The sequence below is a fragment of the Luteibacter sp. NPDC104163 genome (assembly GCF_055584245.1).
The window spans coordinates 440250-495316 of sequence record NZ_JBVJMK010000001.1 but is presented as its reverse complement, the minus strand read 5'-3'; the positions used below and the strand labels follow the sequence as shown (position 1 = coordinate 495316).

General features: G+C 67.0%; 54 protein-coding genes, 2 pseudogenes and 1 riboswitch (2 of these 57 cut by a window edge). Of the genes and pseudogenes, 37 read left to right on the top strand and 19 right to left on the bottom strand.

Features of this window, described 5'->3' with window-relative positions; all coding sequences use genetic code 11:
• The 12 genes from glyA to ACZ6YI_RS02175 form a co-directional block, all read left to right on the top strand.
• A protein-coding gene (glyA, locus tag ACZ6YI_RS02230; RefSeq protein WP_465777232.1) for a serine hydroxymethyltransferase crosses the window boundary here: on the top strand, window positions 1–716 show its 3' portion. 541 nt of this gene lie to the left of the window's left edge; the window shows 716 of its 1257 coding nt (coding positions 542–1257); the start codon falls outside the window, past its left edge; the stop codon is at window positions 714–716.
• 3 nt (window positions 717–719) lie between these two features.
• The gene (nrdR, locus tag ACZ6YI_RS02225) at window positions 720–1235 is read left to right on the top strand and encodes a transcriptional regulator NrdR (RefSeq protein WP_440326191.1); all 516 of its coding nucleotides are present in this window, start codon (window positions 720–722) and stop codon (window positions 1233–1235) included.
• A gap of 38 nt (window positions 1236–1273) precedes the next feature.
• Window positions 1274–2338 carry a bifunctional diaminohydroxyphosphoribosylaminopyrimidine deaminase/5-amino-6-(5-phosphoribosylamino)uracil reductase RibD gene (ribD, locus tag ACZ6YI_RS02220; protein ID WP_465777374.1) on the top strand — a complete coding sequence of 355 codons (1065 nt, stop codon included), beginning with the start codon at window positions 1274–1276 and terminating at the stop codon, window positions 2336–2338.
• Window positions 2335–3318: a Gfo/Idh/MocA family protein gene (locus tag ACZ6YI_RS02215; protein ID WP_465777231.1), complete on the top strand. Its 984-nt coding sequence runs from the start codon at window positions 2335–2337 to the stop codon at window positions 3316–3318. Before ribD ends, ACZ6YI_RS02215 begins: the two co-directional genes overlap by 4 nt.
• Before the next feature lie 144 nt (window positions 3319–3462).
• Window positions 3463–3612: riboswitch (FMN riboswitch) on the top strand.
• A gap of 74 nt (window positions 3613–3686) precedes the next feature.
• Complete coding sequence (locus tag ACZ6YI_RS02210) at window positions 3687–4328, top strand: riboflavin synthase (protein ID WP_465777230.1); 642 nt, start codon at window positions 3687–3689, stop codon at window positions 4326–4328.
• 16 nt (window positions 4329–4344) lie between these two features.
• The gene (ribBA, locus tag ACZ6YI_RS02205; protein ID WP_465777229.1) at window positions 4345–5436 is read left to right on the top strand and encodes a bifunctional 3,4-dihydroxy-2-butanone-4-phosphate synthase/GTP cyclohydrolase II; all 1092 of its coding nucleotides are present in this window, start codon (window positions 4345–4347) and stop codon (window positions 5434–5436) included.
• Between the two features lie 10 nt (window positions 5437–5446).
• Entirely contained in the window at window positions 5447–6379 is a 933-nt protein-coding gene (gene ldcA, locus ACZ6YI_RS02200; protein ID WP_465777228.1) for a muramoyltetrapeptide carboxypeptidase, read from the top strand.
• A 48-nt stretch (window positions 6380–6427) separates the two neighbouring features.
• A complete protein-coding gene (gene ribH / locus ACZ6YI_RS02195) occupies window positions 6428–6895 on the top strand; it encodes a 6,7-dimethyl-8-ribityllumazine synthase (RefSeq protein ID WP_440326199.1) in 468 nt (155 codons plus the stop codon).
• Window positions 6892–7341: a transcription antitermination factor NusB gene (gene nusB / locus ACZ6YI_RS02190; RefSeq protein WP_440326201.1), complete on the top strand. Its 450-nt coding sequence runs from the start codon at window positions 6892–6894 to the stop codon at window positions 7339–7341. The genes ribH and nusB overlap by 4 nt, the downstream gene beginning before the upstream one ends.
• A 36-nt stretch (window positions 7342–7377) precedes the next feature.
• Window positions 7378–8328 (top strand): thiamine-phosphate kinase, encoded by a 951-nt coding sequence (thiL, locus tag ACZ6YI_RS02185; protein WP_465777227.1) that lies wholly within the window; start codon window positions 7378–7380, stop codon window positions 8326–8328.
• Entirely contained in the window at window positions 8325–8831 is a 507-nt protein-coding gene (locus ACZ6YI_RS02180; protein ID WP_465777226.1) for a phosphatidylglycerophosphatase A family protein, read from the top strand. Before thiL ends, ACZ6YI_RS02180 begins: the two co-directional genes overlap by 4 nt.
• A 9-nt stretch (window positions 8832–8840) precedes the next feature.
• The gene (locus tag ACZ6YI_RS02175) at window positions 8841–9806 is read left to right on the top strand and encodes a potassium channel beta subunit family protein (protein WP_465777225.1); all 966 of its coding nucleotides are present in this window, start codon (window positions 8841–8843) and stop codon (window positions 9804–9806) included.
• A gap of 79 nt (window positions 9807–9885) precedes the next feature.
• Here the strand turns inward: ACZ6YI_RS02175 and ACZ6YI_RS02170 are convergent, their stop codons facing one another.
• Window positions 9886–10620, bottom strand: coding sequence for a 16S rRNA (uracil(1498)-N(3))-methyltransferase (locus tag ACZ6YI_RS02170; protein WP_465777224.1), 735 nt, complete (start codon window positions 10618–10620; stop codon window positions 9886–9888).
• 80 nt (window positions 10621–10700) lie between these two features.
• On the opposite strand from ACZ6YI_RS02170, the gene ACZ6YI_RS02165 reads away from it, so the two are divergent.
• Window positions 10701–11327, top strand: a complete 627-nt coding sequence (locus ACZ6YI_RS02165; RefSeq protein ID WP_465777223.1) for a DsbA family protein — start codon at window positions 10701–10703, stop codon at window positions 11325–11327.
• Here the strand turns inward: ACZ6YI_RS02165 and ACZ6YI_RS02160 are convergent.
• Window positions 11324–12694, bottom strand: a complete 1371-nt coding sequence (locus ACZ6YI_RS02160; RefSeq protein WP_465777222.1) for an adenosylmethionine--8-amino-7-oxononanoate transaminase — start codon at window positions 12692–12694, stop codon at window positions 11324–11326. The genes ACZ6YI_RS02165 and ACZ6YI_RS02160 overlap by 4 nt on opposite strands.
• A gap of 56 nt (window positions 12695–12750) precedes the next feature.
• Between ACZ6YI_RS02160 and gspN the strand changes: the two genes are divergently transcribed.
• The 5 genes from gspN to mazG are packed head-to-tail and all read left to right on the top strand — an operon-like array spanning window position 12751 to window position 16473.
• Window positions 12751–13524, top strand: a complete 774-nt coding sequence (gene gspN / locus ACZ6YI_RS02155) for a type II secretion system protein N (RefSeq protein WP_465777221.1) — start codon at window positions 12751–12753, stop codon at window positions 13522–13524.
• The gene (locus ACZ6YI_RS02150; protein WP_465777220.1) at window positions 13521–14309 is read left to right on the top strand and encodes an inositol monophosphatase family protein; all 789 of its coding nucleotides are present in this window, start codon (window positions 13521–13523) and stop codon (window positions 14307–14309) included. The genes gspN and ACZ6YI_RS02150 overlap by 4 nt, the downstream gene beginning before the upstream one ends.
• Complete coding sequence (gene nudE / locus ACZ6YI_RS02145; protein WP_465777219.1) at window positions 14306–14863, top strand: ADP compounds hydrolase NudE; 558 nt, start codon at window positions 14306–14308, stop codon at window positions 14861–14863. The genes ACZ6YI_RS02150 and nudE overlap by 4 nt, the downstream gene beginning before the upstream one ends.
• Window positions 14860–15675 (top strand): 3'(2'),5'-bisphosphate nucleotidase CysQ, encoded by an 816-nt coding sequence (cysQ, locus tag ACZ6YI_RS02140; RefSeq protein ID WP_465777218.1) that lies wholly within the window; start codon window positions 14860–14862, stop codon window positions 15673–15675. Before nudE ends, cysQ begins: the two co-directional genes overlap by 4 nt.
• A 3-nt stretch (window positions 15676–15678) precedes the next feature.
• Complete coding sequence (mazG, locus tag ACZ6YI_RS02135; protein WP_465777217.1) at window positions 15679–16473, top strand: nucleoside triphosphate pyrophosphohydrolase; 795 nt, start codon at window positions 15679–15681, stop codon at window positions 16471–16473.
• Between the two features lie 84 nt (window positions 16474–16557).
• On the opposite strand, the gene ACZ6YI_RS02130 is transcribed toward mazG, so the two are convergent.
• Window positions 16558–17076, bottom strand: coding sequence for a hypothetical protein (locus tag ACZ6YI_RS02130; RefSeq protein WP_465777216.1), 519 nt, complete (start codon window positions 17074–17076; stop codon window positions 16558–16560).
• 169 nt (window positions 17077–17245) lie between these two features.
• On the opposite strand from ACZ6YI_RS02130, the gene ACZ6YI_RS02125 reads away from it, so the two are divergent.
• Both ACZ6YI_RS02125 and ACZ6YI_RS02120 read left to right on the top strand, forming a co-directional pair.
• On the top strand, window positions 17246–18022 hold the full coding sequence (locus tag ACZ6YI_RS02125) for a DUF4097 family beta strand repeat-containing protein (protein ID WP_465777215.1): 777 nt from the start codon (window positions 17246–17248) through the stop codon (window positions 18020–18022).
• A 115-nt stretch (window positions 18023–18137) separates the two neighbouring features.
• Window positions 18138–19274, top strand: a complete 1137-nt coding sequence (locus tag ACZ6YI_RS02120) for an SLC13 family permease (RefSeq protein WP_465777214.1) — start codon at window positions 18138–18140, stop codon at window positions 19272–19274.
• Window positions 19275–19293: 19 nt separating this feature from the next.
• Here the strand turns inward: ACZ6YI_RS02120 and ACZ6YI_RS02115 are convergent, their stop codons facing one another.
• The 5 genes from ACZ6YI_RS02115 to ACZ6YI_RS02095 all read right to left on the bottom strand — a co-directional run bounded on the left by ACZ6YI_RS02115 (window position 19294) and on the right by ACZ6YI_RS02095 (window position 25642).
• Window positions 19294–20580 carry a polyhydroxyalkanoate depolymerase gene (locus tag ACZ6YI_RS02115; protein WP_465777213.1) on the bottom strand — a complete coding sequence of 429 codons (1287 nt, stop codon included), beginning with the start codon at window positions 20578–20580 and terminating at the stop codon, window positions 19294–19296.
• Between the two features lie 84 nt (window positions 20581–20664).
• Window positions 20665–21429 carry a class I SAM-dependent methyltransferase gene (locus ACZ6YI_RS02110; protein WP_465777212.1) on the bottom strand — a complete coding sequence of 255 codons (765 nt, stop codon included), beginning with the start codon at window positions 21427–21429 and terminating at the stop codon, window positions 20665–20667.
• 27 nt (window positions 21430–21456) lie between these two features.
• A complete protein-coding gene (locus ACZ6YI_RS02105; protein ID WP_465777211.1) occupies window positions 21457–23733 on the bottom strand; it encodes a xanthine dehydrogenase family protein molybdopterin-binding subunit in 2277 nt (758 codons plus the stop codon).
• The gene (locus ACZ6YI_RS02100) at window positions 23730–24278 is read right to left on the bottom strand and encodes a (2Fe-2S)-binding protein (protein ID WP_465777210.1); all 549 of its coding nucleotides are present in this window, start codon (window positions 24276–24278) and stop codon (window positions 23730–23732) included. The genes ACZ6YI_RS02105 and ACZ6YI_RS02100 overlap by 4 nt, the downstream gene beginning before the upstream one ends.
• 47 nt (window positions 24279–24325) lie before the next feature.
• Complete coding sequence (locus tag ACZ6YI_RS02095; protein ID WP_465777209.1) at window positions 24326–25642, bottom strand: APC family permease; 1317 nt, start codon at window positions 25640–25642, stop codon at window positions 24326–24328.
• A 198-nt stretch (window positions 25643–25840) separates the two neighbouring features.
• Between ACZ6YI_RS02095 and ACZ6YI_RS02090 the strand changes: the two genes are divergently transcribed.
• Genes ACZ6YI_RS02090 through murD form a run of 3 tightly spaced genes read left to right on the top strand, consistent with a single transcriptional unit; the run spans window position 25841 to window position 31087 of the window.
• Complete coding sequence (locus ACZ6YI_RS02090) at window positions 25841–28402, top strand: bifunctional aspartate kinase/diaminopimelate decarboxylase (RefSeq protein ID WP_465777373.1); 2562 nt, start codon at window positions 25841–25843, stop codon at window positions 28400–28402.
• Window positions 28399–29748, top strand: a complete 1350-nt coding sequence (gene murL, locus ACZ6YI_RS02085) for a UDP-N-acetyl-alpha-D-muramoyl-L-alanyl-L-glutamate epimerase (protein WP_465777208.1) — start codon at window positions 28399–28401, stop codon at window positions 29746–29748. The genes ACZ6YI_RS02090 and murL overlap by 4 nt, the downstream gene beginning before the upstream one ends.
• Entirely contained in the window at window positions 29735–31087 is a 1353-nt protein-coding gene (gene murD / locus ACZ6YI_RS02080; RefSeq protein ID WP_465777207.1) for a UDP-N-acetylmuramoyl-L-alanine--D-glutamate ligase, read from the top strand. Before murL ends, murD begins: the two co-directional genes overlap by 14 nt.
• Before the next feature lie 131 nt (window positions 31088–31218).
• Here murD and ACZ6YI_RS02075 read toward each other — a convergent pair whose 3' ends face one another.
• Together ACZ6YI_RS02075 and fliK are read right to left on the bottom strand one after the other, a co-directional pair.
• Complete coding sequence (locus tag ACZ6YI_RS02075; RefSeq protein WP_465777206.1) at window positions 31219–31482, bottom strand: flagellar biosynthesis protein; 264 nt, start codon at window positions 31480–31482, stop codon at window positions 31219–31221.
• Complete coding sequence (fliK, locus tag ACZ6YI_RS02070; RefSeq protein ID WP_440328628.1) at window positions 31479–32642, bottom strand: flagellar hook-length control protein FliK; 1164 nt, start codon at window positions 32640–32642, stop codon at window positions 31479–31481. Before fliK ends, ACZ6YI_RS02075 begins: the two co-directional genes overlap by 4 nt.
• Before the next feature lie 126 nt (window positions 32643–32768).
• Between fliK and tgt the strand changes: the two genes are divergently transcribed.
• From tgt to secF, 4 genes are all read left to right on the top strand, one after another.
• Complete coding sequence (gene tgt / locus ACZ6YI_RS02065; protein ID WP_440328630.1) at window positions 32769–33902, top strand: tRNA guanosine(34) transglycosylase Tgt; 1134 nt, start codon at window positions 32769–32771, stop codon at window positions 33900–33902.
• Between the two features lie 141 nt (window positions 33903–34043).
• Complete coding sequence (yajC, locus tag ACZ6YI_RS02060; RefSeq protein WP_465777205.1) at window positions 34044–34382, top strand: preprotein translocase subunit YajC; 339 nt, start codon at window positions 34044–34046, stop codon at window positions 34380–34382.
• Between the two features lie 60 nt (window positions 34383–34442).
• Window positions 34443–36320: a protein translocase subunit SecD gene (gene secD / locus ACZ6YI_RS02055; RefSeq protein WP_465777204.1), complete on the top strand. Its 1878-nt coding sequence runs from the start codon at window positions 34443–34445 to the stop codon at window positions 36318–36320.
• Between the two features lie 13 nt (window positions 36321–36333).
• Window positions 36334–37296, top strand: a complete 963-nt coding sequence (secF, locus tag ACZ6YI_RS02050) for a protein translocase subunit SecF (RefSeq protein WP_465777203.1) — start codon at window positions 36334–36336, stop codon at window positions 37294–37296.
• 77 nt (window positions 37297–37373) lie between these two features.
• Here secF and ACZ6YI_RS02045 read toward each other — a convergent pair whose 3' ends face one another.
• Window positions 37374–37613: a hypothetical protein gene (locus tag ACZ6YI_RS02045; RefSeq protein WP_465777202.1), complete on the bottom strand. Its 240-nt coding sequence runs from the start codon at window positions 37611–37613 to the stop codon at window positions 37374–37376.
• Between the two features lie 189 nt (window positions 37614–37802).
• On the opposite strand from ACZ6YI_RS02045, the gene ACZ6YI_RS02040 reads away from it, so the two are divergent.
• Window positions 37803–38165 carry a hypothetical protein gene (locus ACZ6YI_RS02040; protein ID WP_465777201.1) on the top strand — a complete coding sequence of 121 codons (363 nt, stop codon included), beginning with the start codon at window positions 37803–37805 and terminating at the stop codon, window positions 38163–38165.
• Window positions 38166–38186: 21 nt separating this feature from the next.
• Here the strand turns inward: ACZ6YI_RS02040 and ACZ6YI_RS02035 are convergent, their stop codons facing one another.
• The gene (locus ACZ6YI_RS02035) at window positions 38187–38570 is read right to left on the bottom strand and encodes a response regulator (RefSeq protein WP_465777200.1); all 384 of its coding nucleotides are present in this window, start codon (window positions 38568–38570) and stop codon (window positions 38187–38189) included.
• Between the two features lie 120 nt (window positions 38571–38690).
• Here ACZ6YI_RS02035 and ACZ6YI_RS02030 point away from each other — a divergent pair, with 120 nt between their 5' ends.
• The 4 genes and pseudogenes from ACZ6YI_RS02030 to ACZ6YI_RS02015 all read left to right on the top strand — a co-directional run bounded on the left by ACZ6YI_RS02030 (window position 38691) and on the right by ACZ6YI_RS02015 (window position 42173).
• Window positions 38691–40004 (top strand): ATP-binding protein, encoded by a 1314-nt coding sequence (locus ACZ6YI_RS02030; protein WP_465777199.1) that lies wholly within the window; start codon window positions 38691–38693, stop codon window positions 40002–40004.
• A gap of 82 nt (window positions 40005–40086) precedes the next feature.
• Entirely contained in the window at window positions 40087–40941 is an 855-nt protein-coding gene (gene motA, locus ACZ6YI_RS02025) for a flagellar motor stator protein MotA (RefSeq protein ID WP_440326401.1), read from the top strand.
• Between the two features lie 6 nt (window positions 40942–40947).
• Window positions 40948–41817, top strand: a pseudogene (gene motB / locus ACZ6YI_RS02020) (flagellar motor protein MotB); the annotation flags it as partial.
• 128 nt (window positions 41818–41945) lie between these two features.
• On the top strand, window positions 41946–42173 hold the full coding sequence (locus ACZ6YI_RS02015) for a hypothetical protein (protein WP_465777198.1): 228 nt from the start codon (window positions 41946–41948) through the stop codon (window positions 42171–42173).
• Between the two features lie 183 nt (window positions 42174–42356).
• On the opposite strand, the gene murU is transcribed toward ACZ6YI_RS02015, so the two are convergent.
• Both murU and ACZ6YI_RS02005 read right to left on the bottom strand, forming a co-directional pair.
• Window positions 42357–43031 (bottom strand): N-acetylmuramate alpha-1-phosphate uridylyltransferase MurU, encoded by a 675-nt coding sequence (gene murU / locus ACZ6YI_RS02010; protein WP_465777197.1) that lies wholly within the window; start codon window positions 43029–43031, stop codon window positions 42357–42359.
• Window positions 43028–44041 carry an aminoglycoside phosphotransferase family protein gene (locus ACZ6YI_RS02005; RefSeq protein ID WP_465777196.1) on the bottom strand — a complete coding sequence of 338 codons (1014 nt, stop codon included), beginning with the start codon at window positions 44039–44041 and terminating at the stop codon, window positions 43028–43030. The genes murU and ACZ6YI_RS02005 overlap by 4 nt, the downstream gene beginning before the upstream one ends.
• Window positions 44042–44216: 175 nt before the next feature.
• Between ACZ6YI_RS02005 and ACZ6YI_RS02000 the strand changes: the two are divergent.
• The 3 genes and pseudogenes from ACZ6YI_RS02000 to ACZ6YI_RS01990 form a co-directional block, all read left to right on the top strand.
• Window positions 44217–45785, top strand: a pseudogene (locus ACZ6YI_RS02000) (flavin monoamine oxidase family protein); the annotation flags it as partial.
• A gap of 6 nt (window positions 45786–45791) precedes the next feature.
• Window positions 45792–46214, top strand: coding sequence for a c-type cytochrome (locus ACZ6YI_RS01995; protein ID WP_465777372.1), 423 nt, complete (start codon window positions 45792–45794; stop codon window positions 46212–46214).
• The gene (locus ACZ6YI_RS01990; RefSeq protein WP_465777195.1) at window positions 46211–46714 is read left to right on the top strand and encodes a RidA family protein; all 504 of its coding nucleotides are present in this window, start codon (window positions 46211–46213) and stop codon (window positions 46712–46714) included. The genes ACZ6YI_RS01995 and ACZ6YI_RS01990 overlap by 4 nt, the downstream gene beginning before the upstream one ends.
• 102 nt (window positions 46715–46816) lie before the next feature.
• Here the strand turns inward: ACZ6YI_RS01990 and ACZ6YI_RS01985 are convergent, their stop codons facing one another.
• The 5 genes from ACZ6YI_RS01985 to ACZ6YI_RS01965 all read right to left on the bottom strand — a co-directional run bounded on the left by ACZ6YI_RS01985 (window position 46817) and on the right by ACZ6YI_RS01965 (window position 54042).
• Entirely contained in the window at window positions 46817–49834 is a 3018-nt protein-coding gene (locus tag ACZ6YI_RS01985) for a TonB-dependent receptor (RefSeq protein ID WP_465777194.1), read from the bottom strand.
• Window positions 49835–50157: 323 nt separating this feature from the next.
• Window positions 50158–51483 (bottom strand): ammonium transporter, encoded by a 1326-nt coding sequence (locus ACZ6YI_RS01980; protein ID WP_465777193.1) that lies wholly within the window; start codon window positions 51481–51483, stop codon window positions 50158–50160.
• A complete protein-coding gene (locus ACZ6YI_RS01975) occupies window positions 51473–51811 on the bottom strand; it encodes a P-II family nitrogen regulator (protein WP_036110894.1) in 339 nt (112 codons plus the stop codon). Before ACZ6YI_RS01975 ends, ACZ6YI_RS01980 begins: the two co-directional genes overlap by 11 nt.
• A 177-nt stretch (window positions 51812–51988) precedes the next feature.
• Entirely contained in the window at window positions 51989–53332 is a 1344-nt protein-coding gene (locus ACZ6YI_RS01970) for an ATP-binding protein (protein WP_465777192.1), read from the bottom strand.
• Entirely contained in the window at window positions 53332–54042 is a 711-nt protein-coding gene (locus ACZ6YI_RS01965) for a response regulator (protein ID WP_465777191.1), read from the bottom strand. The genes ACZ6YI_RS01970 and ACZ6YI_RS01965 overlap by 1 nt, the downstream gene beginning before the upstream one ends.
• Before the next feature lie 167 nt (window positions 54043–54209).
• On the opposite strand from ACZ6YI_RS01965, the gene ACZ6YI_RS01960 reads away from it, so the two are divergent.
• A complete protein-coding gene (locus ACZ6YI_RS01960; RefSeq protein ID WP_465777190.1) occupies window positions 54210–54992 on the top strand; it encodes an MlaA family lipoprotein in 783 nt (260 codons plus the stop codon).
• Between the two features lie 10 nt (window positions 54993–55002).
• Window positions 55003–55067 carry the start of a hypothetical protein gene (locus ACZ6YI_RS01955; RefSeq protein WP_465777189.1) on the top strand. 145 nt of this gene lie beyond the right edge of the window, so 65 of the gene's 210 nt are visible here — the first part of the coding sequence; its start codon is at window positions 55003–55005; its stop codon lies beyond the right edge, outside the window.

Below are 55067 nucleotides of genomic sequence, written 5' to 3'. Positions count from 1 at the left end.
TGCTCGACTGGGCGAAGTTCCGCGAGATCGCCGACAAGGCCGGCGCGTACCTGTTCGTGGACATGGCCCACGTCGCCGGCCTCGTGGCCGCGGGCGTGTACCCGAACCCGGTGCCGCACGCGCACGTCGTCACCTCGACCACGCACAAGACCCTGCGCGGTCCGCGCGGCGGCATCATCGTGGCGAAGGGCCTCGGCGAGGAGCTGGAAAAGAAGCTGCAGTCGGTGGTGTTCCCGGGTATCCAGGGCGGCCCGCTCATGCACGTCATCGCCGCCAAGGCCGTGGCCTTCAAGGAAGCGCTGGAGCCTTCGTTCACCGATTACCAGAAGCAGGTGGTCGCCAACGCCAAGGCCATGGCGAAGACGCTGATCGCGCGTGGCTACAAGGTTGTCTCCGGCGGTACCGAGAACCACCTGATGCTGGTCGACCTGATCGGCCGCGAAACCACGGGCAAGGACGCGGAAGCCGCGCTCGGCAAGGCGCACATCACCGTGAACAAGAACGCCGTGCCGAACGACCCGCGCTCGCCGTTCGTGACCTCGGGCCTGCGCGTCGGTACGCCGGCGATCACCACACGCGGCTACAAGGAAGCGGACACGGTGGAACTGGCCCACTGGATCTGCGACGTGCTCGACGCGCCGAACGATGACGCCGTCATCAAGGCCGTGCGCGAGAAGGTCACGGCGCAGTGCAAGCAGTTCCCGGTGTACGGCTGATCGATGCATTGTCCGTTCTGCCAGCATGAAGACACCCGCGTCATCGATTCCCGGCTTACCGAGGACGGTGGCACGGTGCGTCGGCGGCGCGAGTGCCCGCAGTGTGGTGAGCGTTTCAATACCTTCGAAACCGCGGAACTGAAGCTCCCGGCGATCGTGAAATCCGGCGATCGCCGCGAGCCTTTCGACGAACACAAGCTGCGCGTCAGCTTCGAGCGTGCATTGCAGAAGCGGCCGGTGGCCAGCGATTCCGTCGATGCGGCCACGCGTGCGGTCATGAACGACCTGCGCCGCAGTGGCGAGCGCGAGGTGCCGTCGCGGCAGGTGGGTGAGCTGGTCATGCGCGAACTCAAGGCGCTCGACCAGGTGGCCTACGTGCGCTTCGCCTCCGTCTACCGGCGGTTCGAGGATGTCCACGCGTTCCGTGAGGAGATCGAGAAGCTCGAGCGTGACCTTCCGTCGCTGGAAGGCCTGCAGCTGCCCCTGCTCGAGGCGGCGCGGCGCGGACGCAAGCCCTGATGACCCGCCCGTTCTTCCCGGCCATGGACCATGTCCACATGGCCCATGCGTTGCGTCTCGCCGCCCGCGGTATGCACACCACCCAGCCTAACCCCCGCGTCGGTTGCGTGATCGCGCGCGGCGAGACCGTGCTGGGCACGGGCTGGCATCCGAAGGCGGGAGAGCCGCATGCGGAAGTGTTCGCGCTGCGCGAAGCGGGTGAAGCCGCGCGCGGCGCGACCGCCTACGTCACGCTGGAGCCTTGCGCGCACCATGGCCGCACGCCGCCGTGCGCCGACGCGCTGATCGCCGCCGGCGTCGGCCGCGTCGTCATCGCCCATGAGGATCCGTTCACCCAGGTGGACGGCAAGGGCATCGAGAAGATTCGCGCGGCGGGCATCGGCGTGCAGATCGGCCTGATGCGCGATGCGGCGCACGAGCTCAATATCGGTTTCTTCAGCCGCATCCAGCGCGGCCGCCCATGGGTCCGCGTGAAACTGGCGATGAGCCTGGACGGGCGCACCGCGCTCGCCGATGGCTCGTCGAAATGGATCACGGGCGACGCCGCCCGCGCGGATGGCCAGCGCTGGCGCGCGCGCGCCTCGGCTATTCTCTCCGGCAGCGGCACGGTGCTCGCGGATAACCCGCGGCTCACCGTGCGCCTGCCCGGCGATGAACCGTTCGTGCCGCCGTTGCGCGCGATCCTCGATACGCACCTGCGTACGCCCGCGGGCCACCACGTGCTCGATGGCAGCGCGCCGACGGTGCTGCTGCATGCGGCCGACGCCACGGTGCCCGCGCACCTGCAGGCGGTGCAGCGCGCGACGATCCGTAGTGAGGACGGCAAGGGTCTCGACCTTCGCGCGGCGCTGCACTGGCTCGCCCAGCACGATGTGAACGAGGTGCATGTCGAAGCCGGCCCGGTGCTGTGCGGCGCGTTGCTCGCCGAAGGCCTGGCGGATGAGCTGCTGATCTACATCGCGCCCGTCCTGCTCGGGAACACGGCGCGGCCGATGCTGCACCTGCCACCGCTCGATGACATGGCCTCGCGGTGGAAGCTCGAAACGATCGACCGCCGCCAGATCGGTGACGATACCCGCCTGCTGATGCGCCCCGCCGCATGAAGACCGTGCGCTGGGGCATCATCGGCTGCGGCGCGGTCACCGAAGTGAAGAGCGGGCCCGCCTTTGCAAAGGTGCCCGGATCGGCGCTCGTGGCCGTCATGCGCCGCGATGCCGGCAAGGCACGCGATTACGCACAACGCCATAACGTGCCGCGCTGGTACGACGATGCGGAAGAGTTGATCGCGGATCCGGAAGTCGATGCCGTATACATCGCGACCCCGCCGTCGAGCCATCGCGAGTACGCGTTGAAGGCGATCGCGGCTGGCAAGCCGGTGTACATCGAAAAGCCCATGGCGATGAACCACCGCGAATGCCTCGATATCGTCGAGGCGGGCAGGGCCGCGAACGTCCCCGTGTTCGTCGCGTACTACCGTCGCGCGTTACCTCGTTTCACCACGATCGCCCGGCTGCTGCGCGAAGGCGCGATCGGCGCGCCGCGCTTCGTCAATGTCGTGCTGCACCACCCTTTCGAAAAGGCCTACCAGGATCCGGCGAACCTGCCCTGGCGGGTGCAGCCTGCGCTCTCCGGTGGCGGCATCTTCGTTGACCTCGCCAGCCACACGCTCGATATCCTGGATTTCCTGCTCGGGCCGCTGGTGGATGTGCGTGGCATGTCGCGTAACCAGCTCGGCGCGTACCCGGCCGAGGACAGCGTCGCCATGGCCTTCGCCCTCGGCGATGGCGTGCTGGGCACCGGCCTCTGGAACTTCGGTGCGGACCGCCGCGAGGATCGCATCGAGATCGTCGGCGACCGTGGCCGGCTGGTTTTCGCCACCTTTGGCGATGGCCCCATCCGGATCGAAACCGACGGCAAGGTCGACAACCTTTCGATCGAAAACCCGGCACACATCCAGCAGCCGCTGATCACCACCATGGTGCAGGCGCTGTTGGGAGAAGGAGAGTGCCCCTCCACTGGCGAATCCGCCGCCCGCACGAGCTGGGTGATGGACCAGGTGCTAAGGACCACGCAGGTGCCATAGCCCCCGTGGGAGCGCGCTTGCGCGCGATGGGGCTTGCCGCAACGCCATCGCGCGCAAGCGCGCTCCCACAAGAATGGCCATCGCCCCCAAGAGCGGGGTTGCAGTGGCCCCAGCCAGCCCCATGTTATGATCCGCTCCACATTCAAGCGTCTTCAGGGCGGGGTGTAATTCCCCACCGGCGGTAGGTTTCCGCGAGGAAACGAGCCCGCGAGCGCTCCCGGTCCTGCCGGGAGGTCAGCAGATCCGGTCAGACTCCGGAGCCGACGGTCATAGTCCGGATGAAAGAAGACGGCACCATGCGTCCCCCGCGGGGCGCGTGGCGCCATGCGCCTTGGGACGTTTTTCGCCCACCTAGCGAGAAACGCCATATGTTCACCGGCATCATCCAGGCTGTAGGCCGCATCAAGCGGCTGGAACCCCGCGGCGGCGATGTCCGCCTCGTGGTCGACACCACTTCCCTCGACATGGCCGATGTCGCCCTGGGCGACAGCATCGCCGTGTCCGGCGTCTGCCTCACGGTCATCGAATTCGATGCCAGCAGCTTCGCGGCCGATGTCTCCAACGAGACGCTCGCCATGACCTCGCTGGGCAAGCACAAGGCCGGCGACGCCGTGAACCTGGAGAAGGCCCTGCGCCTCGCCGATCGCCTCGGCGGCCACCTGGTTTCCGGCCATGTGGACGGCACCGGCAAGGTCGTGTCGGTCGTCCCCGATGGCCGCTCGCAGCGCTGGACGTTCGAGGTGCCGCGCGACCTGGCCCGCTACATCGCCCACAAGGGTTCGGTGTGCATCGACGGCACCAGCCTAACGGTGAACGAGGTGGACGGCACGCGTTTCGGCGTGAACCTTATCCCCCACACGGTGGAACACACGACGTTCGCGGCACGCCGCCCCGGCGATACGGTGAACATCGAAGTGGACGTGGTGGCGCGCTACGTGGAGCGCCTGCTCTCCGCCGGCGGCGCCCCGCGTCTCGACGAAAACTTCCTCAAAGACCACGGCTTCGCCTGACGGGACGCGCACGACCATGCCATTCAACACCATCCCCGAGATCGTCGAAGACCTGCGCCAGGGCCGCATGGTCATCATCGTGGACGACGAAGACCGCGAGAACGAAGGCGACATCGTGATGGCCGCCGAGAAGGTGCGGCCCGAAGACGTGAACTTCATGGTGCGCGAAGCGCGCGGCCTGCTGTGCCTTACGCTGACCGAGCAGCGTACGCGCCAACTCGGGCTGAAGCCGATGGTCGCGGACAATAATTCGCCGTACCACACCAACTTCACGGTCTCGATCGAGGCGGCCGAAGGCGTGACCACCGGGATCTCGGCGCACGACCGCGCACATACGGTGCAGGTGGCCGTGGCGAAGGACGCGAAGCCGGCGGATATCACCATGCCCGGCCACGTCTTCCCGCTCACCGCCCAACCCGGTGGCGTGCTGACCCGCGCCGGCCACACCGAAGCCGGTTGTGACCTCGCCGCGATGGCGGGCCTGGAGCCGGCCGCGGCGATCATCGAAGTGCTGCATGACGATGGCTCCATGGCGCGCCGCCCGGAACTCGAGGCGTTTGCCGCGAAGCATGGGCTGAAGATCGGCACCATCGCCGACCTCATCCGTTACCGGCTCGAAACGGAAAAGACCGTCGAGCGTGTGTTCGAGGAAGGCGTGGAGACGGAGTTCGGCCCGTTCCGCCTCGTGGCGTATCGCGATGCGATCCGCAGCGGCCTGCATTTCGCCCTGTTCCGCGGCGATATCGCCGATGGCGAGCCGGTGCTCACCCGCGTGCATGTGCGCAACACGCTCTCCGACGTGCTGCACCTGAAGCGCGACGACCTTGGCCAGACCGTCACGGAAGCCTTGCGCCGCATCGCCGACGAAGGCCGCGGCGTGATCCTCGTGCTTTCCGGCGCAGACACGCCCGAGGCCCTGCTGGGCCGCCTGCGCGGCGACAAGCAGCCCATGCCGGCGCCGAAGGATGACCAGGAATGGCGGCAGCTGGGCCTTGGCGCGCAGATGCTCGCCGATCTCGGCGTGAAGCGCCTGCGGGTCATCGGCACGCCGCGCAAGTTCGTGGGCATTTCAGGCTTTGGCCTTGAAGTGGTCGAGCAGGACAGCTAAACCTGAGCCCATGCCTGTCTCCTACGATATCCAGCTGATCGCCCCCGCCGGTTACCCCCACAACCCCGAAGCCATGCGCATCGGGGTCGAACGCCTCGAAGCGGCGGGGCACCGGGTACATGGCAAGGACGTGCTGACGCGCCGCGAGCTCCGTTTCGCCGGCAGCGATGCCGAACGTGCCGCCGACTTGAACGCCCTCGCCGACCCCTCGAAACCATTGCCCGACATCGTCCTGTCGATCCGCGGCGGCTACGGGGCCCATCCGGTGCTGCCGTTGCTGGACTACGACGGGCTCCGTGCGCGGCTCGGCGGTGCACCCGTCGCGCTCGTCGGGCACAGCGATTTCACGGCCCTGCAGTGCGCCCTGTTCGCGCGGAGCGGCGTCGCGACACTGGGCGGCCCCATGCTGGGCCCGGACTTCGGCTCGCAGCCGCTCGATCCGCTGACCTGGGAGAGCTTCTGGCAAACCGTCGGGAGCGGGGAGGGCGAGGCCGCCTGGGATGCGCCCGGCGCCCGCGACCTCGAGGTCGAGGGCACGGTCTGGGGCGGCAACCTGGCCATGCTTTCCAGCCTGGTCGGCTCGGACTACTTCCCGCGGATCGAGGGCGGCATCCTCTTCGTCGAAGATATCGCCGAACCCCCGTACCGGGTGGAGCGCATGCTCTACCACCTCCTCCACGCCGGGGTCCTCGGCCAGCAGAAGGCGCTGGTGATCGGCGACTTCACCAGCTGCCGGGTGGCCGAGTACGACAACGGTTACGACCTTGCCGTGGCCTTCGAGCGCATCGGCGCGGCGGCGGGCATCCCGCTGGTCCAGGGCCTGCCGTTCGGCCACGGCCCGGCCAAGTTCACCCTGCCATTCGGCATCGCCGGCCGGCTCCGCGTGGACGATGGCCGCGCCAGCCTCTCCTTCAGCGGCCACCCCCGGCCCAAAACCTCGTAAAATACCCGGCCGCATGGCGGCCATCCGCCCCACAGGACTCCCCGACCCATGAAGATCATCGAAGGCGATTTCGCCACCCCGAAGGGCCGTTTCGCCATCGTGGCCGGCCGGTTCAACGCGTTTGTCGTCGAGCCGCTGGTCGAAGGTGCGCGCGACGCGCTCGTCCGCCACGGCGTGAAGGACGACGCGATCGACCTGATCCGCGTGCCGGGCGCATGGGAAATCGCGCAGGCCGCCCACAAGGTCGCCGCCTCCGGCAAGTACGCCGCTGTCATCGGCCTGGGTGCCGTGATCCGCGGTTCCACCCCCCACTTCGACTACGTCGCCGGTGAAGCCGCCAAGGGCCTCGGCCAGGCCGCGTATGCTTCGGGCGTGCCGGTCTCGTTCGGCGTGCTCACCACCGACAGCATCGAGCAGGCCATCGAGCGTGCAGGCACCAAGGCCGGCAACAAGGGCGTGGATGCCGCGATGGTCGCGATCGAAATGGTCAACCTCTACACGAAGCTCGGCAAATGACTAACACTCCTCCGCACGGTATCGACCTGGCCGCGCGTTCCCGCGCGCGTCGCCGTGCCCTGCAGGCACTCTACGCATGGCAGGTGGGCGGCGCCCGCATGGGCAGCGTCATCGAGCAGTTCCGCCACGAGCAGGACATGCAGGTGGCCGACCAGGAATACTTCGAAGACCTGCTCCGCGGCGTGGAACAGCACGTCAAGGAACTCGATGAAGGCATCAAGCCGTTCGTCGATCGTGACGTGAGCCAGATCGATCCGATCGAGCGCGCCGCGCTGCGCCTCGGTGCGTATGAGCTGAAGTACCGTCCCGACGTGCCGTACCGCGTGGTGATCAACGAAGCCGTGGAAGCCACCAAGCGCTTCGGCGCCGACCATGGCCACAGCTATGTGAACGGTGTCCTCGACAAACTCGCGACGCACTGGCGTACGGCCGAGAAGCGATCCTGATCACCCGCGCGTTTCGTGCGCGCTGATGGAGCACGCATGGAATTCGACCTGATCGAACGCATCCGCCGGCACACCGACGTCCAGCGCGACGACGTGGTGACCGGCATCGGCGATGACGCGGCCGTCGTCGCCGTGCCCGCGGGACGCGAGCTCGCGATCGCCGTGGATACCCTGGTCGAGGGCATCCATTTCCCCGTGGGCACCGCGCCGGCCGACATCGGCTGGAAGGCGCTCGCGGTGAATCTCTCCGACCTCGCGTCGATGGCCGCCACGCCCGCATGGGCGTTGCTTGCGCTGACCTTGCCCACGCCAGACGAAGCCTTCATCGACGGCCTGGCGCGCGGCTTCGCCGAGCTCGCTTCGCCATTTCGCCTGGCACTGATCGGCGGCGATACGACGCGTGGCCCGCTCACCGTGACGGTGACCGTCCACGGTTTCACCACGCCCGGCCAGGCCCTGCTACGTAACGGCGCCCGCGTCGGTGACGCGGTGATGGTGACCGGTACGCTGGGTGACGCGGCCGCTGGCCTGCGCTGTCTTGCCGAGGCCGATTCCACCCCCTACGCAGGGCTTATCGAACGCCTGAACCGGCCCACGCCGCGTGTCGCGGCAGGCCTGGCGCTGCGCGGCATCGCGACCGCCTGCATCGATGTCTCCGATGGCCTGGTCGCCGACCTGGGCCATGTCTGCAAACAGAGCGGCGTGGCGGCGGAGATCGATCCCGCGTTGCTGCCGTTCTCGTCCGCCATGCTCACGCACTTCCACGATGGTGACGCCGTGGACTTCGCACTGTCGGGCGGCGACGACTATGAGCTCTGCTTCACGGTGCCCTCCGAGAAAGCCAATGAAGTCGCCGCCGATCTCGCGCGCGTCGGCTGTGGTGCCACGCGTATCGGCCGCATCGTGGAAGGCTCGGGCGTGCGCATCATCGGGGCTGGCGGCGAGACGCATGCACCGGCCCGCTCCGGCTGGAACCACTTCGCATGAGCACCAAGTACGTCCTCGACGCCGCCGACCGACGCCGCCTGATGGCGACACCCGCCGGCTGGCTGGCAACCGGCTTCGGCTCCGGGCTGGTGCCGAAGGCGCAGGGGACCGCCGGCTCACTGGCGGCGATCGTGCCGTGGTTATTGCTGCACACGGTGCTGGACCTGTGGGGCTGGCTCTTGCTTATCGCGGTGTCCTTCGCCGTTGGCGTGCGTGCGTGTGACGTCGCCGGCCGGATCATCGGCGTGGACGATCACCGCAGCCTGGTGTGGGATGAGTTCGTGGGGCAGTGGATCGCGCTGCTGCCGGTGCTCATGGTGCCCGGCTTCGCGTGGGTCGTCGCGGGTTTCATCCTGTTCCGCCTGTTCGATGTGTGGAAGCCCTGGCCCATCGCCTGGTTCGACCGGCGGGTGAAGGGCGGCCTTGGCGTCATGCTCGATGACGTGATCGCCGGCATCTTCGCCGCCATCGTCCTGCACTTCATCCAGTTCATCGTTCTTTAGGAGAACACCATGGAATACCGTCGCCTCGGCGCCACTGGCCTCAAGCTGTCGGCGCTGTCGTATGGCGCGTGGGTGACGTTCGGCCGCCAGGTCGGGCGCTCCGCCGCGCGCGAACTCATCGCGCTGGCGTACGACAACGGCATCAACTTTTTCGACAACGCCGAGACCTACAACGCAGGTGATGCCGAGCGCCTGATGGGCGATGTGATCGCCGACCTGCGCCTGCCGCGCGATGCGTACTGCGTTTCCAGCAAGGTGTATTTCGGTGCGGTCACCGACCCGAAGCCGACGCAGCGCGGCCTCTCCCGCAAGCACGTCTTCGATGCCTGCCACCAGGCGCTCGAGCGTTTGCGCGTGGATTACCTCGACCTGTATCTCTGCCACCGCCCCGACCCGGAAACGCCAGTGCTGGAAACCGTGTGGGCGATGGATGCGCTCGTCAGGCAGGGCAAGGTGCTCTACTGGGGCACGAGCGAATGGCCGGCGGAACTCATCGCGAAAGCGCACCGCGTGGCTCGCGAGAACCACCTCGTCGCGCCGTCGATGGAGCAGCCGCAGTACAACCTGCTGCACCGCGACCGCGTCGAGCGCGAGTACGCGCCGTTGTATCGCGACTACGGCATGGGCACCACCATCTGGTCGCCGCTGGCATCCGGCCTGCTCACCGGGAAGTACAACGACGGCATCCCCGATGACTCGCGCCTCGGCCACCCTGACTATGCGTGGCTGCGCGATGCGCTGATGGAGAACGACGGCGCGTCGTTGAAGACGGTGCGCGCGCTGGCGCCGATCGCCGAAGTCCTGGGTATTCCGCTTGCCCGCCTGTCGCTCGCGTGGTGCCTGAAAAACCCGCACGTCTCCACCGTGATCCTCGGCGCAAGCAAGCCCCACCAGCTCGAAGAAAACCTGAAGGCCCTCGACGCCGTGCCGCTGCTCACCGACGCGGTGATGGCGAGGATCGCGGCGGCGCTGTAACCCCCATCGCGCGCAAGCGCGCTCCCACAACAGCCGGGCGGGCCTTGTGGGAGCGCGCTTGCGCGCGATGGGTGGCGCCTCAAACGTCCCCGTAAAGCGCCTGCAGCATGGCGATGGCGGCAAGGCCCGCCGTTTCGGTGCGCAGGATGCGCGGGCCGAGCTTCAGCCCGGTGAACGCCGCCTGGGCCAGTGCGGCGCGGTCACGTTCGCCAAAGCCGCCTTCCGGGCCGATAGCGATGATCGCGGAACCGGTAAGGCCCAGCTCGGAAGGGCGCCTGTCGCCCTCGGGCAACAGGGCCAGACGCATCGGCCCACCGTCTCCCAGCGAACCCAGCCACGCGTTAAGCGCCACGGCCGGTTCGATCACCGGCACCACGGCGCGCCCTGACTGTTCGCACGCGCTCGCCGCCACGGCACGCCAGTGCAGCAGGCGCTTCTCCGCGCGCGCCGCATCCAGCTTCACTTCGGAACGCTCGGTGATGAGCGGCACGATGCGCGTGATGCCCAGCTCGGTGGCCTTCTGCACGATCAGGTCCATCTTCTCGCCGCGGGCGACGCCCTGGGCAAGGGTCAACGAGAGCGGCGACTCGTTGGCAAGGGCACGGCATTCGCCGACCAGGGCAACGACCTCACGCTTGCCGACGCTGTGCAGCGTCGCATCGAACTCCTCGGCGGCATCGCCCGCGAACAGCACCACCGGATCGCCCGCCTGCATGCGCAGTACCCGCGCCACGTGCTCACCTGCCTGGCTGGGCAAGGTGATCTCCTGGCCAGGGGCCAGCGGCTGGTCGACATGGATTCGGATCGTGCGCATGGTGGGCCTTGTGTCACGGAACATCCATTGTACCGGGCTACGCGGGAGGCTATCGTCACGGCGTCGCGTAGGAGCTTTACATGCCGATCGCCTGGTACTTCGATTTCGTTTCGCCGTTCTGCTGGCTGCAGTGGCCGGCGATCCGCGAGCTGGCCTGCAGCCGCGAGGTGGCGCTGCGGCCGATCCTGTTCGGCGCGCTGCTCAAGCAGATGAACCACCTGGGGCCCGCTGAAATCCCGTGTAAACGCGAGTTTACGTACCGTTACGCGACCTGGCGCGCACGCCAGGCCGGCATGCCGATGCGCTTTCCGCCAAGCCACCCGTTCAATCCGCTGCCGGCGCTGCGTCTGTGCGTGGCGGCCGGGAACACCGTGGAAGTCGTGGGCGCGATCTACGAGTGGATCTGGGCCCACGGCCGCGCGGCGGATACGCCCGAGGCCCTCGCGCCGCTCGCGGCATCGTTCGGCATCACGGACCTGCGCGAGGCCCTTTCCGCCCCGGAAGTCAAAGCCGAACTCCAGGCCAATTTCGAGCAGGGTATGCGCGACAGGCTCTACGGCGTACCTACGCTCGCGATCGGCGGCGAACTGTTCTGGGGCGCCGATGCCCACGACTTCGCCATGGCCTACCTCGACAACCCCGGCATGTTCGCCGAGGGCGAGATGGCCCGCCTGGGCGAACTGCCGGTAGGCCTTTCGCGGATCTAGGCGACGGCCTTGCCGATGCCCGCGATCGCGGTATCGACCATGAAGTCGATCTCGTCTTCGCGGATCACGTAGGGCGGCATGAAGTACACGATGTTCCCGAGCGGGCGCAGCAGCGCACCGTTTTCCAGGCCGTGCCGGTAGACGCGCAGCCCGCGGCGCTCGTGGGCGGGGAAGGGCGCGCGCGTGGCCTTGTCGGCCACCAGCTCGATGGCCGCGATCATGCCGGTCTGGCGCACATCCGCCGCGTGCGGGTGATCGCGCAGCGGTGCGATGCGCGACGCCATGTGCGCGGCGAGCACGCGGTTGCGTTCCAGCACGGGATCCTCGCGGAAGATCTGCAGCGTGGCCGTCGCCGCGCGGCAGGCCAGCGGGTTGCCGGTGTAGCTGTGCGAATGCAGGAAGGCCTTGCCCGCCGCGTATTCCGCGTAGAACGCCTGGTATACGTCCTGCGTGGTGACCACGGCCGAGAGCGGCAGGAAGCCACCGGTGAGCCCTTTGGAAAGGCACATGAAGTCCGGCGACACCCCGGCCTGCTCGCATGCGAACAGCGTGCCGGTGCGGCCGAAGCCCACGGCGATCTCGTCGGCGATGAAGTGCACGCCGAACTCATCGCACAGCGCGCGAAGTCCGGTGAGATACGAGGGGTCGTACATGCGCATGCCGCCCGCGCACTGCACCAGCGGCTCGACGATGACGGCACAGGTTTCGTGCGCATGGCGTTCGAGGATCGCACGCATCTCGCCAAGGCGGCGCGTCGCGATCTCCGCCGGCGTCTCCCCGGGTTCGCCTTCGTAGGTATCCGGCGAGGGTGCGAGCTCCGGCGTGAGCAGCAGCGGCGCATAGGTCTTGCGGTACAGCGCCACGTCACTCACCGACAGCGCGCCGAGCGTCTCGCCGTGGTAGCTGCCGGTGAGGGCGATGAAGCGGGTCTTCTCGCCGTGCCCGCGGTTGAGCCAGTAGTGGAAGCTCATCTTCAGCGCCACTTCGATCGCCGCGGAGCCGTTGTCTGCCAGGAATACCCGTTCCAGCCCCGGCGGCGTGATCCTGACCAGTTCCTCGGCCAGTTCCAGCGCGGGCTGGTGGGTGAAGCCGGCGAAGATCACATGCTCCAGCCGGTCGAGCTGGTCTTTCAGCGCCGCGCCGATGCGCGGCTCGGCATGGCCGAACAGGTTGGTCCACCACGAGCTCACGGCATCGAGGTAGCGGCGGCCGTCCGTGCCCACCAGCCATGCCCCTTCGCCGCGCGCGACGGGTACCATGGGCAGGGTTTCGTGGTCGTGCATCTGGGTGCACGGGTGCCAGAGGACGGAGAGGTCGCGCTGGACCAGCGCGTCGGTCGCCTGGGCGGCGAAAAGGGCGTTGTTCATCCGCCCATGATCGCCCGGTACCCCTGCGTCCTCAAGCTTTGCCAAGAGGTGATGGATTGAAGTGGTTACGCCGGATCGGCCTGCTCGTCCTTGTGCTGGTGCTTGCCGCCGGCGTCTTCTACTGGTTCCTGCCCGCCAGCGTCGCGGTGCCGTACGTGGCGCAGCGCGCCCGCGGCCTCGTGCTGGATGACCTCTCAGGCACCGTGTGGGATGGCCGCGCCGGGCGCGTCATGACCCGCGACGGGCTCGACCTGGGCGCCGTGACCTGGACACTGGGGCGCGACGTGATCCTCGGCCGTACCCACCTGGACCTCCACCTCGATGGCCGTGCCGGCCGTTTCGACGGCCATATGGAGCGCACGCAGGCCGACCGCGTCCAGTGGCGCGATGTCGCCTTCCGTCTCGACGCCGCGGCCCTGTCCGGGCCCGGCCTGCCCCGTGAGCTGGTGCCTGTCGGCGTGGTCGAGGGCAAGATCCCGCAGGCTGACCTGCAGGGCAACTGGCCGCTCTCGCTGGATGCCGACGTGAACTGGCGCGCTGCCGCCGTGAAAACACCCGAGGGTCACGTCACCCTGGGTGGGCTGGCCTTCAAGGCGCACTCGGAAGCCGGCCTGCTGCGGGCCACGCTGGCCGACGACGGTGAAGGGTCGCTCGCTGTCGATGCGCGCGTCGCCGCGTCGCCGCTTGGCTGGCGGCTGGATGGCGCGCTCGTACCGCGCATCCGCGACACCGCGCTGACCCACCTCATCGCCCGCTTCGGCCCCGTGCGGCCGGACGGCTCCGTTTCCCTGGCCCGCAAGGCCGGGCTCGCACCGGCCGCCATGCCATGACCGATACGCTCGACAAAGCCCTGTCCGCCGCCCGCGACGCCGCCGGCGCCGCCGCCGAGATCATCCAGCACTACTGGCGCGCCGGTGTCGATGTGATCACCAAGGGCGATGACACGCCGGTGACGGTCGCCGACCGCGAGAGTGAGCTGGCCATCCGCGAAATCCTGGCGCGTGCGATGCCCGAGGCGGGGATCTACGGCGAGGAATACGGCGCGGACGACATCAGCCGCGAATGGCTGTGGCTGGTGGATCCGCTCGATGGTACCAAGAGTTTCGTACGCCGCACGCCGTTCTTCTCGACCCAGATCGCACTGATGCACCATGGCGAACTCGTACTGGGCGTCTCCTCCGCGCCCATCTACGGCGAGCGCATGTGGGCAGTGAAGGGCCGCGGTGCATGGCTCGATGGCGAGCGCGTGCAGGTAGCGGATACCAGCGCCTTCGCGCAGGCGTCGATCTCCACGGGCAACGTGAAGACGCTCACCACCGACGCGCGCTGGGACGTCCTCGGCCAGATGATCCGCGACAGCAACCGCATCCGCGGCTATGGCGATTTCTGCCATTACCACCTGCTGGCGCGTGGCGGGGTCGATCTCGTCATCGAATCCGACGTGAACATCCTCGACATCGCGCCGCTGGCCGTGATCGTGCGCGAAGCCGGTGGCGTATTCACCGAACTCGATGGCGGCCCGGTGGGGCTGGAGACGCGCGGCATCCTGGCCGGCACGGCCGCGATCCACGCCGAGGCGCTCGAACGGTTCCGCGGCGTTACAATCGACCGATGAACAAGCGCCCCACGATCCTCGCGACACGCGATGCACCCGATAGCCCGCTCCGCAAGGCGGAGCAGGTGGACCTCGAGTTTTCCAACGGCGAGCGCCGCACCTACGAGCGCCTCAAGGGCAGCGGCTTCGGTGCGGTGCTGATCGTCGCGATGCGCGATCCGGAGACCGTGCTGCTGGTGCGCGAATACGGCGTCGGCGTCGATCGCTACGAACTCGGCGTGCCGAAGGGCCGGCTCGATCGCGATGAAACCACCGAGCAGGGCGCGAACCGCGAGCTGAAGGAAGAAGTGGGCTACGGGGCGCGCAAGCTGAAGATCCTCGGCACGCTCTCGCTGTCACCGTCGTACATGACCCACCTGGCGCACGTGGTCCTCGCAGAGGATCTCTACCCCGAGCGCCTGCAGGGCGATGAGCCCGAAGAGCTCGAGGTGGTGCCCTGGCGCATGGACAAGCTGCACGAACTGCTCGCCCGCGATGACGTTACCGAAGGGCGTTCCATCGCCGCCCTGTTCATGGCCCGCGAGTACCTCGCCGGCCGCTACCAGCCCGCGTGACGGCGCGGCCGGCCAGCGCGTGCCTGGACGAGGTCTGCGCCATCGCGCGCGAGGCCAGCGACGCGATCCTCGCGGTATACGCGCAAGATTTCGAAGTGATCCAGAAGGCCGATGCCTCGCCGGTCACCACCGCCGACCTCGCGGCGCAGGCCGTGATCGCGCACCGCCTGCAGGAGATCGCGCCCGGCGTGCCGGTGATCTCGGAAGAAGCGCTCGCCGCGCCCTGGGCCGAGCGGCGTACCTGGCGCCGCTACTGGCTGGTCGATCCCTTGGATGGCACGCGCGAGTTCATCAAGCGCAACGGCGAGTTCACGGTGAACATCGCGCTCATCGAGGACCATCGCAGCGTGCTTGGCGTGGTGCTGGCGCCCGTCACGGGCGATCTGTACGCGGCGGCGAAGGGGCAGGGCGCCTGGCGCCAGCAGGGGCCCGGCGCCGCGCGCGAAACGATCCACACGCGCCGTGCCGGTGGCCTGCTGCGGGTCACGGGCAGCCGCTCACATGCGGGCGTCCGCGCGGCCACGCTGCTCCAGCGGCTCGGTGAGCACGAGACCTTTGCCCTGGGCTCGTCGCTGAAGTTCTGCGTCATTGCCCGCGGCGACGCGGACGTCTACCTGCGTCTCGGCGCCACTTCCGAATGGGATACGGCGGCGGCGCAGTGCGTCCTGGAAGAAGCTGGCGGCGCCGTGCTCGACCTGGCCGGCCGGCCGTTCCGCTACAACACGCGCGATTCGCTGATCAACCCCGAATTCATCGCCTGCGGCGACACCAGCATCGACTGGGCCGCGCGGCTCATCGACCCGGAACCCTGACGCATGGCACGACCCATCGACGACCTCCTCGCGATCATGGCGCGCCTGCGCGATCCGGAGAACGGGTGTCCCTGGGACGTAAAGCAGAGCTTCGCCACGATCGCGCCGTATACGATCGAGGAGGCCTACGAGGTCGCGGACGCCATCGACCGCGGTGACATGCACGACCTGCGCGACGAACTCGGCGACCTGCTGCTGCAGGTGGTGTTCCACGCACGCATGGCAGAAGAAGCCGGTGAGTTCGGCTTCGGCGATGTCGTCGCTGCCATCAGCGACAAGATGGAGCGCCGCCACCCGCATGTGTTCGGTGACGTCACCCATGAAAGCGATGCCGCACGTTCGCGCGACTGGGATCGCCTGAAAGCCGAGGAACGCAAGGCGAAGGGCGGGGAAGACCCCAGTGCGCTCGCGGGCATCTCGCGCGGCCTGCCGGAATGGCAGCGTGCGGTGAAGCTGCAGAAGCGTGCGGCGAATACGGGTTTCGACTGGCCGGACCATCGCCCGGTGCTCGACAAGCTTGCGGAGGAACTCGACGAAGTACGCCACGAGTTCGATAACGGCGCCGACGAAGAACGCCTTGCCGATGAAATCGGCGACCTGCTGTTCGTCGCCGCGAACCTGGCGCGACACGCGAAGGTCGATGTCTCGCGTGCGCTACGCGGTGCCAACCAGAAATTCGAGCGGCGGTTCCGCGGCATGGAAGCCATCGCCGAAAGCGAAGGACGCAGCATGTCGTCGTATTCCCTGGAAGAGCAGGAAGCGCTCTGGCGCCAGGTCAAGCAATCAGAAAAAAAATAAATCGCGCCCTTCGTGGGAGCGTGCTTGCACGCGATGGGAGCTTGTCGTAATCCCCATCGCGCGCAAGCGCGCTCCCACATTTACTTACTGAGCTTTGGCCGCAGCGCGCTGTTGCATGCGGGCCTTGAACGCTTCCATTTCCTGGTGACGCTTCTGGTCGTTGGCCAGGCTTTCGTCCAGGCTCTTCTTCATCGTGGCAATGGCGGCGTCGACATTCGTCGGGGCCATCTGCGCGCGGGCCAGGTGGCGGTACGCGTAGTCACGGACCATCGGGTTCTGCGACTTGGCGAGCACGTCGTTGTACAGCGCCGGCAGTTCCTTCTGGCGGCCGCTCATGATGTACAGGCGTTCCAGGCCACGCAGGTCGCCGATGACGCCACCCATCTGGTGGCCGCGGCCCCAATGTCCGCCGCGACCGTGGTCGCCGCCGCGCGGGCCGCCGTGGCCCCACTTCTGGCCGCCATCACGCTGCGGGCCCTGCTGGGCGGATTGGGCCGCCGGGGTGGCGGGGGCCTTGGGAGCGGCATCCTGCGCAATCGCGAGGGCGGCCGAACCGGCAAGGAGGAGGGAGGCGGCGCTGACGAGCAGGGTCTTGCGTTGCATAGGGTGTCTCTCCGGGTTGGGCTTGCAGGGGGAAAAACGTGGCTCCCCGCTCGCGGTTGACGGGCCCGTTGCCGTCTGGTCAGTTTCGTGTGAAAACGCGGACTGCAACCTTTCCCGCCCGGGACGCATCCATAGCCGGGTACCGCACTATCAACGGAGGGCACCCACCATGCGTCACCTGATTCTCGCCGCGCTGCTGCTCGCACCGGCCGTCGCCATGGCCGACGAACCGCAGTGCAAGTTCCATGCGGACCGCAACATGGATCTCGATCTCGGCGGCGTTCGCCAGATCCGCTTCATCGTGAACTCGCACGACCTCAAGGTCGATGGCTCCGCCGGCGGCAAGTTCGCCGTGCAGGGCCGCGCATGCGCATCCACCCAGGAAATGGCCGACAACCTCGTGGTCGTGCAGTCGAAGGAAGGCGACACGCTGGTCGTCGAACTGAAGGATAAGCGCGAGGGTGGCTGGCACATGGGCTGGGGCAGCAACTACTCCTACCTGAAGGTCACGGCCAGCGTGCCGGGCAACCTCCCGATCGTGGTGAACGTCGGCTCGGGCGACGCCGAGGTGCGCAACGTGGCATCGCTGGAAAGCACGGCAGGCTCGGGCGACCTCGAGGTCGCGGGTGTGCGTGGCACGGTGAAAGCGAACGTCGGTTCCGGCGACGTCAAGATCGCGAATTCCGGCGCGGTCGAGGTCGGCAGCGTCGGCTCGGGTGACCTCACCGCGCACGACATCACCGGTGGCGTCCGCATCGGCACGGTCGGCTCCGGCGATGCCAAGCTCACCAACATCACGGGCGACGTGGATGTCGGCACGATCGGCTCGGGCGACCTCGACGTCGACGGCGTGAAGGGCAACCTCAGCGTCCGCACCGCCGGCAGCGGAGATGTCGACCACAAGGGCGTCACCGGCAAGGTCGACCTGCCCGAGAAGCTCCGCTAAGCCTCGGGGCCTTCGGCCTGCCGTTGTGGGAGCGCGCTTGCGCGCGATGGGACCTGCCTCGAGCACCCATCGCGCGCAAGCGCGCTCCCACAGTTCCAGCACATCCAGAACCGATATGATCCACCGGAACTTCGGTGGGATCGTCTGGATGAGCTGGCTGCCCGAATCGCTGCGGAACCTCCGCCGCGATGTGTTTTTCCTCGTACTGCTCGGCGTGGCCATCGTGTTCGCGATGGCCATGCCGTCGCGCGTCGCGACCTGGCCCTCGCTCGTCGACTGGCCGACGATCGCCGCGCTCACCGGGCTGCTCATCCTCACCAAGGCCGTGGAAGAGAGCGGTGCCCTCGGCCATGCAGGGCGCTGGCTCATCGACCGCACCTCGACGCGGCGCCTGGCCGCGCTGGGCCTGGTCGCCGCGACCGCGCTGTTGTCGATGCTGCTCACCAATGATGTGTCGCTGTTCGTCATGGTGCCGCTGACGCTGAGCATGTGCCGCATCGCGCGCATGCCGGCGATGCGCCTGGTGATCTTCGAAGCGCTCGCCGTGAACGCGGGCTCCATGCTGACGCCCATCGGCAATCCCCAGAACCTGTTCCTCTGGCAGCAGTGGGGCATCGGCTTCGGTGGCTTCGTCTGGGCGATGCTGCCGGTAGTGGCCATCGCGCTGGTGCTGCTGCTGGCGCTCACCGCCGTGGCGTTCCCGGCGACCCGACTGGAGGTGCACGAACACCCCGAGGACGGCCTGGACCGCTGGATGCTGGTGGTCGCCGCGGTGCTCTACGTGCCGTTCCTGTTCCTGGCGGACGCGCACCACGCGACGTGGGGCCTGCTCGGCGTGGTGGTGGTCTTCGCGCTGTTCCGGCGCCGGGTGCTGGCCGCGATCGACTGGGGCCTGCTGCTGACCTTCGTGCTGATGTTCATCGACCTGCGCATGCTGGCGAGCCTGGACATCATCAAGGGCGTGCTCGGTGCGCTCGACCTGCACCAGCCCATGCACCTGTTTGCCACGGGTGCACTGGCGTCCCAGGTCGTGAGCAACGTGCCCGCGGCGATCCTGCTGGCCGAGTACTCACACGACTGGCGCACCCTGGCGTGGGCGGTGAACGTCGGCGGCTTCGGCTTCATCCTGGGTTCGCTGGCGAACCTGATCGCACTACGCCTGCTCGGCGAGAAAAACGCGTGGGGCACCTTCCACCTCTGGTCGGTGCCGTTCTTCATCGTGATGGCGATAGTGGGTGCAGCGCTCCTGTAGGAGCGTGCTCCCACCACGATCAGCGCGCCTTGCGCGTGCCCTTCTCACCCGTATTGCTGTTGCCCTTGTCGTACTGCTTGATGAAGTCGCGTACGTCGGGGTAGACCACATCGCGCCAGCGGCGGCCGCTGAAGATGCCGTAGTGGCCGGCGCCTTCCACCGTGATGTGCTTCTTCAGCTTCTTCGCGATGCCCTTGCACAAGCCGTGCGCAGCCTCGGTCTGGCCAAGGCCGGAGATATCGTCGAGCTCGCCCTCGATGGTCAGCAGCGCCGTGCCCTTGATCTTCGCCGGTTGCACCAGCTCACCGTTCACTTCCCACGTGCCCTTGGGCAGGCGGTGTTCCTGGAACACGGTTTCGATGGTGTCGAGGTAGTACTCGGCCGGCATGTCGAGCACGGCGTTGTATTCATCGTAGAACTTGCGGTGCGCCTCGGCGTCGTCGAGGTCGCCCTTGCGCAGGTTCTCGTAGAAGTCCCAGTGCGACATGACATGGCGGCTGGGGTTCATCGCCAGGAAGCCCGCGTGCTGCAGGAAGCCCGGGTACACCTCGCGGCCCGCGCCGGGATACTGGTACGGCACCTTGTGGATCAGCTGGTTGCGGAACCACGACAAGGGCCGGGTCGTCGCGAGGTTGTCGACGCTGGTGGGGCTCTTGCGGGTGTCGATCGGGCCGCCCATCAGCGTAAGCGTCGCCGGCGTGGCTTCGCCGCGCGCGGCCATCAGCGCGACCGCGGCCAGCACGGGCACGGTGGGCTGGCACACCGACACCACGTGCGCGCGGTGCACGCCGACGTGGCGGATGAATTCCTCGATGTACGACACGTAGTCGGCGAGCGAGAACGAGCCTTCCTCCAGCGGGACCATGCGCGCATCGGTCCAGTCGGTGATGTACACCTTGTGGTCGCGCAGCAGCGTGCGCACGGTATCGCGCAGCAGCGTGCTGTGGTGGCCGGAGAGCGGGGCGACGACCAGGACGGCGGGATCGTGCTTCATCGCATCGACCGTGGCCTGGTCATCCGAGAAGCGCTTGAAGCGCTTCAGGGTGCAGAACGGCTTGCTCATGGCCACCTGCTCGACGATGGCCACGTCATGCCCGTGCGCGTGCACGCTGTGGATGTCGAACTCGGGCTTCTCGTAGGCCTTCCCCAGGCGGTACATCAGCTCGTACCCGGCAGCGGCGCGGTCGGCGCCCGGCATGCGGGCAAACGGGCTGGCCAGGTCGCCAAACATCTTGGCGCCGGCTTCAGCCCAGTACGACAACGGGCTGAGCATGGAGCGCTGCCATTCGTGCATCAAATAGAGCATGCCGCTGCAATCCGGGAACGGGGGAGGTGGCGCATCATAACCAGTTGCGCCGCGCCATGTGTAAAGCCCCTGTTTTTGCTCGATTTAAGCGTCGGCCTTGCGGCAGACCAGCAGGACTTCATCCACCCCGGGGGCCGGGTCGAAGCCGGGCTGGAAGTCCAGCGGCTTCTGGAAACGCATGCCCAGCGGCATGAACACCCGGTTGTACCACCACATGGCGCGGGCCCGGTGGTGGGTCAGGAAATACTGGCCCAGGTCCAGCAGTTTCGAGGATTTGGGCTGCATGCCATAGACCGCGCTGCGCTCGATGGTGAACCCGTGGCGGGCGAGCAGGTCGCGGATGGCGTCGGGCTCGTAACGGCGGTAATGCCCCACGAAATCATCAAAAGCCGTCCACGCTTCCGGGTGCAGCGGGGTCGAGAGCAGCAGCCTCGCGCCGGGTGCCGCCACGCGGGCCAGTTCGCCCAGGGCGCCCTCGTCATCGACGACGTGCTCCAGGATGTCGAAAGCGCAGACGAAATCGAAGCTGCCGTCGCGGAACGGCAGGGCGCCGATCATGGCGTTGGCCACGCGCGCGCCGGCCCGGCGCAGTTCCGCCAGGGCGGGGCGCGACAGGTCGACGAACTGGGTATCGGCCAGCGGCAGGCGCGGCCGCAGGCCGGGCGCCACCTCGAGGCGTCGCGTCGTCCGCGCGGCCAGCTCGGCCACCAGCGGCCACGTATTGAACCGCTCGGGCGCGCAAAGCTGCGCATCGGCCCACAGCGCGTCGTAGAAGCGCTTGTTGCCGGCGATCAGGTCGGCGTCGGTACGGGCAGGCGTGCCTTCCGAGGTGAACGATGCAATGGACATACGGAGCCTCGGGGACGTTGGAGAGGATTAACGCAGGCGAGCCAGTTCGCGCAGCAGGGGTAGCCTGCGCACGCGGACCGCGGTGGCCCGGAACACGGCGTTAGCCAGTGCCGGGGCGGCGGACGGCACGCCGATGACGCTGGCGCCCGTGGGTTCGGCGACCGACGGGACGATGATCGTCTCGACCTCGTAAGGCATCGGCTGCGTGGGCGACACGGGGTAATCCTTGAAGCCGGTCTGCTGCACCTTACCGTCCCTGACCGTGATGGCCAGGTTGAGGGCCGTTGAAAGGGCGTCGATGGTAGCGCCTTCCAGCTGGGCGGCGAGACCCAGCGGGTTCACGGCGCGGCCGACATCGGCGACGCAGACGACCCGGTGGATATCGATGCCATCGGCCGTGGGAGCCACCTCGATCGCATGCGCGACGTAAGCGCCGAACACGTATGCGCAGGCAATGCCGAGGCCATTCTCGCTGCGCAGCCAGCGGCTCCAGTCGAGCTTGTCGGCGGCGAGCTTCAGCACGTTGGCCATGCGCGCGGTATCGATCGGGCCGCCGCGCCCGTTGTAGGGCAGCTGGCGTGCCTCGCCGAGCAGTTTCAGGCGGTAGTCGAGCGGGTTGGCCTTCACCGCGTGCGCAAGCTCGTCGATGAAGCTCTCGCTGGCGAACGTCGGCGTCACATGCGGCGAACCGCGCCACTCGCCCCGCGACAGCAGCGAGTCGAGCGGGTAGTAATCGCTGCGGAAGTTGGGCACGAGGCCGGCCGGCAACGCGTCGGCGACGAGCTCCGACTGCCAGAGGCGATCGGCGTTCGTTGCACGGCCCGCGAGCGCGGAGGGGCTGGCCATGCGCTGGTGCCAGCCGACGATCCCCTGCTTGCGGTCGAGCGACGCGTTCAGGCGGTGCACCGCGAACGGGCGGTAGTAGTCGCGGGTGAGATCGTCGTCGCGGGTCCAGAGCACGCGGATGGCGCGACTCTGGATATCCTTCGGCTTGTTGGCCATGGCGATGGCCACCGCCTCCGCGATGTAATCCTGCTCGAGCCGGCGGCCGAATCCACCACCACCACGCGGCACGCGGATATCGATCTTGTCCGGGCCGAAGCCGGTCATGCGCTGCACGACGGTGTAAGCCTGGCGCGGCGACTGCGAGGCGGCGACAAGCGTGATGCGTGTGTCCGGATCCAGGCGGATAAGGCAGTTCGGCGTCTCCGCGGTGGCATGCGCCACCCACGGCTGCACGTAGGTCGCTTCGAGCGCACGCGCCGCCTTCTTGCGTGCGGCCGCCACGTCGCCATCCTCACGGACCGTCGTAGGCGTGGCCGTGTCGTTGTCGAACAGCTCGAGCGCCTTTTTCTCGAGGTCGCCGCTGCCGGGCTCGGTCGTATCGCCCGGCTTCCACATGGCCTTCAGCGCCTCGCGCCCCTTGAGTGCCGACCATGTGTCCGTGGCGATCACCGCCAGGGCGCGCGCCTGCGCGGCCATGCCGGCCACCTGACCCTGTTCCGGGGTGATATCGACGACGGCGAATACACCAGGCACCTTGCCTGCCGCGTCGCGATCCGCGGTGTCGAGCGTGCCACCCGGGTAGGGGCAGCGTGCGAGCACGGCGACCACCGGGTCGCCGATGTTTTCGTCGGCGGCATAGCGCAGCGTGCCGGTCACGACCGCGCGGGCGTCGATGTCGCCGGCGGGCTGGCCGATGAGCTTGTAGCGCTCGGCCGCCTTCAACGGCGGCGGGCTGGACGGGGCATCGATGCTTGCAGCGGCGCTGGCCAGGTCGCCATAGGCGATGCGGCGGCCGTCGGCGGCGATGGCCATGCCGGATTCGCCGCGGAGCTGTTCCGCCGGCACGCCGAGGCGGCGCGCGGCGGCCTGCAGCAGCAGCCAGCGCGCCAGCGCACCGGCCTGGCGCAGGTCGGCCCATGCGGCAGGGATGCTGGTGGCATCGCCGCTGCGCTGGCGGCCGTAGATGAACTTCGGTTCCCCGTTGCCCGGCTCGACACCCAGGCCCAGGTACTCGACGACGACCTTGTCCCAATCGGCATCGAGCTCTTCGGCGATGATGCGGGCCAGTGAGGTCCCGGTGCCTTCGCCGTTATCCGGATCGCGCACGCCGATGAAAATGCGGCCATCCTGCGCCACGCGCACGTATGGCCCGACCTGAGACCACGCATCGCCCAGCAGGCTGAGCGGCGCGGGGCGATCAGCGGCCTGCACGGTGCCGATGCCGACGACGAGGGCGCCCGCGGTGCCAGCGGCGTATTTCAGGAACCGGCGGCGCGAAAGGCGGATCTCGCCACTCATGCCTTGGCATCCTTAAGAGTGACGGCGGCGCGCTTGATCGCCTTGCGGATGCGACCGTAGCTGCCGCACCGGCAGAGGTTGCCGATCTTGTCGATGTCCGCGTCGGAGGGATTCTTCTGGCGGTTGAGCAGGTCCACGGCCGCCATGATCTGGCCGGGCTGGCAGAAGCCGCACATGATCGCGTCCTCGTCGATCCAGGCCTGCTGCACGGGGTGCAGGGAGCCGTCCTTGCCGGAAAGCCCTTCCACCGTCGTCACGCGCTTGCCCGCCATGCCTTCCATCTTCGTCTGGCAGCTGGCCACGGCCTTGCCATCGACGATGACGGTGCAGAAACCGCAGTTGCCCTGGTCGCAGCCGTACTTGGCGCCGGTGAGGCGCAGCACATCGCGCAGGTACCACAGCAGCGGCATGCCCTTGTCACCGGTGTGGCGGTAGCGCTCGTCGTTGACGATCAGGTCGATGCCTTCGCGTACGGGCTTGGGCTGCACCTCGGCGGCGCCCTGGGTGGGGACGGGTACGGGAGACGTCGGACCTTGCTGTGCCATCTGCTTTCCTCAGCTGAACCGGGCCATTGTGGCATCCGGGCCCTCGTTCAGCGAGCGACTTTACTGAACAGGCGCCGCCACACGGCGTATACGGGGAGCCCGGCAAGCACGACGGCGCAGACCACGGCGGCGCTGAGCGGCTTGGACCACGCATAGGCCACGACCACCGCGATGACGGTGGCGAGGAAGACCAGCGGCAGCAGCGGGTAGGCCGGCGTGACGAAGCTGGGACGCTCCTTCACGTGCCGGCGGTACCAGAACAGCGTGGCAATGGTGACGGCGTAGGCCGCCCAATCCCCGAAGGTGGCGAAATCCAGCAGCTGCCCGTAGTTGGCGGCGAACACAAGGAAGATGGCCCAGAGCGAAAGCGCCACAAGGGCGACGTTGGGCGTGCGGTGCACCGGGTGCAGGCGGGCGACGCTCGCGAAGAACAGGCCATCCTCGCCCATCACCTGGAGCACGCGGGCACCCGCGACGAGCGTGATGTTGCAGAAGCCGAGGGTCGAAATGGCGATGCCGATGGCGATGATCTTCGCCCCGGCGCTGCCGAACACGCGGCTCATGACATCGGCCGCGGGGGCATTGCTGGCGGCCAGGCCGGCGTGGCCGAGGACGGCAAGATAGGCATAGTTGGTCAGCACGTATGCCGCGATCACGACCAGCATGCCCAGCACCAGCGCACGCGGCAGCGTCCGCTGCGGGTCGCGGACCTCGCCGGCGAGATTGTTGAGGTAGCTGAAGCCGGAGAAGGCGAACAGGACCGGCAGGAGCGCGCCGGCGATATTGCCGTCGGCCACGGGCGCCGCGCTGCCGGCCAGTGCCTGCGTGGTGCCCGCGCCCGCGAAGGCGAGGCCGGTGACGACCAGCACGGCGATCGCCACCAGCTTCAGGATGGCGAAGACGTTCTGGATGCGTGCGCCGAGCTTGATGCCGAAGAGGTTGATGCCGGTCACGAAAACCAGCGCGCCGACAGCGAGCGGTTTGACCAGGTGTTCAGGCAGGCCGAACACCGAGGTGGCGTAGGTGCCGAAGATCGTGGCCACGGCGGCGGCGCTGCCGCTGTAGATCACCAGCAGCATGGTCCAGCCGAACAGGAACCCTGCGACCCGGCCGAAGGCTTCGCGCAGGTACACGTAGCTGCCGCCCGCCTGGGGCCGGCGCGCGCCGAGCTCCGAGTAGCAGAGGCAACCCACCAGCGTGAGCAGGCCGGCGGCGACCCAGAGCGCCAAGAGCTCCCAGCCCGAGGAGGTGCGCTGCGCCGCGATGCCCGGGTTGAGGAAGATGCCGCCGCCAATGATCCCGCCCACGACGATGAGCGCGGCGTCCATGAGGTTGATGCGGCGGGCGTAACCGGGGTTTTCCATGGGAGCGTGAGATCGGGATGGGCCCGCAGGATCGCACATCCCGGCGGGAGCGAGCTTGCGGGCAAGGCATTCGCCGGCTCGTTGCCTTTTTGACGTTGCGGCGCAACACTCCGGGGATTCATTTCCCCACCACCGCAAAAGAGAACCGTGAGCGAAAACGCAAACGCGCCGTTGCCTGTCAACGCGCCCTGGATCGTCATGAAGTTCGGCGGCACCTCGGTAGCCACCGCCGCACGCTGGCGCAATATCCTCGAGCTGGCCGCCAGCCGCCGCGCCGAAGGCGCCCGCGTGCTGATCGTGGTCTCGGCCCTGTCCGGTATCACGGATGGCCTGAAACAGCTTTGCACGCACACGGAACCCAAACGCCGCTCGGATGCGGCCTCCGCACTGGCCGATCGCCACCATGCCCTGCTGGGCGAGATGTCGCTGGCACTCCCGGAAACCCTGGGTGCGCGCCTGGCCGACCTGGCGGGCCTGGCCGAGGGCGGGTCTGCCGAACTGGGCGAACTGGCCTGGCAGGCCGCCGTGCAGGCGCATGGCGAGCTGATGTCCAGTGCGCTCGGCGCCGCGTTCCTCAGCGCCAATGGCCTGCCCACCGAATGGGTGGACGCCCGTGAATGCCTGAACGCCGTGGCGTTGCCGAACCAGAACGAGCGCACCCGCGTGCTCTCGGCCATGGTCGAGCCGCGCCCGGATCCGGCGCTGGCGGCGGCGCTTGCCGCGCGTGGCGAGGTGTTCATCACGCAGGGCTTCATCGCTCGCGATGAGGGCGGCCGCACCGTGCTGCTGGGTCGTGGCGGTTCGGATACCTCGGCCGCCTACTTCGGCGCGTTGCTGGCCGCCGCGCGGGTGGAAATCTGGACCGACGTCGCCGGCATGTTCACCGCCAACCCGCGCCAGGTCGCCGGTGCGCGCCTGCTCCAGCGGCTGGATTACGAAGAAGCACAGGAAATCGCCTCCACGGGTGCGAAGGTCCTGCATCCGCGGTGCCTCTCGCCGTTGCGCGAACCGCGCGTGCCGTTGCTCGTGAAGGACACCAACCGGCCCGAGCTGGAAGGCACGGTGATCGGCCCCGAAGTCCGCGAGCACGCACCGAGCATCAAGGCGATCAGCGCGCGCAAGGGCATCACGCTCGTATCGATGGAATCCGTCGGCATGTGGCAGCAGGTCGGCTTCCTCGCCGATGTGTTCGATGCGTTCAAGCGCCACGGCCTCTCGGTGGACCTGATCGGTTCGGCGGAGACGAACGTGACGGTGTCGCTGGATCCCACGGAGAACCTGCTCGATTCCGACGCGATCGCCGCGCTCGCCGCCGACCTGGCCCGTGTCTGCCGGGTCAAGGTCATCGCGCCCTGCGCCGCCATCACCCTGGTCGGCCGCGGCATGCGCTCCATGCTGCACAAGCTGTCAGCCGTGCTGGCGGAGTTCGGCCAGCTGCGCGTGCACCTCATCTCGCAGTCGTCGAACAACCTCAACCTCACGTTCGTGGTGGATGAGGACGTCGTCGACGAGATGCTGCCGCGCCTGCACGAGCTGCTGATCGGCGCAGGTGCCCTGCGCACCGACGACAGCATGGTCTTCGGGCCTGCGTGGCAGGCCCTGTATGGCAGTGGCGAAACCCCGCTGCCTGCCGCGGCGTGGTGGCAGGCCGAACGCCCGCGTCTGCTCCAGCTCGCACAGGAGCGCACGCCTCGTTACGCCTACCACCTGCCTACGGTGCGGGCGCAGGCGCGCAAGGTGAAGTCGCTGCGCGCGGTCGATCGCGCGCATTACGCGGTCAAGGCCAACACCCACCCCGGCATCCTCAAGGTGCTGGCGGAGGAAGGCTTCGCGTTCGAGTGCGTATCGCCGGGCGAACTGGAGGCGGTGTCGGCCGCGGTGCCGGACGATACGCCGCTCCTGTTCACGCCCAACTTCGCCGCGCGCCGCGATTTCGAGGCGGCCCTGAAAACCCGCGCCACCATCACGATCGATGCGCTGCACCCGATCGAACACTGGGGCGACCTGTTCCGTGGCCGCGAGATCGTGCTGCGCGTCGACCTGGGGCGGGGCCTTGGCCACCACCAGAAGGTCAAGACGGGCGGCACCGGCAGCAAGTTCGGCGTACCGATCGAACAGGTCGACCGCTTCCTCCGCCTGGCGGACGACGCGGGCGCCCGGGTGATCGGCCTGCACGCGCACCTGGGCTCCGGCATCCTCGATGCCGCGCACTGGGGTGAGGTGTATTCGCAGCTAGCCGCGCTGGCCGAGCGCATCGGCACGATCAGCGTGCTCAACATCGGCGGTGGGCTCGGCGTGCCGTCGCACCCCGGCGAAACCGCGCTGGACATCGTCGCGCTCGACCGGGTGCTGATGGCGGTTCGCCAGGCCTATCCGCAGTTCCAGGTATGGATGGAGCCGGGCCGTTTCCTCGTTGCCGACGCCGGTGTGTTGCTCGCCAGGGTGACCCAGGAGAAGGAGAAGGGCAGCAATATCCGCTACCTCGGCCTGGATACCGGCATGAACAGCCTGATCCGCCCGGCGCTGTACGACGCGTGGCACGAGATCGCGAACCTCTCCCGCTTCGGCGAGCCGGCCACGACCATGTACCAGGTGGTGGGGCCGATCTGCGAGTCAGGCGATATCCTTGGTTCCGACCGGCGCTTGCCAGAATCATTCGAGGACGACGTGATACTTGTTGCACAGGGAGGCGCCTACGGCGCCGTGATGGCGTCGCGTTACAACCTGCGCGACGTAGCCGATGAGGTGCTTCTGCCGTGACGACCACGCTCGCCGATCCGCGCGAAAGCCAGCGTTTTCGCTTTGTCAGCCATCGCTATGCCGATGGCGTGGCCGAGCTGGCGTACGCGTTCGACGATGGCCCTGAACTGGTGGAGCGGATCACGTTCCCGGGTGCCCCCGCCATCCCGGCGGGGCGCGAGGCGGCCTTCGCGGCCGCCCTGCGCCTGCTGCACCTGGTGGCCGGCGTCAGCTACTACAAGGCCGGCATCCCACCCTCCCTCGTGGTGGAAGGCGAGCCGCTGGACGAGGAGGGCGCGGCGATGTTCGACGCGCTCTACCTCCACGGGCTGGCCGAGTTCGCCTACCGCAACCGCCTGGACCTGCGCAGCCGCATCCGTTTCCCGCATAACGGCGTGAAGACCGGCAGCGCACCGGCCATCGGCCTGCCGAAGCGGTCGCTGCTGCCGATCGGTGGCGGCAAGGATTCCGTGGTCGCCGTGGAAGCGGTGAAGTCCATCGGTGCCGATGCCACCGCTACATGGGTCGGCAATTCGCCGCTCATCGCCGAGTGCGCCGCGCGCACGGGGCTGTCCACGCTGAACATCTCGCGTGAGCTGGCGCCCGGCCTGTTCGAACTGAACCGGATGGGTGCGTGGAACGGCCACATCCCGGTCACGGCTATCAACTCCGCGATCCTCGTCGTGGCGGCGGTGCTGTATGGCTACGATTCCATCGTCTTCGCCAACGAGCGCTCCGCCTCCGTGGCCACGCTGGAATACGAAGGCCAGGAAGTGAACCACCAGTGGAGCAAGGGCTTCGGCTTCGAGAAGACCTTCCACGACTACGTGCATTCGCACGTCGCCGCCGACCTCGATTACTGCTCGCTGCTGCGCCCCTGGTCGGAGCTTGCGGTGACCAGCGCGTTCGCGCGCCTGGGGGGCGAGTATTTCAACGTGTTCTCGAGCTGCAACCGCAACTTCCGCATCCTCGGGCCCAAGCCCGCGGATCGCTGGTGTGGGCAGTGCCCGAAGTGCCACTTCGTGTTCCTGGCCCTGGCGCCGTTCATGCCCAAGCCGCGCCTGCTGCAGATCTTCGGCCGCAACCTGCTCGACGATATCGACCTGGCGGAGGCGTTCGATGCGCTGCTCGAATACCGCGACCACAAGCCGTTCGAATGCGTCGGTGAAGGTGCCGAGGCGCGCGCCGCGTTGTATGCGCTCTCGAACCGGCCGGAGTGGCAGGAAGATGCGCTGGTGGCGCGCTTCCGCAGCGAGATCCTCCCGCAGCTGGACGTCTCCGAGCTCGCCCTGGAGCCGTGGCTGAAACCCGGCGCCTCCCACCTGGTGCCTTCGCGCCTGCTTGGAGCGCTGGATGCGCTGGGCTGACCTCACTGGCAAGCGCGTCGCGGTCTGGGGCTTTGGCCGCGAAGGCCGCGCCGCGCTCGATGCGCTGGCGCGACGCCTTCCCGGGCAGGCCGTGGATGTCTACGTCGGCACCGACGAAGCGGACGCGGCGCGCGCGGCCTATCCGCACGCGCGGGTGATCGCCGCCGCGCCCGATGGCGAGGCGCTGTCGGGCTACGACATCGTGATCAAGTCGCCGGGTATCTCGGCGTACAAGCCCGAATTGCTCGAAGCGCAGGCACGTGGCACGCGCTTCACTTCCGGCACCGCGTTGTGGTTCGCGGGCCATGCTGGCGCGCGCAGCGTCGCGGTGACCGGCACCAAGGGCAAGAGCACGACCTCCGCCCTGCTTGCGCACCTGGCGCGTTCGCTGGGCGTGCGCACGGCGCTGGTCGGCAACATCGGCATGCCGTTGCTCGAGCTGGACGAAGGCGAGGCCGACCTGTGGGTCATCGAACTGTCGAGCTTCCAGACGGGTGAAGCGCTGGGCGTGGATCTCGGCGTGGTCACCAGCCTGTACGAAGAGCACCTCGACTGGCACGGCTCCCGCGAGCGCTATGTCGATGACAAGCTGAAACTGATCGCCGCGTCCTCGCGCGTGCTCGTCAATGCCATGCAGCCCGTGCTCCTCGCACGCGCCGCGGAGCATCCCGGGTTGAACACGTTTGGCGACGAGGCCGGGTGGCACGTTGCCGATGGCTGGATTCGTTCCGGTGCCGAGGACGTGATCCGCGCGGATCGCGTCGCGGCCCCGGGCCTGCACAACGCGCTCAATGCGTGTGCCGCGCTGGCCGCGCTGGAGCTCATGGGACTCGACGCGCGCGCCGCGGCGCCCGCGCTCGCGACCTTCGTGCCGCTACCGCATCGCCTGCAGCCGCTCGGTGAGCGCGATGGATTGCGCTGGATCAACGATTCGATCAGCACCACGCCGCTGGCGAGCCTCGCCGCGCTGGAAAGCGTCCACGACGAGCACGTCGCGCTCATCGTCGGCGGGCATGATCGCGGTCTCGACTGGACGGTGTTCGTCGATGCGATGCGCGGGCATGCGCCGGACGCGATTATCTGCCAGGGGAAGAATGGCCCGCGCATCGCGGATGCGCTGGAGGCGGCGGGCGTAGCGAACGTGTATCGGGCCAGCGACCTCGCCGCGGCGGTGGGTGCGGCGCGCAATGCACTGCAAGGCCGCGGCACCGTCGTGCTGTCGCCGGGCGCACCGAGCTTCGATCAGTTCAAGGACTACGCCGACCGCGGCAGGCGGTTTGCGGAGATGGCGGGTTTCGAAGCGGGTGCGGCCAGCATCCAGGGCCTGGGCATCCTGTAATCGCGCGCAAGCGCGCTCCCACAAGGGCACCGCCCCTGTATTAGTCGCGCGCAAGCGCGCTCCCACAGGGGCATCGGCGCTGTGGGAGCGCGCTTGCGCGCGATAGCCTACGAAGCGGCGACGCCGTACGCCTAATCGTGCGTAGCGTTCAACAACGTCCCGACCACCGCCGCGAGCGCCGCGTACAACTCCTTCGGCACGTCATCACGCAAGCGCACCGCGGCCAGCAGCGTGGCCACCTGCGGATCGAGATGCGGTGCCAGGCCCAGGGACTGGGCACGCTCGAGCAGCGCTTTCACGCCATCGGCGTCAATGCGCTGGGTGTTGCCCTGACTGGTAGGCGAGGCCATCCGCAGCGTGACGCTGCGGCGCGGGGAAGGGAGCTGCTGGGTCATGCGCGTGCTTCGAGGAGGACGGCGCTATAGGCGCTCGTCGGCACGGGCAGGCCGTGCATGCAGGCAAAGTGATCGAGCTGCAGGTTGCTCTTCTCGAGCACGCGGCGCAGCGTGGTGAATTCATTCTCGAGGCGCGCGACCGTCTCCGGGTACTGCGCCCAGAGGCGCACGGCGACGCGCGACCCGCGCAACTGCACCTCGCCCTGCACGGCGCCCAGCGTCGGCGGGTCGATCGCAAAGCCCACGGTCCACATGCCATCGGGTTCCGCGGCGGAAGGCTTGCCTTCCTCGATGCGCAGCTGGAGCACGTCGTAACCACGCACGCCCGTCAGCGGGATCTCGACCATCCACAGGCCTGCCTGCGGCTGCGATTCGAGCTGGCCGATCTCCACGCGCGACAGCGCGGCGCGCACATCGGTGCGCAGGTGCGCGACGAGCCCATCCGCGGTGTCTTCATCCGCCAGCAGCTCCTGTGCGCGCGGCTGCGCGACCAGGGCGCGCTGCGCGAGCGGCGGCGGGGTGTCGGTGAACGGCCGCGAGGGCGCCTGGATCATCGCCTGGCGCGTCTGCGGGATGTCGTTCAGGGCACGGCGCAGGTTCAGCAACGCCGCCTTGAAATCGTCGGTCGCCGGCGCGTCGTGCTGCGCCTCGGCCAGGTGGGCTTCGAGGAAGGCACCGCTCTTCGCGATCGCCTGCTTCATGCCGTCGGGCGTGCCCAGGTCCGCTGGCTTGCTGATCGAGGACTCGAGCGTCGCCAGGGCGGTCCGCAGCGGTTCCGGCAGCACGCGGGCGACCGGCCGCCGGGCGAGGGCGGAGAGCACGCTCAGGAGCTGTGAGTAACCGTTCTGCATGGGCAGCCGTTCGCGCAGGCCCTGCATGGCCACGCGCTCATCGGTGTTGCCGACGACCACCTCCAGCTGCGGCTGGGCGCCCTGGGTCATCACGCGCACCTGGAATTGCTGGGGCAGGGACGTACCCGCCGCATCCGCCTCCACGGCCATGCCGCCGATATCCAGGAGGACCTTGCCCACGTCGACCTGGGCCAGCAGGCGGGCAGACAGCAGCGTACCCACCGCCCAGGTCTGGGTGGTGGCTGCCGTGGTACCCGCGGCCGCGCCGGCCCAAAGCTGGGCGGCGAGGCTGGTCGGCTGGATGATCAAGGGCAGGTCCTCCGGGGGCCTGGGCGGCATCCGTCGTGGACGCGCTCCTGTGTGTCGTAAGAATCGGCTGATTCCCCGGAACCTTTAGGTGACGGGCGGCCTGGCCAGACGGGGTAGAATGGGCGGATGAGCAACCTCCCTTTCGAACTCCTCGCCACCGATGGCGCGGCGCGGCGCGGCCGCCTGCGCTTCGGCCGCGGCACCGTGGAAACCCCCGCGTTCATGCCCGTGGGTACCTATGGCTCGGTCAAGGCCATGACGCCGCGCGACGTGCGCGACACCGGCGCCGAGATCATCCTTGGCAACACGTTCCACCTGTTCCTCCGGCCCGGCCTCGACATCGTTGGCGCCTTCGGCGGCCTGCACAAGTTCATCGGCTGGGATCGGCCGATCCTCACCGATTCCGGCGGCTTCCAGGTCTTTTCGCTGGCGCATAAGCGCAAGATCACCGAAGAAGGCGTCACGTTCGCCTCCCCGGTCGATGGCTCGAAGGTCTTCCTTTCGCCCGAAGTGTCCATGCAGATCCAGACGGTGCTGGATTCCGACGTGGCCATGATCTTCGACGAGTGCACCCCGTACCCGGCGACGGAGAAGGTGGCCTCGGACTCGATGGAGCTCAGCCTGCGCTGGGCCGAGCGGTCGCGCCGTGCCTTCAACGACCTGAAGAACCCGAACAACCTGTTCGGCATCGTCCAGGGCAGCACCTACGAGAACCTGCGCCGCCGCTCGGTCGAGCAGCTGGTGGATATCGGCTTTGATGGCTACGCCGTGGGTGGCCTGGCGGTGGGCGAGCCCGAGGCGGAGCGCAACCACACGCTGGACTTCACCCTGCCGCTGTTGCCGAAGGAGCGCCCGCGCTACCTGATGGGCGTCGGCCGGCCGGAGGACATCGTCGAGGCCGTGCGCCGCGGCATCGACATGTTCGACTGCGTGATGCCGACCCGCAACGCGCGGAACGGCTTCCTGTTCACGGATGCCGGCACGTTGCGCATCCGTAACGCGAAGTTCGCGACCGATACGCGCGTGATCGAGGAGGGTTGCGACTGTTACGCCTGCGCCAACGGGTTTAGCCGCGCCTACCTCCGCCACCTGGATCGCTGCAACGAGATCCTCGGCAGCCAGCTGGCGACCATGCATAACCTCCGCCACTACCAGCGCCTCATGGCCGGGCTGCGTGGAGCGATCGAATCCGGGACCCTCGACGATTTCGTGATGGCGTTCTACGCAGCGCGCCGCAAGGGCGAGGTCGACGGGGTATAAGGCCTTGCGGGGCGCCCGGGGCGCCCCCAAAGCCTTGGACTGGCGCGGTACACGGCCGCCGGGGGGCGTGGCATAATCCACGATCTTTTTACGTGAGCGGTCGCTTTTTGCTTGGCCGTTCCATGACTTGCGAGAAATCTGATGAGCCTTCTGACCCACGCCGCCATCGCCCAGGCCACGGGCGCCGCCGCCCCGCAGGGCGCATTTGGTGTGTCGCAGCTTCTGATCATGGCGCTGCTGTTCGGTGTCTTCTACTTCATGATGATCCGCCCGCAGATGAAGCGTCAGAAGGAGCATCGCGCCCTCCTGTCCGCCCTGGCCAAGGGCGATGAGGTGGTGATGAACGGCGGTCTGGCCGGTCGCATCGAGGAAGTGGGCGATTCGTTCGTCAAGGTCGAGATCGCGCCGGGCGTGGTCGTCCAGATGCAGAAGGGTGCCGTCACCCAGGTGCTGCCGAAGGGCAGCCTCAAGAAGAACTGAGTTTTCTCTCAGACGCGTCAGCCGCGGCCGCCGGGCGGCCGCTCCCACGGAATGTAAGGCATGAGTGATTTTCCACGCTGGAAGTACGCGCTGGTTGTGATCGTGTTGCTGGTCGGCATCGTCTACGCGTTGCCGAATGTCTTCCCGCCCCAGCCGGCGGTGCAGATCTCCGGTAACCGCGGCGCGGCGGTTGACGCGACATTGAAGAGCAAGGTCGATGCGTTGCTGGCCACCGCCAAGGTGCCGGCCCTGGCGGTCGACGTGAACGAAAAGGACGGCCGCCTCCTGGCGCGCTTCGGCAATGTCGACCAGCAGGCCAAGGCGTCCGATGCGCTGCGCACGGGCCTCGGCGACAACTACACGGTGGCGCTGAACCTTGCCTCCACCGTGCCGTCGTGGCTGCGCTCCATCCATGCGAACTCGATGCCCCTGGGCCTCGACTTGCAGGGTGGCGTGCACTTCCTGATGGAAGTGGACCAGAACAGCGTCATCGACACCCAGGAAAACCGCTACACGGATGACATCCGCGCGCTGCTGCACGACAAGGGCGTGCAGTACGACTCGGTCAACCGCAACGCACGCGGCCAGGGCATCACCGCGGTGCTGCGCACCGATGCGGACCGCCAGAAGGCGGCCACGCTCATTGGCAGCGACTATCCGGACCTGGCGGTCACCGATGGCGCCTCGGGCGATAACCGCTACGTGCTCACGGCGGTCGTCAAGCCGGCCAAGCTGCGCGACCTTGCGCAGGGCACGATCACCCAGAACGTCACCACGCTGCGCCAGCGCGTCAACCAGCTCGGCGTGTCCGAGCCGCTGATCCAGCAGCAGGGCGCCAACCAGATCATCGTGGAACTGGCGGGCGTGCAGGATACCGCCGAGGCCAAGAAGCTCATCGGCGCCACCGCGACGCTGCAGTACCGCGCCGGCCTGTACGACTCGGCACGCGCGATGGAAGCCGCCCGCACGGGCAGCATCCCGCCGGACGCCAAGCTGTACTTCGACCGCGACCACCGCATTCCGTACCTGCTCAGCAAGAAGATCATCGCCAGCGGCGATGAGCTGGTCACCGCGAGCTCCGGCCGCGATCCGCAGAACGGCACGCCGAACGTCAGCGTCACGCTGAACTCGGCGGGCGCGCGCAAGATGCAGGAGTTCACCAACGACAACGTCGGCAAGCCGATGGCGGTGCTCTACGTCACGCGTACGCTCGAGACCAAGATGGTCGACGGCAAGGAAGTGAAGACGCCGAAGATCACGGAAGAGGTGATCAACCAGGCCAACATCAGCGGCCCGTTCGGCAAGCAGTTCCAGACCAATGGCCTGCCTTCCGACTCGGAAGCCGCCGAGCTGGCGCTGCTGCTGCGCGGTGGTTCGCTGGCTGCGCCGGTCGATATCGTCGGTGAAAGCGTGATCGGCCCCAGCCTGGGCGCCGACAACATCGACATGGGCTTCAAGGCGGTGATGCTCGGCCTCGGCCTCGTGCTGCTCGCCGCGGCCATCTACTACAAGCTCTTCGGCCTGGTCGCCGACGTCGCGCTGTTCTTCAACCTGGTGCTGCTGGTCGCCGTCATGTCGGCCATCGGCGTGACGCTCACCATGCCGGGTATCGCCGGTATCGTGCTGACGCTCGGCATGGCGATCGACGCCAACGTGCTCATCTGCGAACGCATCCGCGAGGAACTGCGCAACGGCTCGTCGCCGCTCGCCTCGATCCGCACGGGTTACGACAAGGCGTGGGCCACGATTCTCGATGCGAACGTGACCCACCTGCTGGCCGCGCTCGGCCTGATGACCATGGGCTCGGGTCCGATCAAGGGCTTCGGCGTCACGCTGTTCATCGGTATCCTCACCTCGATGTTCACCTCGGTGACCGTCACTCATGCCATCACGGCGCTGATCCACGGCGGCCGCAAGCTCAAGACCCTGTCGGTCTGAGGGGACATACGCCATGGAAATCTTCAACCACAACGCCAATTTCAACTTCCTCGGCCTGCGCCGCTTCAGCATCGGCCTGGCGATCTTCCTCATGGTCGCCTCGATCGTGCTCATCGTCGGCAAGGGCTTCAATTACGGCCAGGACTTCGTCGGCGGCGTCGCCGTCAACGTGGCCTACCAGAGCCCGGTCGACACGAACGACGTGCGCCAGGCGCTGACCAAGGCTGGCCTCGAGAATCCGCTGGTGCAGGCCGTGGGCGGCACCCGTGAAGTCGCGGTGCGCCTGCAGCCGAAGGACGACCACGGTTCCTCGGGCCTCACCGGCGACGAAGCCGCGACCAAGGTGTCCAACGACATCATGGCGGCCCTGAAGTCGGTCCGTCCGGATGCCACGATGAAGCAGAAGTCCTTCGTCGGCCCGCAGGTCGGCGCGGAACTGCGCACCGACGGTATCTACGCGGTGATCTTCGTCATCGTCGGCATCATGGGTTACCTGTGGATCCGCTTCGAAAAGCGCTTCGCCATCGCGGCGCTCGCGACCGAGGTGCACGACGTGCTGGTCACCCTGGGCATCTTTGCGCTGACCCAGCGTGAGTTCGACCTGACGGTGCTTGCGTCGGTCCTGGCGGTGGTCGGTTACTCGATCAACGACAAGGTGGTGGTGTTCGACCGCGTCCGCGAGCTGTTCCGCTCCAGCCGCAACGCCACGCCGGAAGAGGTGCTGAACCGTTCGATCAACAGCACGCTGTCGCGAACCATCATCACCTCGCTGTTCACCGGCATCACCATGGCGGCGCTGTTCTTCTTCGGCGGCCCGGTCCTCCATGGCTTCGCCATCACCATGCTCATCGGCATCCTGGTGGGTACGCTGTCCTCGATCTTCGTGGCCAGCCCCATCCTCCTGTGGCTGGGCGTGTCCAAGCAGGACCTGATGCCGCGTGCCAAGGAAGACCCGGAACTGGAGCGCCGCCCGTAAGCGTCGCGGTACCCCGGAATGGAAAAACCCGCCGGAAGGCGGGTTTTTCTTTGCGCATGTACGTCCCGGCCTTGGGATCAGAACTCTTTGCTGTCCTCGTTGGCGCCTTCCGCATCGTTCGCAAGCGTGACGACGACGTACGCGGAGCCCACGAGCGAACAGCAGAGCCAGGCGTAGACCATCTGGATCGCGGTTTTGGGAATGGCGGCCGCGACGCGCGGTGCCAGAGCCAGGCCGACGATGCCAGCCACCGCAAGTACGGTGGCTACGGTCCACGCAAGGCCGCGCGACGGCGCCGTGGTGGTGATGACGTTCATGATGATGCTGCCCTTTCCCCTGTTTCACGACCTTCGTGAATGCTTTGTGAGGTCGCTTGGTGTAGGAAATACCCTACAAAAATAAGACAGGCAAGTGCCGGAATGCTGAACGGCTTCCTTGACAGGGTAAGGACTTGCATGCAAGAACGCCCCCAAACCCCGGCGTACACTCAGATTTACGGTTGCGGCATGCGCCGTCACACCGTTTCACCGCGCATAAATGCGCCCTCCAAAACGCCGCTACGGCTGGCCCTACCGACCTATCCAGACATGGCAGAACGCGAGTTCATCAACTTCACCCTCCGCAGCGCCGCCACCCGTGAAGGGTCGCGCTACACCGCGCTGATTTCTTCACATCCTGCCGATGGCAGCTACCCCAGCTACTTCGCCGTGTACGAGAACCGCAGCTTCCGTGACGAGGCAAGTGCGGCCGCGGCTGCCGAAAAGGCCCTCGGCCTCGTCATCGGGGTGGAAGACGACGGCGCACCGGTATTCGCCGAGGGCGAAACCGGGTTCGACGACGACAAAGAGTCCGAAGCCGAAGCCGACTGACGGACTCGAAGCGCGCTGATATCAGGCCACCAGCGCCGCCTGGACCGCACCCAGCAGCGAGCGGCGGTCGTACGGCTTGGCGAGGAAGGGTGCGAGATCACCGAGCCGGTCTGCCGCGTGCAGGGCGTCGCCCGAGACCACGACGCAGCGCACCGGGTTGCCCGATTCCCGCAGGCGCCTGACCAGGTCGATGCCGTCCATCTGCCCGGGCATGTTCACATCCGTGAGGATGAGCCCCACTTCGGGGTGGCCGGCGAGGACCAGCAGGGCCTCTTCGGCGTTCATCGCGGTGAGCACCGGGTAGCCAGCGGACTCGAGCACGAAGCTGGTGATGTCGAGCACGTTGCGGTCATCCTCGACGATCAGGACCGGCGCGGCGGGTGGGGTCACGATTGGGTCCTTCATGGGCGCGACTCTCGCCCCTTCGCCGTGGTAGCGGCGTGACAGATTCGCCTTGACAGGAGGCGGCCGTGCGGCGCGTCATAAGGGTGTACAGCGCCATCCGACGGGCCAGGGGTAGCGGCGATGAGTGAAGGGGAGGGGCGGTACCGGCAGTTCGTCGAGTCATCCGCCGATTGCATGAAGGAACTCGACCGTGACGGCGTGATCCGCTTCGTCGCGGGGCTGGGTTGCATGTCGCTGGCTCCCGACGGGCCCGAGCGGCTCGTGGGCGTCCGCTGGCTCGACCTGTGGCCCGCCGAGGCGCGGGACATGGTGGCGCGGGTGCTGGATCGCGCCGCCGCTGGCGAGCGGGTCGATTTCGTGAGCCCCCGCCGCACCGCGCATGGCTCGTCCCGCTGGTGGGAGGTGATGGTGGCGCCGGTCGTGGCCGACGACACCCTGGATCACTTCATCGTCATCAGCCGGGACGTCACCGAGCGGATCGAGCTCCAGGCGGCCCTCGAGTCGATCAACGAACTGCTCCAGGAGCGCCTGAACGAGTCCGTGGCGCGCTCGGCGAGCGCGACCACCCAGTACGGCACCCTGATGGAGCGCTTCGAGCACGAGCACTACGCGCGGCGCGATGCCGAGATGCGGCTATCCAGCCTGAGCGAGCAGCTCGAGATGGCCGGGCGCGCCCGTGAGCTGGCCGAGGCCTCGGCCCACCAGGCGCAGAAGCAGCAGGCGGTGGGCCAGTTGGTCAGTGGCATCGCCCACGACTTCAACAACATGCTGCAGACCGTGATCGTGAGCCTCTCCGGGCTCCAGGACGAAGCCGACGACCTGACCGCCCACCAGCGGCGCATGCTCACCTATGCCGTCGAAGGTGCCAGGCATGCCACGGCACTGACCCGCCGCCTGCTGGCCTTCGCCCGCAACCAGCCCTCGCGGCCCGAGCCGATCGACCTGGGCGACCTGGTCGAGAGCTTCGCCGACTTCGCGCGCCACGGCATGGGCGGGCGGGTAGGCATCGAGGTGCTGCGCCAGCCGGGGGCGCTGCCCATCTGGGTGGACCGCCACGGCGTCGAACAGGCCCTGATGAACGTTTGCCTCAACGCCCGCGATGCCATGGGCAACATGGGCACCATCGTGTTGCAGGTGGGCGACCGGCTCCTCGAGGACGCCATGGCGGACAGCCTGCGTGAGCGCCTGCCCGCGCGCCAGGTATTCGTGTGCGTCGCCGATACCGGCGGTGGCATGTCGGATGAAGTCAGGGAGCGGCTGTTCGAGCCGTACTTCACGACCAAGCAGGGCGGATCCGGCCTTGGCCTGGCCCAGGTCTACGGCACCGTGGCGCAGGCCGGCGGTGGCGTGGAGATCGAAAGCGACGCCGGTATCGGTACGCGTATTCGGCTCGTTTTTCCGCGCTATGCGGGAGCGCTTACCGGCGCTGCGTGATTCGTGTAGAAAGCGTGACGGGATCCCTCAACTTCGCGCCCCAGCGGCCGATAAGCCATCCGACTGGGAGGAAGTAGAAGTCATGCTCGTCATTATTGGTGCCATCGTCGTCCTGGTCTCGGTGCTGGGTGGTTACGTGCTTTCGCACGGCTCCATCGCTGCACTGTGGCAGCCCTATGAATTGCTGATCATCTTTGGCGGCGCCATCGGTGCGTTCGTCAGCGCGAACTCCATGGAGCTCGTGAAGAACGCCGCGCGCGACGCCATGGGCCTGCTCAAGGGCCCGAAGTACAAGAAACAGGATTACGTGGACCTGCTGTCGCTCCTGTACGACATCTTCGTGAAGATGCGTAAGGACGGCCAGTTGGCCATGGAAGAACACATCGAGAACCCGGAGAACAGCTCGCTGTTCACGGCCTACCCGCGCCTGGTCGCGGAGCACCACCTCGTCGATTTCATCACCGACTGCCTGCGCCTCATCGTGGGCGGCAGCATGGATCCGCACGAGCTCGAATCGCTGCTCGACGTGGAGCTGGAAACGCACCACCACGAGGCTACGGCACCCGCCATGGCGGTGCAGAAGATGGCCGACGCGCTCCCGGGCTTCGGCATCGTGGCCGCGGTGCTCGGCATCGTGATCACCATGAAATCCATCGACGGCGATGCCGCGGTGATCGGTGAGCACATCGCGGGCGCGCTGGTCGGTACCTTCCTGGGCATCCTGCTCTCGTACGGCTTCATCGGCCCGCTCGCCGCGGCGATGGAAGCGCGCGCCCATGCCGACGGCAAGGCGTTCGAGTGCGTGAAGGTCGCCCTGCTGGCCAACCTGCGCGGTTACAACCCGATGGTGGCCGTGGAATTCGCGCGCAAGTCGCTCACCTCGTCCAGCCGCCCGACCTTCCAGGACCTGGAAGGCCACCTGAAGGCCGCCCGGTAAGCCGCGATGACCGAGCTCAAGCAAGTCATCATCGTCCGCCGGAAGAAGAAGGGTGGCCACGGCCACCACGGCGGCGCGTGGAAGGTGGCGTACGCCGACTTCGTCACGGCGATGATGGCGTTCTTCCTGGTCATGTGGCTCGTCGGCGCAGGCACCAAGCAGCAGCGCGCGGCCATCTCCGAATACTTCAAGAACCCGAGCCTGACCCAGGGGCAGTCGACCATGGCGCCCTCGGGCAAGATGGGTCCGGGCGGTGCCAGCACCAGCATGATCAAGCTGGGCGGCGCGATGGATCTGCCGAAGGGCCCGGGCGACCAGGAGAAGTTCGCCAAGCCGGCGACGTCGGCCGACGCGGAGAAGATCGCGAAGGAGCAGGAAAAGAAGCGGCTCGAGCAGCTGATGAAAGACCTGCAGCAGGCGATCGCGCAGAGCCAGGCGATGGCGCCGTACAAGGATCAGCTGCTGATCGACATCACCTCGGAAGGCCTGCGCATCCAGATCGTCGATAAGCAGAACCGCCCGATGTTCGATACGGGCAGCGGTGCGCTCAAGCCGTATACGGTGCAGATCCTCCACGAGCTCGCCGGCTTCATCAACCAGGTGCCGAACCAGATCAGCATCTCGGGCCATACCGACAGCGCGCCGTACATCCGCGCCGACAGCCAGTATGGCAACTGGGAGCTCTCGGCCGATCGAGCGAACGCGGCCCGCCGCACGCTGACCGATGGTGGCATGCAACCCGACAAGGTGGCGCGTGTCGTCGGCCTCGCGGCGTCCGTGCCGTTCGACAAGAACGATCCGGCGTCGGCGATCAATCGCCGTATCAGCATCGTCGTGATGACCCACGATGCCGCCAAGGCGGCGCTGTCCGAAGCGACGGCGATGGCGGGGCAGGCGAACTGAGCCGGCCGCGCTGACACCGTTTTGTCACCCGGAAATGGAATTCACTTGAAACCGTCACGATACCCCGGTAGTTTCAGAGACTCCCAGGGGGGAGAAACACGGTGGAAAATCACAGCAAGTTCAGGGTCGTTGCCCGCGCGGTAAAGCACCATGATGCAGCGGGTGAGCAGGTTTACCGGTCGAGCTTTCGCATCCTCGACCACATAGGCGAAGAGATCGACGCCGGTACCGGCACCATCGATTTCAGCGACGTCACCAGTGCATATAACGAGGCCTTCGCCCTGGGGCGCGAACGCCTCCGCGAAATCGCCTCCGAAACCATCCAGTAAAAGCATCGCGGTAGGAGCTCACCCTGTGAGCGACGCCTTTCGCGCTAACGCTGCAGGTTTTGCGGCTTCCTCGCGAACGGCGTCGCCCACAGGGTGGGCTCCTACGCGATAGCCAACGAAGCGACAAAGCCCTTGTGGGAGCGCGCTTGCGCGCGATACCCAACGAAGCGAAGAAGCCGTCGCTTACTTGACCTCAGCCCGCAGCTGCTCCAGCTGCGCCGGGTTCCCCACGTTCCGCCAGAACCCGTCGTAACGCTCGCCCGACAACCGCCCCTGGGCGATCGCGCGTCGATACATCGGGGCCAGCTTGAACTTCCCGGCCGCCTCGCCCGCGACGATCTCCGGCCGGTAAACGCCGACATTGCCGAAGGTCAGCCGCTCGGCGCCTTCTGGCGCATCCTCGTCGTAGAGCTTGCCACCCAGCAGCGCGAAATCGCCCGCCGGATGGAAATCGGGGTTAGGCACCATCACGAGATGGGCGACGCCCTCCGGCTGCAACGGCAACGCGGCGTAATCGATGTCGCTCCAGATATCCGCGCTGACCACGATGAACGGATCGCTCCCCAGCAAGGGCAGCGCCTTCAGCATGCCGCCGCCGGTTTCCAGCGGCGTCGGCCCTTCATACGAGTAACGCAGGCGCACACCCCAGTGTGAGCCATCACCGAGCGCGTCGGGAAACTGATCGGCGAGATGCGAGGTGTTGATCGCGATGTAGTTGATGCCGGCTGCGGCAAGCTTCTCGATGTGGTGCACGATGAGCGGCTTGCCATGCACCTCGAGCAGAGGCTTTGGCGTGGTATCGGTCAATGGCCGCATGCGCTCGCCAAGGCCCGCGGCCAGGATCAGCGCATGTCTCATGCCTGCACCGGCACGCGGATATCGCGGTCGCCGATCTTCTCGACGATCAGGTCAGCCAGCGGCGCCACATCCGCATGGCGGCGCGCGATGTCCAGTACGTACTTGAGCACGCGAGGCAGGTCGTTCAGATAACCGGCCTTCCCATCGCGATAGTAAAGACGGCAGAACAAACCGAGGATCTTCAGGTGGCGCTGCAGGCTGGCCATGTCGAACCAGCGGCGGAAGCGGTCGGTATCCACGGTTTCGTCGAGCAGGCGCGCGTCGAGCAGGCGCAGGCGGTATGCCTCCACCCAGCCCTCGACACGCTCGTTGTCCCACACCACATACGCATCGCGCAGCAGTGACGCGAGATCGTAGGTGATCGGGCCTGACATGGCGCCCTGGAAATCGATCACGCCGGGCGACCGGTCATGCGTGATGAGCAGGTTGCGGCTGTGGTAATCGCGATGCATGAAGGCGCGCGGCTGTTCGGCGAGCGCGTGCAGGATCGCACCGAATGCACTTTCGACCACATCCCATTGTTCGCATTCCACGAACACGCCCAGGTGCTTCTGCAGGAACCACGTCGGCATGATCTCCATTTCCATGACCTGCCACTCGCGGTTGAACGCGGGCAGGCCCGTGGTATCGACATGCATCTGCATGCGCAGCAGGGCGTCGAGCGCGTCGCCGTACAAGGCATCGGCCGTGGCGTCCGTGAGCTCCGGGAGATAGGTGCGCGTGCCCAGGTCTTCGATGAGCAAGAAACCCTGCTCGAGGTCCGCGACCATCACCGTCGGTGTGTGCAGGCCCGCGTCGTGCAGGCGCTTGCCGATCGCCACCCACGGCGCCGGATCCTCTTTCTCCGGCGGCGAATCCATGATGATGACCGGCTGGTCATCCACGTAGCCGCGCCAGTAACTGCGGAAGCTGGCGTCCGCCGACGCGGGCTCGAGTGCCAGGTCGGCCTGGCCGGTGGCGTGGCGGGCCCAGGCGAGGCGGGCGGTGGCACGGTCGTCGGTAGCGGTCATACGGGTGTTCAACTGGGTGGATCGAGCCAGCTTAGAGGGTTTGCCGGGTGCTGTCATAGCACCAGCGCGGTGCTATGCCTTGCGGCACGTTGTTGGGCGACCCGGCCTATGGTTATCTGTGCCATCGGGGTAGCGAAGGGGTAGTGGCATGGGGAGCGAAAACCCGCCCGCGTCGATGAGCCGGCGCGACCTGTTGCGCATGATCGGCGTCGCCGGCGGCAGCGCGTTGATGTACCAGGCGATGACCAACCTGGGCTTCGCCGCGGAATCCACCTACCGCAGGCCGCCTCCCCTGCAGGGCACGGGCAAGGGCAGCGTGCTGATCCTAGGGGCAGGACTTGCTGGCCTCGTCGCCGCCTTCGAGCTCGGCAAGGCCGGATACAAGGTGCAGATCCTCGAATACAACGGGCGCGCCGGCGGACGTAACTGGACGCTGCGCGGCGGCGATACCTACACCGAGCTGGGTGGCCACACGCAGACCTGCCGCTTCGACAAGGGCCTGTATTTCAACCCCGGCCCCTGGCGCATCCCGTATCACCACACGGGCGTCCTCGATTACTGCCATCGGTTCGGCATACAGCTCGAGCCGTTCGTGCAGGTGAACCACAACGCGTACATGCACAACCCGGAGGCGTTCGGCGGCAAGCCGCTGCGGCTTCGCGAAGTCCAGTCGGACTGGCATGGCGGCATCGCGGAACTGCTGGCCAAGGCGTCGGGCAAGGGCGCCCTCGATGAGATCGTGACGAAGGAAGATCGCGAGATCCTCCTCGAATCGCTGCGCCAGTTCGGTGGCCTCGACAGTCAGTTCCGCTACGTGGCCGGGCATGACAGCAGTGAGCACCGTGGTTACGCCAAGGAACCGGGTGGTGGCCCTGACGGCAAGCCCGGGTTCTCCCAGCCGGTGGGCATTTCCGAGTTGCTGAAGTCCGGACTCTGGAAGCAACTGGGGATGAGCGCGCTGTACGAATACCAGACGACGCTGCTGCAACCGGTGGGCGGCATGGACGCGATCGGCAAGGCCTTTGTCCGCGAGATCGGCCCCCAGGTCATCCGCTATAACAGCAAGGTCACCGGTATCGCCCAGGACGCCGGCGGCGTCACGGTGACCTACGAAGACACGGGCAAGCCGGGTCGTCCGTTGCAGGCGAGGGCTGACTGGTGCGTGTGCACGATCCCTTTATCGATCCTCAGCCAGATCCCGATCCAGGTGTCCGCTGAGAAAGTCGCCGCGATCTCCGCGGTGCCCTACATGGCCTCGGCCAAGGTGGGCCTGCAGTTCAAGCGGCGTTTCTGGGAAGAGGATGACCGAATCTATGGCGGCGTGAGCACCTCGACGACACCCATCGGCATGATTGCCTACCCAAGCCACGGGATCGGCTCGAAGAAGGGCGTGCTGCTCGGCGCGTACGCGTTCTTCGCCGAGGCCTACGAGTTCACCTCGCTGGACCCGGCTACGCGCATTGCGAAGGCGCTTGACTACGGGAGCATGCTCCACCCGCAGTACAAGCAGGAGTTCGAAAGCGGCATGGCCGTGGCGTGGCATCGCGTGCCATCGACGCTGGGCTGCTTCGGCTGGTGGACCGACCAGGCCCGCGAACAGCACTACGCCAACCTCTGTTCGCTCGATGGCCGGATCGTGCTTGCCGGCGAGCACGCTTCGTACCTCCCTGCATGGCAGGAGGGCGCGATCCTTTCCTCGCTGGCGGCGATCGACCAGCTGCACCGGAAGGCGGTCGCGGGGGGGTGCGGCATGAGCGCGCGCTTGTTCACGGCAGCATGGCTGCTTGTCGCTATGTCCAGCTCCGTTCACGCCCAGGCGAATGACCCGGCGTTCCTGCAGGCAAAGGACGCGGCACACATCACCGGCGAGCAGATCTTCACCCACATCTGCCAGGGCTGCCACATGCCCGACGCCAAAGGCGCGGTGGGCGCGGGACATTACCCTGCACTGGCGTCGAATCCCAAGCTGGCCTCCAGCGCGTATCCCGCGGTGATGGTCATGAATGGCCGAGGTGGCATGCCTCCGTTCTGGATGCTGCTCAACGACCAGCAGGTCGCCGACGTGGTCAATTACGTGCGCACGCATTTTGGTAACCACTACACCGACGCGCTCACCGCCGAGCAGGTCAAGGCTTTCCGTCCGCCCCCGCCGAAACCCGAGGATTCCCGATGAAGACGTTCCTCCACGCGCTCGCCCTAGCTGCCACCGCCGGCTGCCTGCTCGCCGCCCCCGCCTTCGCCGCCGATGTGGTGCGCCACAAGATTCCGAACAGCACGTTCCCCATTGCTGCTGCCGTGGAAGTGCCCGCAGGGAAGACCCTGGTGTTCCTGAGTGGCGTGGTACCCCCGGTGGCCGATACCAGCGCCGCGAAGGACTCGCCGCAGGCGTACGGCGATACAAAGACGCAGACGGTCGGCGTCCTCACCTCGATCGACAAGCAGCTCAAGGGCATGGGTTTGTCGATGGGTGACGTGGTGAAGATGCAGGTCTTCCTGGTGGGCGATCCGGCGAAGGGTGGGAAGATGGATTTCGCCGGCTTCATGGCCGGCTACACACAGTTCTTTGGTACCGCCCAGCAGCCGAACCTGCCGTCGCGCAGCGCCATGCAGGTCGCGGCGCTGGCCAGCCCGAATTTCCTGGTCGAGATTGAAGTCACCGCCGTCAGGCCGTAACCCGCACCCAAGAAAAACCCGGCTTGCACACCGGGTCGAGAAAGGTCTCGCAAGAAGGGGAGATGTGCCGCGCGGTGGGAGGGCCGCGCGGCACGTTTGCGATTACAGGTCGTAGCGCACCGCGAAACGGAAGTAGCGCGGCTGGCTGTACGAATTGGCACGCTTATAGGTCGCTACCGGCACGCCGGCGCTGTTTTCGCCGACCTCGATGACGCTGGTCTGGCGCTGCTGGCTGAACACGTTGAACACATCGACGTTGAAACCAAGCTTGTGGTTGGCGAACGCCGGGCGCCATTCGGTGCCGATATTCAGCTGCTGGGTCCAGGGGAGGCGGCCACGCGATCCGCGCGGGGACACCTTTCCGTCGCAGTAGAAGTACGACGCGCCGTACTGGATCGGATCGCCCGGCGCCACGCCGATGCAGTTCACCGGACGGCCCGAGGCAATGGCCACGTTGGCGCTGAACAGCCACTCGGGCGTCATCTGGTAGAAGCCGTAGGCCTTGAACTGATGGGTGCGGTCGTTCGGCAGCGGGCCGTTGGAGCCGACCATGATTTCCGGTGCGTCCCAGTCCTGGGTGACGGACGGATCGCGCTGGCCGATGTCGGACTTCAGCATGCCTTCCGAGTTGCCGTAGCTACGCGAGAACAGGTAGTCGAACTTCGCGTACCACTTCTCGTTGAACTGCTTTTCCGCGTACAGGTTCAGCGAGTAGTACTTGCGCTTCAGATCCGGGAAGCCTACGCCGTTGTTCGTGAAGTCGCCCTTGTTCAGGGTCACGTCGCGGAAGTTGCCCTGGCCATCCATGTCTACCTGGAACGTGTTGCTCTTGCCGGGATTGAACAGGTAGCAGCCGGAGATGTTGGCGTTGCTCATGTCGACGCCGTTGCGCTCGCCCCAGTTCTCGAACGGGCGCGAATCGCAGAAGTCATCGATGGAGCTCTTCAGCTTGCGCAGGGTGGCCTTGGCGCCAACAGCCCAGTCGCTACCCAGCTGCTTGTCGAAGCCCAGGATGTATTCGTCCTGGTAGTACGCATCCATGCCCTTGGCCGCGATGGTGCGCGGGTCAGGATTCGTACCGTCGTGGCCGTTCGAGGCGTATTCGCGACCGTTGGGCACGAAGCCGACGGGAATGCCGGTGACCGGATCGATGCTGTCGAAGGTGCCGAACTGGCGCAGGAAGTACGAGCCCGAGGCGGCGCGCACGGCGACGTTCGAGGGGATCGCAAGGTGGTAGCGGCCGGCGTTGCCGTACACCTTCAGCGAGGAGTCGCCGAACACATCCCAGGTGAGGCCGAGGCGCGGAGCGAGCTGGTGGCGCTGCTTGACGTAGACATCGCCAGCGCCATTGACGTTCTTGAACTGCTCGTTGCGCAGGCCCAGGTAAGCCATCCAGCGGTCGTTGACCTGCCAGTGGTCTTCGATGAACTGCGCTTCCTGTACGGTCTTGACGTTGGATGCGGCATAAAAATAGACGCGCTGGACGTAGCGGCCGCCCGGTGGCAGCTGGACATCGGGGTAGCCCTCCACCTTGCCGCTAGCTGGTGCGGTGCCGTAGGTCCAGTAGTAGGCACCGCCCTTCTCGCGGCCCGAATCCGGGCCTTCGTAGAAGTTGCCGGCGAACGACTCCAGGGTCTGGTTGTCCAGGCCCGCGCGCAGGTCGTGGTCGCCAAGGCGGTATTCCACGTCCAGGCGCCAGCCGTGCGTCTTGTCTTCGGCGCCGGAGGCGAGCATCTGCCCCTGCAGGTAGCAGTTCGGCGGGAACACCGTACGGCCACCCTCGTTGAAGTTGCCCGTGATGAGCGGGCACTCGCCGCCGACCGAGTTGGTGACCTGCTGGTGTTTCGTCGTGCTGTTGCCGTACAGCGCGTTCACCGTGAGGTTATCGGTGAGGTAGCCGGTGTATTTGCCGATGTAGACATCGCCGCCCGGCGTGGCGCCCGCCGTGCCGTAGTTCTTCGTGTACAGCGAGCCACGGTACGCGCCGCGGTTGCCCGTGGCGTAGCTGTAGCCGTAGATGTCGCGCTGGTCGGTGGTCTTGTCGCTGAAGCCGGTGAGCTCGAGCAGGTGGTTGTCGCTGATGTTCCAGTCGATCTTCGCGAGGTAGCGGTTGGTCTTCGTCGTGTAGTTCGCGTCGGTGGCCGCCGCGGTCGATCCGCGGGTGAAGCCTTCCGTGCGGATGAAGTCACCCGTGGCGTACAGGAACAGCTTGTCCTTGATCAGCGGGCCGCTGATGTACGCGGAGTACTCGGTCTGCCAGCTCTTGTTCTTGCTGCGGTCCTGGTACAGCTGGCCGTTGCGCAGGTAGATATCGCGCGGCGAATCGCGCAGGGCCTCGGGGGTGTAGATGACCTGGCCGCCGGCCTTCCAGGTGTTACCGCCGCGCTTCGTGATCATGTTGACGACGCCGCCGGTCGAGCGGCCGTATTCGGCGCCGTAGCCGCCGGTAAAGATCTGCTGCTGGTCGATCGCATCGTAGGGCAGGCTGATGAGGCCAAGGCCGGTCAGGGCATTCGTGACGGAATAGCCGTTCACGTAATACTGGTTCTCCGCCGCCGAAGCGCCGCCGAACGACGCCACGTTGCCGTAGCGCTCATCGCCACCCACGGCGCCGGGCGCAAGCAACGCAGCCGAAGTGACATCACGCGCGATCGGCAGCTTCTGCAGCTGCTCCGCGGTCAGCACGGTGCGCGAATCCACGGAGGAGACATCGATGGAGGGGAGGGCGGTGCCGGTGACCTGGATGCCTTCCAGCGTGGCGGCATCGGAGGCGGACGCCGCGGCGCTCACGAACGATACATCGGTACCGCTACCCACCTGCACGGAGATGTTCTCGCGCGTGCCGACGGTCGCGCCGTCGCGCATCACGGAGACGTTGTAACGGCCCACAGGCAACGAAGACGCACGATAACGCCCTTCCGCATCCACCGCGATATCGCGAACCAGGCCGGTGTCCACATTCTGCAGGTGAACGATATTGCCCTGGTCGGCCGAGACGCGACCGAAGATGACGCCAGAGGCGTTTGACTGTGCGTATACGCTACCGGTGGCCGCGAGGCCCAATGCCAGTGCCAGCGCGGTGGGGCGCGTGAACAGGCGAGTGGAGTGATTTTTCGACATGCAAAGCCCCTGCCGGGCCCCTGTACTCAAGGGCCTCTTGGTTGGTGACGGATTGAGCGAACCTGTGGGGAAGGCTCGCGCGTTTCGCCTGTTCTCCAGCTATCGCCCTACCCCGGCGGGAAGCTGTCGAAACGCGTGGCGAGCCCCGGTTCTAGGTCGCGCCAACTTGCGTGTCAAACCTCCGTGTACGTTTGATGACACTGCGGCACCTGCAGCAATGTCGCTCAAATCATGGAGTTAACGGCACACTTGCGGTCGCGTGAGCGCAACGAAAAAGGCCCGGCAATGCCGGGCCTTATCAAGCATTCGTTATGAGCCGATTCTTAGGAAAGGTTGTAACCCTTCTCCTCATGCAAGGCGATGTCGAGGCCGATCTGTTCCTGTTCCTCATCGACGCGCAGGCCCATCGTCAATGCGATGCCCTTGAAGATCACCCAGCTGAGCACCGCGCTGTATGCGACGGTGAATGCGACGCCCTTGAACTGGATCCAGAGCTGCAGGCCGAGGTCGGTGACGGTACCGAAGCCGCCGAGGGCAGGGGCGGCGAGCGGGCCCGTGAGCAACGCGCCCAGGATGCCGGCCACGGCGTGTACGCCGAACACATCCAGTGAGTCGTCGTAGCCGAGCCTGCGCTTGAGTCGCGTCGCACAGAAGAAGCACACGACGCCCGCGGCGAGTCCGAGCACCAGCGCACCGCCGGGGCCGCAGGTGCCGGCAGCCGGCGTGATCGCAACCAGGCCGGCCACGGCACCGGAGGCGATGCCCAGCACGCTCGGGCGCCGATGGGTGAGCCATTCGACGGCCGTCCAGCCGATCGCCGCCGCCGCGGTGGCGATCTGCGTCACCAGCATGGCCATGCCTGCACTCCCGTTCGCCGCGACGGCCGAGCCCGCGTTGAAGCCGAACCAGCCCAGCCAGAGCATGCTGGCGCCGATAAGCGTGTAGCCAAGGTTATGTGGCGGCATGGGCGTGTTCGGGTAGCCGCGACGCTTGCCGATCACGATGCAGCCGACGAGGCCTGCGATGCCCGCGTTGATATGCACCACGGTGCCGCCGGCGAAATCGAGCACGCCGAGATCGCCCAGGAACGAGCCCGGGCCGCCCCAGACCATATGGGCGACCGGAAGGTAGACGAAGGTGAACCACAACCCGGTGAATACCAGCAGCGCGGAGAACTTCATGCGTTCCGCGATCGCACCGACGATCAGTGCCGGCGTGATGATCGCGAAGGTCATCTGGAACATCACGAAGACGGCTTCAGGCACCGTGTTGTACAGGCTGCCGGGCTGGAGGCCAGCGAGCATGGCGTGGCCAAGGCCGCCTACGAAGGAGTGCAGCCCGGTATTGCCGGCCGCCATCCCGGTGGTGTCGAACGCGACCGAGTAACCGTAGACAACCCAGAGCACGGTCACCAGGGCAGTGATGGCGAAGCACTGCATCAGTACCGACAGCAGGTTCTTCGCGCGCACCATGCCGCCGTAGAACAGGGCGAGGCCAGGAATGGTCATGAGCAGCACCAGCATGGTCGCGGTGAGCATCCACGCGGTATCGCCGCTGTCGAGCTTTGCAGGGGCTGTGCCCTGGGCGAATGCGGCGAGCGGCGCGGCAGCCGCCATGGCAGTGATCAGGCGGAAGGACTTAGAGCGCATCGCCGTCCACCTCCTGCGTGCGGATCCGGATGGCCTGCTCGAGATCGATGACGAAGATCTTGCCGTCGCCGATCTTGCCGGTACGCGCGGCCGTGCTGATCGCTTCGACCGCCCGCTCCAGTTGCTCGTCGGTAACGGCGATCTCGATCTTCAGCTTGGGCAGGAAATCCACGACGTATTCCGCGCCGCGATACAGCTCGGTGTGTCCATGCTGGCGCCCGAACCCCTTCACCTCGGTCACCGTCATGCCCTGTACGCCCACTTCCGCGAGGGCTTCCCGCACATCGTCCAGCGTGAACGGCTTGATGATCGCGTTGATCCATTTCATCGGCCGGGCTCCCCATGTGGTTGGATGGGGTAGCTAAGGCAGGATGCGTGCCAGCGCGACCAGATGAGCTGAAGCCAGTGCGGCGCAACGGCCTGGCACGGGACCTGCGCCGGAGCCGTGGCATGGGTTGCACCAGTATGGGACTAAGCCATGTCCACGCTGGTGCCGATGGATTCTCTAGCCTGCCGCGATCGTGGGCAGCCGGATCCTCACGCGCAGGCCACCACCCGGGCGCCCCTCCAGCACGATGTCGCCGCCATGGCCGCGGACGGCAGAGCGCACGGCGGCGAGCCCAAGGCCTACGCCTCCGGTCATCCGGTTTCGTGAACCTTCAATCCGGTAGAACGGTCGGAATACCGCTTCGCGCAGTTCCTCGGGGATACCAGGGCCATCGTCATCCACCAGGATCTCCACGTCGGCATCATCGGAGCGCAGCCGCACCACGGTGCGGCCACCATACTTGACCGCGTTATCGACCACGTTGGCGATCGCGCGTCGCAGGGTCAGCGGCCGCCCGGCGTAGGTCACGCTGCCCGCCGATTCGAAGGCAACGTCGTGACCGGCATCGCGGAAATCGTCGAGCACCGTGTCGATGAGCTCGGAAAGGAGAAACCTGGTCATCGGCTCCTGCTCGTTATCGTCGCGGAAGAAGTCGAGCGATGCGTCGACCATCGCCTGCATTTCATCCACGTCGCGGAACAGCTTGCGCTGCTGTTCGTCGTCTTCGATGAATTCACCGCGCAGGCGCATGCGGGTGAGGGGGGCGCGCAGGTCATGGGAAATCGCCGCCAGCATGACGGTGCGGTCGGCGACGTAGCGTTGCACGCGTGCCTGCATCTCGTTGAACGCGGTGGCGGCCACCTGGATCTCAACAGGCCCCGAGGCTTCCAGCGGTGGCGCGTTGACGTCGGCACCGAAGCGTTGTGCCTGCCTGGCAAAGCGTTCCATGGGCCTTGCAAGGCGTCGGCTGGCGAGGGCGGCGACGAGCAGGCTGCATATCACCGCAAAACTTCCGGTCAGCAGGGTCCGCCCTGACCGGCTGAGGCCCCAGCTTCGTTCGGGGGCAATAAAGCGGACCCATGAGCCGTCCGATAAGCCGATGGCCAGGCCGTAGGTGGCTTCGGGGCGACCATGGGGATCAAGGTCGCCAGGCTCGTAGGCGACGACGCGTGCTGCAGGGCGGCCCAGCATCGCCCGGATCTTGTCGCCGCCGGCGTGGAAAGCGGACGAAGCAATGGGAATGGGAAGCGCACGATCGTCCGGGAACCAGGTTGCCAGGTAGAGCTCGTTGCTGGCCGAGGCAGCGAGCCTGGGCCGCCATGCGGGTGGCGAACCATCGAGGACACGGGCGACGGCGACCGCCTGGTCGACGACACCGCTTTCGAGAAGACCGGGCCTGGCCCAGACGCCCGCAAATGCCGCGAAAGCAGCGTTCATGGCTGCCGCGATGATCACGGCGACGACGATGTTGATGGCGAACCAGCGACCGATCGTATCGGAAGCCCAGCGGCGCAGAGGCATCACGCGCGCTCGACAGTCGCGTTGAACATGTAACCGACGTTGCGCACCGTCCTGATGATCTCCGGATCGCCAGGATCCTCTTCGATCTTTCTTCGCAGCCGGCTCACCTGCACGTCGATGCTGCGATCGAAGGCTTCATGGCGCGGGCCGCGTGCCATGTCGATCAGTTGCTCGCGCGTGAGCACGCGGCGAGGGTGTTGGGCGAAAACGACGAGAAGCTCGAATTCAGCACCGGAAAGGGGTGTGAGCGTGTGATCGGACGATCGCAGCTCGCGACGAACGATATCCAGCCGCCACCCGCTGAACCGGTAGGTAGGGGATGCGCCCGGCGCCATGGCAGTCGACGAGGCTTCGGCGCGGCGAAGCACCGCGCGGACGCGGGCGAGCAGCTCGCGTGCATCGAACGGCTTGGTGACATAGTCGTCCGCGCCTAACTCCAGGCCAACGATGCGATCGGTCGATTCCACGACGCCGGTGACCATGATGATGGCCGTGCCGCCGGCCGCATGCAGCCGCTTGCACAGGCTGAAGCCGTCCTCGTCCGGAAGCATCACGTCGAGGATAACGAGGTCATAACGTCCCCGCGCCAGGCGCGCATCCATTTCCGCGCCCGATGCCGCGGTATCGGTTTCAAACCCGCTCCGCTGGAAGAACCGCTGGAGAAGGGGGCGGATTTCTTCGTCGTCATCCACGATGAGGAGGCGTTGCATGGTCGGCCCGGGTGATGCTGCTGAAGGCCATTTATAGCCGCTTGCGCCATGGCCGTGTCATTTGTTTCTGGCCTGAAATATTGTGAACGGCTGGACGCGAACCGGAAAAACGCGGGACGCAAGCGCTCGTGAAGCTCTGCGGCACCCCTTCTGCCGCGAGTGTCCCCATGCCAATGTCCCGCCGTTCCCTGCTGGTCGCCCCTGCGGCGCCGGTGCGCTTCAGCGCCGCCGCCGCGACGTTGCTTGTCCTCTCCGCCTGCTCCCATGGCGTGAAGAAGGATGCTCCCCATGACGAGCCGATCAACCGCAAGGTGTTTGCTTTCAACCGGGCGCTGGATACGGCGGTGCTTCGGCCCGTGGCTCGCGGCTACGGGCACCTCCCGCGGCCCGTGCGCAACGGCGTGCGCAACTTTGCCCAGAACCTGCGGGAGCCGCTCGTGTTCGCGAACGATATCCTGCAGGCGAACACCTTGCGTTCGCTGAATACCGCCGGGCGCTTCATTATCAACAGCACTGTCGGCGTCGCAGGCATCTTCGATGTGGCCAACCGTTGGGGCATGCCGAGGCATGACGCTGACCTTGGCCAGACTTTCGGCGTCTGGGGCATGGGCCCGGGGCACACGGTCGAACTACCTGTGTTCGGATCCTCGAACGTGCGCGACTCGGTAGGACGTATCCTCACGTTCTCTTTCAACCGGCTCGGCGACAACTCCGACACGGTCTCGACGCTGAATACCACCGCGACGGTAGCTGGCATCGTAGACGGGCGGTCGCGCGCGTTGCCGCTGACCGACCAGCTCGAGACATCGCCGGACTATTACGCCGCGTTGCGCGACAACGCAGCGGCCCGGCGCAGCGCGCTGGTCGAGGACGGCCGCCGTGGTGACGTCCACAGCGCCGAATCGCGGGCGGACGGCCGTGCGGCCACCGGTCTGCCGGTCAATCCGTGAGGATCGCGCCATGTCCGTACGACTCCTCTGCGACACCGCCCGCGTGCTGGCCGAGGCGCGTCACGTAGAACCCGA

Coding starts and splice junctions, on each gene's coding strand:
- ribH (WP_440326199.1), top strand. CDS start 6,428: ATGAAGATCATCGAAGGCGATTTCGCCACCCCGAAGGGCCGTTTCGCC.
- mazG (WP_465777217.1), top strand. CDS start 15,679: ATGGCACGACCCATCGACGACCTCCTCGCGATCATGGCGCGCCTGCGC.
- ACZ6YI_RS02165 (WP_465777223.1), top strand. CDS start 10,701: ATGCCGATCGCCTGGTACTTCGATTTCGTTTCGCCGTTCTGCTGGCTG.
- ACZ6YI_RS02105 (WP_465777211.1), bottom strand. CDS start 23,733: ATGAGTGGCGAGATCCGCCTTTCGCGCCGCCGGTTCCTGAAATACGCC.
- ACZ6YI_RS02045 (WP_465777202.1), bottom strand. CDS start 37,613: ATGAACGTCATCACCACCACGGCGCCGTCGCGCGGCCTTGCGTGGACC.
- nusB (WP_440326201.1), top strand. CDS start 6,892: ATGACTAACACTCCTCCGCACGGTATCGACCTGGCCGCGCGTTCCCGC.
- yajC (WP_465777205.1), top strand. CDS start 34,044: ATGAGCCTTCTGACCCACGCCGCCATCGCCCAGGCCACGGGCGCCGCC.
- ACZ6YI_RS02090 (WP_465777373.1), top strand. CDS start 25,841: ATGAAGTTCGGCGGCACCTCGGTAGCCACCGCCGCACGCTGGCGCAAT.
- ACZ6YI_RS02095 (WP_465777209.1), bottom strand. CDS start 25,642: ATGGAAAACCCCGGTTACGCCCGCCGCATCAACCTCATGGACGCCGCG.
- thiL (WP_465777227.1), top strand. CDS start 7,378: ATGGAATTCGACCTGATCGAACGCATCCGCCGGCACACCGACGTCCAG.
- murD (WP_465777207.1), top strand. CDS start 29,735: ATGCGCTGGGCTGACCTCACTGGCAAGCGCGTCGCGGTCTGGGGCTTT.
- ACZ6YI_RS01985 (WP_465777194.1), bottom strand. CDS start 49,834: ATGTCGAAAAATCACTCCACTCGCCTGTTCACGCGCCCCACCGCGCTG.
- ACZ6YI_RS02150 (WP_465777220.1), top strand. CDS start 13,521: ATGACCGATACGCTCGACAAAGCCCTGTCCGCCGCCCGCGACGCCGCC.
- ACZ6YI_RS02040 (WP_465777201.1), top strand. CDS start 37,803: ATGCGCCGTCACACCGTTTCACCGCGCATAAATGCGCCCTCCAAAACG.
- ACZ6YI_RS02100 (WP_465777210.1), bottom strand. CDS start 24,278: ATGGCACAGCAAGGTCCGACGTCTCCCGTACCCGTCCCCACCCAGGGC.
- ribBA (WP_465777229.1), top strand. CDS start 4,345: ATGCCATTCAACACCATCCCCGAGATCGTCGAAGACCTGCGCCAGGGC.
- ACZ6YI_RS01980 (WP_465777193.1), bottom strand. CDS start 51,483: ATGCGCTCTAAGTCCTTCCGCCTGATCACTGCCATGGCGGCTGCCGCG.
- ACZ6YI_RS02120 (WP_465777214.1), top strand. CDS start 18,138: ATGATCCACCGGAACTTCGGTGGGATCGTCTGGATGAGCTGGCTGCCC.
- ACZ6YI_RS02030 (WP_465777199.1), top strand. CDS start 38,691: ATGAGTGAAGGGGAGGGGCGGTACCGGCAGTTCGTCGAGTCATCCGCC.
- tgt (WP_440328630.1), top strand. CDS start 32,769: ATGAGCAACCTCCCTTTCGAACTCCTCGCCACCGATGGCGCGGCGCGG.
- ACZ6YI_RS02005 (WP_465777196.1), bottom strand. CDS start 44,041: ATGACCGCTACCGACGACCGTGCCACCGCCCGCCTCGCCTGGGCCCGC.
- ACZ6YI_RS01995 (WP_465777372.1), top strand. CDS start 45,792: ATGAGCGCGCGCTTGTTCACGGCAGCATGGCTGCTTGTCGCTATGTCC.
- ACZ6YI_RS02160 (WP_465777222.1), bottom strand. CDS start 12,694: ATGAACAACGCCCTTTTCGCCGCCCAGGCGACCGACGCGCTGGTCCAG.
- ACZ6YI_RS02170 (WP_465777224.1), bottom strand. CDS start 10,620: ATGCGCACGATCCGAATCCATGTCGACCAGCCGCTGGCCCCTGGCCAG.
- ACZ6YI_RS02210 (WP_465777230.1), top strand. CDS start 3,687: ATGTTCACCGGCATCATCCAGGCTGTAGGCCGCATCAAGCGGCTGGAA.
- ACZ6YI_RS01970 (WP_465777192.1), bottom strand. CDS start 53,332: ATGCCTCTGCGCCGCTGGGCTTCCGATACGATCGGTCGCTGGTTCGCC.
- ACZ6YI_RS01975 (WP_036110894.1), bottom strand. CDS start 51,811: ATGAAATGGATCAACGCGATCATCAAGCCGTTCACGCTGGACGATGTG.
- ACZ6YI_RS02115 (WP_465777213.1), bottom strand. CDS start 20,580: ATGCTCTATTTGATGCACGAATGGCAGCGCTCCATGCTCAGCCCGTTG.
- murU (WP_465777197.1), bottom strand. CDS start 43,031: ATGAGACATGCGCTGATCCTGGCCGCGGGCCTTGGCGAGCGCATGCGG.
- ribD (WP_465777374.1), top strand. CDS start 1,274: ATGGCCCATGCGTTGCGTCTCGCCGCCCGCGGTATGCACACCACCCAG.
- ACZ6YI_RS02180 (WP_465777226.1), top strand. CDS start 8,325: ATGAGCACCAAGTACGTCCTCGACGCCGCCGACCGACGCCGCCTGATG.
- nrdR (WP_440326191.1), top strand. CDS start 720: ATGCATTGTCCGTTCTGCCAGCATGAAGACACCCGCGTCATCGATTCC.
- ACZ6YI_RS02075 (WP_465777206.1), bottom strand. CDS start 31,482: ATGACCCAGCAGCTCCCTTCCCCGCGCCGCAGCGTCACGCTGCGGATG.
- ACZ6YI_RS02215 (WP_465777231.1), top strand. CDS start 2,335: ATGAAGACCGTGCGCTGGGGCATCATCGGCTGCGGCGCGGTCACCGAA.
- ACZ6YI_RS01965 (WP_465777191.1), bottom strand. CDS start 54,042: ATGCAACGCCTCCTCATCGTGGATGACGACGAAGAAATCCGCCCCCTT.
- ACZ6YI_RS02125 (WP_465777215.1), top strand. CDS start 17,246: ATGCGTCACCTGATTCTCGCCGCGCTGCTGCTCGCACCGGCCGTCGCC.
- ACZ6YI_RS01960 (WP_465777190.1), top strand. CDS start 54,210: ATGCCAATGTCCCGCCGTTCCCTGCTGGTCGCCCCTGCGGCGCCGGTG.
- ldcA (WP_465777228.1), top strand. CDS start 5,447: ATGCCTGTCTCCTACGATATCCAGCTGATCGCCCCCGCCGGTTACCCC.
- motA (WP_440326401.1), top strand. CDS start 40,087: ATGCTCGTCATTATTGGTGCCATCGTCGTCCTGGTCTCGGTGCTGGGT.
- ACZ6YI_RS02035 (WP_465777200.1), bottom strand. CDS start 38,570: ATGAAGGACCCAATCGTGACCCCACCCGCCGCGCCGGTCCTGATCGTC.
- ACZ6YI_RS01990 (WP_465777195.1), top strand. CDS start 46,211: ATGAAGACGTTCCTCCACGCGCTCGCCCTAGCTGCCACCGCCGGCTGC.
- ACZ6YI_RS02175 (WP_465777225.1), top strand. CDS start 8,841: ATGGAATACCGTCGCCTCGGCGCCACTGGCCTCAAGCTGTCGGCGCTG.
- secF (WP_465777203.1), top strand. CDS start 36,334: ATGGAAATCTTCAACCACAACGCCAATTTCAACTTCCTCGGCCTGCGC.
- nudE (WP_465777219.1), top strand. CDS start 14,306: ATGAACAAGCGCCCCACGATCCTCGCGACACGCGATGCACCCGATAGC.
- ACZ6YI_RS02110 (WP_465777212.1), bottom strand. CDS start 21,429: ATGTCCATTGCATCGTTCACCTCGGAAGGCACGCCTGCCCGTACCGAC.
- ACZ6YI_RS02130 (WP_465777216.1), bottom strand. CDS start 17,076: ATGCAACGCAAGACCCTGCTCGTCAGCGCCGCCTCCCTCCTCCTTGCC.
- secD (WP_465777204.1), top strand. CDS start 34,443: ATGAGTGATTTTCCACGCTGGAAGTACGCGCTGGTTGTGATCGTGTTG.